The 57,671-nt window shown below is 67.4% G+C and carries 45 protein-coding genes and 1 pseudogene (2 of these 46 cut by a window edge); 29 read left to right on the top strand and 17 right to left on the bottom strand.

The annotated features are described in order from the left end of the window. Positions 1-121 carry the start of an O-antigen ligase family protein gene (locus QP166_RS18875; RefSeq protein WP_333917483.1) on the bottom strand. The gene continues 1,175 nt to the left of window position 1, outside the view, so only the first 121 of its 1,296 coding nucleotides appear in the window; it begins with the start codon at positions 119-121; the stop codon falls past the left edge of the window. Positions 122-286: 165 nt separating this feature from the next. Between QP166_RS18875 and parA the strand changes: the two genes are divergently transcribed. Both parA and QP166_RS18865 read left to right on the top strand, forming a co-directional pair. After that, on the top strand, positions 287-940 hold the full coding sequence (gene parA, locus QP166_RS18870; RefSeq protein WP_333917482.1) for a ParA family partition ATPase: 654 nt from the start codon (positions 287-289) through the stop codon (positions 938-940). After that, positions 937-1,236 carry a ribbon-helix-helix domain-containing protein gene (locus tag QP166_RS18865; RefSeq protein ID WP_333917481.1) on the top strand — a complete coding sequence of 100 codons (300 nt, stop codon included), beginning with the start codon at positions 937-939 and terminating at the stop codon, positions 1,234-1,236. The genes parA and QP166_RS18865 overlap by 4 nt, the downstream gene beginning before the upstream one ends. Positions 1,237-1,597: 361 nt before the next feature. Here QP166_RS18865 and QP166_RS18860 read toward each other — a convergent pair whose 3' ends face one another. After that, positions 1,598-2,224, bottom strand: coding sequence for a PEPxxWA-CTERM sorting domain-containing protein (locus QP166_RS18860; RefSeq protein ID WP_333917480.1), 627 nt, complete (start codon positions 2,222-2,224; stop codon positions 1,598-1,600). Positions 2,225-2,423: 199 nt separating this feature from the next. Between QP166_RS18860 and QP166_RS18855 the strand changes: the two genes are divergently transcribed. Then, a complete protein-coding gene (locus QP166_RS18855; RefSeq protein WP_333917479.1) occupies positions 2,424-5,147 on the top strand; it encodes a Calx-beta domain-containing protein in 2,724 nt (907 codons plus the stop codon). Positions 5,148-5,184: 37 nt separating this feature from the next. On the opposite strand, the gene QP166_RS18850 is transcribed toward QP166_RS18855, so the two are convergent. From QP166_RS18850 to QP166_RS18835, 4 genes and pseudogenes are all read right to left on the bottom strand, one after another. After that, the gene (locus tag QP166_RS18850) at positions 5,185-6,351 is read right to left on the bottom strand and encodes a hypothetical protein (protein WP_333917478.1); all 1,167 of its coding nucleotides are present in this window, start codon (positions 6,349-6,351) and stop codon (positions 5,185-5,187) included. A gap of 43 nt (positions 6,352-6,394) precedes the next feature. Further along, positions 6,395-7,426 carry a phytase gene (locus QP166_RS18845; RefSeq protein WP_333917477.1) on the bottom strand — a complete coding sequence of 344 codons (1,032 nt, stop codon included), beginning with the start codon at positions 7,424-7,426 and terminating at the stop codon, positions 6,395-6,397. Further along, a complete protein-coding gene (locus QP166_RS18840) occupies positions 7,423-9,504 on the bottom strand; it encodes a TonB-dependent receptor (protein WP_333917476.1) in 2,082 nt (693 codons plus the stop codon). Before QP166_RS18840 ends, QP166_RS18845 begins: the two co-directional genes overlap by 4 nt. A gap of 31 nt (positions 9,505-9,535) precedes the next feature. Then, a pseudogene (locus QP166_RS18835) lies at positions 9,536-10,246 on the bottom strand (TonB-dependent receptor plug domain-containing protein); the annotation flags it as partial. A gap of 931 nt (positions 10,247-11,177) precedes the next feature. Between QP166_RS18835 and QP166_RS18830 the strand changes: the two are divergent. The 3 genes from QP166_RS18830 to QP166_RS18820 all read left to right on the top strand — a co-directional run bounded on the left by QP166_RS18830 (position 11,178) and on the right by QP166_RS18820 (position 12,653). Next, on the top strand, positions 11,178-11,444 hold the full coding sequence (locus QP166_RS18830; protein ID WP_333917475.1) for a WGR domain-containing protein: 267 nt from the start codon (positions 11,178-11,180) through the stop codon (positions 11,442-11,444). Between the two features lie 317 nt (positions 11,445-11,761). Continuing rightward, the gene (locus tag QP166_RS18825; RefSeq protein WP_333917474.1) at positions 11,762-12,094 is read left to right on the top strand and encodes a hypothetical protein; all 333 of its coding nucleotides are present in this window, start codon (positions 11,762-11,764) and stop codon (positions 12,092-12,094) included. Between the two features lie 10 nt (positions 12,095-12,104). Then, the gene (locus QP166_RS18820; RefSeq protein ID WP_333917473.1) at positions 12,105-12,653 is read left to right on the top strand and encodes an RES family NAD+ phosphorylase; all 549 of its coding nucleotides are present in this window, start codon (positions 12,105-12,107) and stop codon (positions 12,651-12,653) included. A 9-nt stretch (positions 12,654-12,662) separates the two neighbouring features. Here QP166_RS18820 and QP166_RS18815 read toward each other — a convergent pair whose 3' ends face one another. Continuing rightward, complete coding sequence (locus QP166_RS18815; RefSeq protein ID WP_333917472.1) at positions 12,663-13,127, bottom strand: nuclear transport factor 2 family protein; 465 nt, start codon at positions 13,125-13,127, stop codon at positions 12,663-12,665. Between the two features lie 116 nt (positions 13,128-13,243). Between QP166_RS18815 and QP166_RS18810 the strand changes: the two genes are divergently transcribed. Beyond that, a complete protein-coding gene (locus QP166_RS18810) occupies positions 13,244-14,998 on the top strand; it encodes a chloride channel protein (RefSeq protein WP_333917471.1) in 1,755 nt (584 codons plus the stop codon). Between the two features lie 439 nt (positions 14,999-15,437). Here the strand turns inward: QP166_RS18810 and QP166_RS18805 are convergent, their stop codons facing one another. Further along, positions 15,438-15,917, bottom strand: a complete 480-nt coding sequence (locus tag QP166_RS18805; RefSeq protein WP_333917470.1) for a TlpA family protein disulfide reductase — start codon at positions 15,915-15,917, stop codon at positions 15,438-15,440. 132 nt (positions 15,918-16,049) lie between these two features. On the opposite strand from QP166_RS18805, the gene QP166_RS18800 reads away from it, so the two are divergent. From QP166_RS18800 to QP166_RS18780, 5 genes are all read left to right on the top strand, one after another. Beyond that, positions 16,050-17,321 carry a hypothetical protein gene (locus QP166_RS18800; RefSeq protein ID WP_333917469.1) on the top strand — a complete coding sequence of 424 codons (1,272 nt, stop codon included), beginning with the start codon at positions 16,050-16,052 and terminating at the stop codon, positions 17,319-17,321. Then, positions 17,318-17,887, top strand: a complete 570-nt coding sequence (locus tag QP166_RS18795) for an energy transducer TonB (RefSeq protein ID WP_333917468.1) — start codon at positions 17,318-17,320, stop codon at positions 17,885-17,887. The genes QP166_RS18800 and QP166_RS18795 overlap by 4 nt, the downstream gene beginning before the upstream one ends. A gap of 99 nt (positions 17,888-17,986) precedes the next feature. Next, on the top strand, positions 17,987-18,871 hold the full coding sequence (locus QP166_RS18790) for a CPBP family intramembrane glutamic endopeptidase (protein WP_333917467.1): 885 nt from the start codon (positions 17,987-17,989) through the stop codon (positions 18,869-18,871). 41 nt (positions 18,872-18,912) lie between these two features. Then, positions 18,913-20,475, top strand: coding sequence for a cryptochrome/photolyase family protein (locus QP166_RS18785; protein WP_333917466.1), 1,563 nt, complete (start codon positions 18,913-18,915; stop codon positions 20,473-20,475). A 112-nt stretch (positions 20,476-20,587) separates the two neighbouring features. Beyond that, positions 20,588-20,779 carry a hypothetical protein gene (locus QP166_RS18780; protein ID WP_333917465.1) on the top strand — a complete coding sequence of 64 codons (192 nt, stop codon included), beginning with the start codon at positions 20,588-20,590 and terminating at the stop codon, positions 20,777-20,779. 737 nt (positions 20,780-21,516) lie between these two features. Here QP166_RS18780 and QP166_RS18775 read toward each other — a convergent pair. Next, positions 21,517-21,933 (bottom strand): cupin domain-containing protein, encoded by a 417-nt coding sequence (locus tag QP166_RS18775; protein ID WP_333917464.1) that lies wholly within the window; start codon positions 21,931-21,933, stop codon positions 21,517-21,519. A gap of 102 nt (positions 21,934-22,035) precedes the next feature. Beyond that, positions 22,036-29,028 carry an autotransporter outer membrane beta-barrel domain-containing protein gene (locus QP166_RS18770; protein ID WP_333917463.1) on the bottom strand — a complete coding sequence of 2,331 codons (6,993 nt, stop codon included), beginning with the start codon at positions 29,026-29,028 and terminating at the stop codon, positions 22,036-22,038. A 236-nt stretch (positions 29,029-29,264) separates the two neighbouring features. Between QP166_RS18770 and QP166_RS18765 the strand changes: the two genes are divergently transcribed. Next, positions 29,265-29,843 (top strand): hypothetical protein, encoded by a 579-nt coding sequence (locus tag QP166_RS18765; protein ID WP_333917462.1) that lies wholly within the window; start codon positions 29,265-29,267, stop codon positions 29,841-29,843. 60 nt (positions 29,844-29,903) lie between these two features. Next, positions 29,904-32,294 (top strand): M10 family metallopeptidase C-terminal domain-containing protein, encoded by a 2,391-nt coding sequence (locus QP166_RS18760; protein ID WP_333917461.1) that lies wholly within the window; start codon positions 29,904-29,906, stop codon positions 32,292-32,294. Between the two features lie 166 nt (positions 32,295-32,460). Here the strand turns inward: QP166_RS18760 and QP166_RS18755 are convergent, their stop codons facing one another. Next, complete coding sequence (locus QP166_RS18755; RefSeq protein ID WP_333917460.1) at positions 32,461-32,664, bottom strand: hypothetical protein; 204 nt, start codon at positions 32,662-32,664, stop codon at positions 32,461-32,463. Positions 32,665-32,721: 57 nt separating this feature from the next. Here QP166_RS18755 and QP166_RS18750 point away from each other — a divergent pair, with 57 nt between their 5' ends. Together QP166_RS18750 and QP166_RS18745 are read left to right on the top strand one after the other, a co-directional pair. Continuing rightward, positions 32,722-33,996, top strand: a complete 1,275-nt coding sequence (locus QP166_RS18750; protein ID WP_333917459.1) for a M23 family metallopeptidase — start codon at positions 32,722-32,724, stop codon at positions 33,994-33,996. 4 nt (positions 33,997-34,000) lie between these two features. Next, entirely contained in the window at positions 34,001-34,429 is a 429-nt protein-coding gene (locus QP166_RS18745; RefSeq protein WP_333917458.1) for a bactofilin family protein, read from the top strand. Positions 34,430-34,446: 17 nt separating this feature from the next. Here the strand turns inward: QP166_RS18745 and QP166_RS18740 are convergent, their stop codons facing one another. Beyond that, on the bottom strand, positions 34,447-34,980 hold the full coding sequence (locus QP166_RS18740; RefSeq protein WP_333917457.1) for a septal ring lytic transglycosylase RlpA family protein: 534 nt from the start codon (positions 34,978-34,980) through the stop codon (positions 34,447-34,449). A gap of 468 nt (positions 34,981-35,448) precedes the next feature. Here QP166_RS18740 and QP166_RS18735 point away from each other — a divergent pair, with 468 nt between their 5' ends. Further along, positions 35,449-36,987 carry a vWA domain-containing protein gene (locus tag QP166_RS18735; protein ID WP_333917456.1) on the top strand — a complete coding sequence of 513 codons (1,539 nt, stop codon included), beginning with the start codon at positions 35,449-35,451 and terminating at the stop codon, positions 36,985-36,987. Positions 36,988-36,993: 6 nt separating this feature from the next. On the opposite strand, the gene QP166_RS18730 is transcribed toward QP166_RS18735, so the two are convergent. Beyond that, positions 36,994-37,533 carry a hypothetical protein gene (locus tag QP166_RS18730; RefSeq protein WP_333917455.1) on the bottom strand — a complete coding sequence of 180 codons (540 nt, stop codon included), beginning with the start codon at positions 37,531-37,533 and terminating at the stop codon, positions 36,994-36,996. Positions 37,534-37,717: 184 nt separating this feature from the next. Between QP166_RS18730 and QP166_RS18725 the strand changes: the two genes are divergently transcribed. From QP166_RS18725 to QP166_RS18715, 3 genes are all read left to right on the top strand, one after another. Continuing rightward, positions 37,718-40,888 carry a TonB-dependent receptor domain-containing protein gene (locus QP166_RS18725; protein WP_333917454.1) on the top strand — a complete coding sequence of 1,057 codons (3,171 nt, stop codon included), beginning with the start codon at positions 37,718-37,720 and terminating at the stop codon, positions 40,886-40,888. Between the two features lie 386 nt (positions 40,889-41,274). After that, positions 41,275-42,759 (top strand): putative 2OG-Fe(II) oxygenase, encoded by a 1,485-nt coding sequence (locus tag QP166_RS18720; RefSeq protein WP_333917453.1) that lies wholly within the window; start codon positions 41,275-41,277, stop codon positions 42,757-42,759. A 165-nt stretch (positions 42,760-42,924) separates the two neighbouring features. Further along, complete coding sequence (locus QP166_RS18715) at positions 42,925-44,790, top strand: tetratricopeptide repeat-containing sulfotransferase family protein (protein WP_333917452.1); 1,866 nt, start codon at positions 42,925-42,927, stop codon at positions 44,788-44,790. 3 nt (positions 44,791-44,793) lie between these two features. Here QP166_RS18715 and QP166_RS18710 read toward each other — a convergent pair whose 3' ends face one another. The 4 genes from QP166_RS18710 to QP166_RS18695 form a co-directional block, all read right to left on the bottom strand. Beyond that, a complete protein-coding gene (locus QP166_RS18710; RefSeq protein WP_333917451.1) occupies positions 44,794-45,018 on the bottom strand; it encodes a hypothetical protein in 225 nt (74 codons plus the stop codon). 130 nt (positions 45,019-45,148) lie between these two features. After that, positions 45,149-45,532, bottom strand: a complete 384-nt coding sequence (locus tag QP166_RS18705) for a hypothetical protein (RefSeq protein ID WP_333917450.1) — start codon at positions 45,530-45,532, stop codon at positions 45,149-45,151. Positions 45,533-46,082: 550 nt separating this feature from the next. Continuing rightward, positions 46,083-46,688 (bottom strand): sugar transferase, encoded by a 606-nt coding sequence (locus tag QP166_RS18700; protein ID WP_333917449.1) that lies wholly within the window; start codon positions 46,686-46,688, stop codon positions 46,083-46,085. After that, positions 46,685-47,848: a DegT/DnrJ/EryC1/StrS family aminotransferase gene (locus QP166_RS18695; RefSeq protein ID WP_333917448.1), complete on the bottom strand. Its 1,164-nt coding sequence runs from the start codon at positions 47,846-47,848 to the stop codon at positions 46,685-46,687. Before QP166_RS18695 ends, QP166_RS18700 begins: the two co-directional genes overlap by 4 nt. Positions 47,849-48,044: 196 nt before the next feature. Here QP166_RS18695 and QP166_RS18690 point away from each other — a divergent pair, with 196 nt between their 5' ends. The 9 genes from QP166_RS18690 to QP166_RS18650 all read left to right on the top strand — a co-directional run. Further along, positions 48,045-50,033, top strand: coding sequence for a polysaccharide biosynthesis protein (locus QP166_RS18690; protein WP_333917447.1), 1,989 nt, complete (start codon positions 48,045-48,047; stop codon positions 50,031-50,033). 179 nt (positions 50,034-50,212) lie between these two features. Beyond that, complete coding sequence (locus QP166_RS18685; RefSeq protein ID WP_333917446.1) at positions 50,213-51,415, top strand: right-handed parallel beta-helix repeat-containing protein; 1,203 nt, start codon at positions 50,213-50,215, stop codon at positions 51,413-51,415. Positions 51,416-51,572: 157 nt separating this feature from the next. After that, positions 51,573-52,868 (top strand): nucleotide sugar dehydrogenase, encoded by a 1,296-nt coding sequence (locus QP166_RS18680; RefSeq protein ID WP_333917445.1) that lies wholly within the window; start codon positions 51,573-51,575, stop codon positions 52,866-52,868. 18 nt (positions 52,869-52,886) lie between these two features. Further along, positions 52,887-53,945: a Gfo/Idh/MocA family protein gene (locus QP166_RS18675; RefSeq protein WP_333917444.1), complete on the top strand. Its 1,059-nt coding sequence runs from the start codon at positions 52,887-52,889 to the stop codon at positions 53,943-53,945. Positions 53,946-53,958: 13 nt separating this feature from the next. Next, complete coding sequence (locus QP166_RS18670; protein WP_333917443.1) at positions 53,959-54,543, top strand: acyltransferase; 585 nt, start codon at positions 53,959-53,961, stop codon at positions 54,541-54,543. Beyond that, positions 54,540-55,637: a DegT/DnrJ/EryC1/StrS family aminotransferase gene (locus QP166_RS18665; RefSeq protein ID WP_333917442.1), complete on the top strand. Its 1,098-nt coding sequence runs from the start codon at positions 54,540-54,542 to the stop codon at positions 55,635-55,637. The genes QP166_RS18670 and QP166_RS18665 overlap by 4 nt, the downstream gene beginning before the upstream one ends. Position 55,638: 1 nt before the next feature. Next, a complete protein-coding gene (gene rfbB, locus QP166_RS18660) occupies positions 55,639-56,715 on the top strand; it encodes a dTDP-glucose 4,6-dehydratase (RefSeq protein WP_333917441.1) in 1,077 nt (358 codons plus the stop codon). After that, positions 56,696-57,592 carry a glucose-1-phosphate thymidylyltransferase RfbA gene (gene rfbA, locus QP166_RS18655; protein WP_443027259.1) on the top strand — a complete coding sequence of 299 codons (897 nt, stop codon included), beginning with the start codon at positions 56,696-56,698 and terminating at the stop codon, positions 57,590-57,592. The genes rfbB and rfbA overlap by 20 nt, the downstream gene beginning before the upstream one ends. A gap of 27 nt (positions 57,593-57,619) precedes the next feature. Then, positions 57,620-57,671, top strand: the start of a protein-coding gene (locus QP166_RS18650; protein ID WP_333917439.1) for a lipopolysaccharide biosynthesis protein. It continues 1,199 nt past the right edge of the window; 52 of the gene's 1,251 nt are visible here — the first part of the coding sequence; its start codon is at positions 57,620-57,622; its stop codon lies off the right edge, out of view.

Genomic DNA, 57,671 nt, shown 5'->3' with positions numbered 1-57,671 from the left:
GGATATAGGTCGGGTAGAGCAATGCCGCGACCACCGGCATCACGACGCCCAGCGCGACCCCCAACCAGTCGTAGAGCGTCCAGCGTGTCATCGTCGCGTTGATCGTCGCCGCCTGGGTCATTCGCCTGCCATATCGTCGCCGCCCGACCACGAGCCGCCTCATTTTCGCCATAGCTGGGAGGACTTGGCGAATGGTTAATCCACCGTCAGCCAAACCGCGAAAATATTCAGTGTCGACGCGCATTCATGTTGCCATGTCGACATCACGACATGTAGGTATAGCGCCATGCCGACGATCGCGATCATCAGCCAGAAGGGGGCGGGGAAGACGACGCTCGCGCTGCACCTCGCCGCCGCGGCGCAGGATGCGGGCGCGGTGTCGCTCATCATCGATACCGACCCGCAGGCCACCGCCAGCCAATGGGCCGCCTGGCGACAGGATGCGCCCCCCGAAGTGATCGACAGCCCGCCGCCCCGGCTCGCCGCCAAGGTCAGGCAGGCCGGTGAGCAGGGCGCGCAGGTGATCGTCATCGATACGCCGCCGCACGCCGACAGCGCCGCGCGCGCCGCGGTCGAGGTTGCCGATCTCGTGCTGATCCCGTGCCGTCCCAGCGCCTTCGATCTCGCTGCGATCCAGACCAGCGCCAAGCTGGTGCAATTGCTCCGCAAGCCCGCGTTCGTGGTGTTCAGCGCCGGCAGCCCCAACGCCCCGCGCGTCTATGCCGAGGCGGGCGAGCTGGTCGAAAGCTACGGCACCCCGGCGTGCCCGGTGCTGCTTCCCGATCGCGCCGCCTTCCGCCACGCCAGCGCCGAGGGGCGCACCGTCATGGAAGCCGAGCCCAACGGCCGCGCCGCGCAGGACGTGCGCGACCTGTATAAATGGGTATGTCGACAGCTCGACATGCCCGCCCCCCATTTCCGCAAGAAGGTCGCCGCATGAGCCGCAAGCCCAGTTTCGCCAATCTGCGCGGCGCCGCGACCCCGGCGCCGGCCGCCGCACCCGCGCCGCGCGTCAAGGTGACGCCCGCCCCGGCACCGCCCCCTGAGCCCACTCCCGTCCCGACCCGCCCGGTCAGCCGCGAGGGCCGCAAGCAGATCGCGGGCTTCTTCTCGCCCGACATGTCGCTGGCGATGCACATGCTCGCGCGCCGGCAGGGCCGCAGCCTACAGGCGTTGATGGCCGAGGCGTTCAACGACGTGCTCCGCAAGCACGGCGAAAGCCCGATCGGCGACTGAACGCAACGGGGGCAGGGGCGTTGACCGGGTGAGCAGCCGGAGCATGACGATGACCGACCCCGACGAACTGCCCGACGACGAGGCACCCGCCGATCTGCCGGACGATGAAGCCGAGGACCTCGGCGACTTCGCCTGACGGCGCACCCTGGCGATATCTGTCGCCCCGGATTTGGTCCGGCGTCCTGCTTCATATCGACCGCCCTAGACTTCTCCTAAAGTCCGGGAGGCGGAGCCATCCGAGATTGAGCTCCTGCCTTCGCAGGAGCGCGGCACAAACTGTCGTCGGGATCTCATCATTCCGTGATCGCGGCGGGCAGGCGACGCGCAGATTGTTCGTGCGCGCCACCTGACTCCCCCGACGTCACACCAACTGGCGCGCCACCTTCACCCCGCGCGCGCGGCGCAGCGTGTAGCCGATCGCGCCGAAGCCCAGCATCAGCATCGCCCAGCTCGCCGGCTCGGGAACCGCGCCGCCGGTCGCGTCGGTGCTCGTGAAGCGGAAGTTGGCATCGCAAATGCCCTTGGTGCAATTGCTCGCCGCGTTGAATGCCGGCTTGCTGGTCAGCAACTGCCCGCCCGCATAGCCATCGGCGGTCGCGTTCGCGGCCGGGCCGTAGACCAGCCCGAGCCGGTCGGTCGTCGCGCTCACCATTGCGGTGTAGGTCGCACCCTCGGTCAGCGCGATGCCGCCGAGATCGAAATCATACCAGAAGTTCTGACGAGCCGCGCCCGTGGCCGGCAGGCCGGTCACCTGTGCGAGCACCGTCGCGCCAAGCGTGCCGCCGTCCAGCAGCGAGAAGGTCAGCGGAGCATTGGCGTTGGTGGTGCTGATCGTCTGGAACTGGAAGCCGAACGAGGTCAGCGCCGACCCGACCATCGTGAATGACTGCCCGACTGGTCCATTCTGGTAGAGGCTCAACCCGCGCGAGCCACCGGCATCCTGCACCACCGTCGCCGCCTGCGCGGGCAGCGCCAAGACCGTCGCCATGGCCATCGCCATCGCCGTCATCATCCGCTTCATGATCCTGGACCCCTGTTAATCTTCGTAAACGCCGCGGGCTCTATCAAGGCGATGTTGCAGTCGCGCGACAGCGCAATCCAGGCTAACGCACTGCGCTGCAACCGCATCGTCATCATCGCTGGCTACAGGCTTCATCAACGAAAGTGGTTAATCGGGACGATGGCGGATGAGCACGAACTATTGGAACCTCGGCGCTGGCGATCTGGTGCAGGACTGGAATGACACGTCGCTGATCACGCAGGATGACGATTGGAGCCGGGTGCCGAGCATCATGGGCTTTCGCGGCGACGATCTGACGACGCGCACCGGCACCGATCCGCGCACGATCACCGGCAGCAGCGACGTCGTCGACGTGATCGCGAACCAGGCCAGCACCGCGCTCACCGCCGGCGGCGTTGCCGAGTTCGAGATCGCCAACCCGGTGGTTGCGCTGCAAGGGTCGGGCACCGCCGATGCGCCGTACCTCGCCTTCTATCTCGACGCGAGCGGGCGCAGCGACGTGCATTTCACCGCGCTGGTCCGCGATATCGACGGCACGTCGGACAATGCCATCCAGCAGGTCGCGGTCCAATACCGGCTGAACGACACGGCAGCATGGGTCGACCTGCCGTCCGCCTATATCGCCGATGCGACCACCGGCGGCACCGCGACGCAGGAATCGAAGATCGACGTGACGTTGCCCGCGGCGGCGAACGGCGTCGCGACCTTGCAGGTCCGCGTGATGACGACCAATGCGGTCGGCAGCGACGAATGGGTCGGGATCGACGACATCCGCTTCACCAGCAACGGCGCGGGCGCACCGCAGCCGGGCGCGCTGTCGATTGCCGATGCCACCACCAGCGAAGGCAATAGCGGGACGCACGATATCGCCTTCACCGTGTCGCGGGTCGGCGGCAGCAGCGGCGCGGTCGAGGCCGGGTGGAGCGTGACGCTTCCCGGTGGCGCGGACGGCGCCAGCGCCGATGATTTCGCACCCGGCACGGTCTTCACGGGCAAGGTGCAGTTCGCCGATGGCCAGACCAGCGCGACGATCCGCCTGCCCGTCGCGGGCGATACCGTGCTGGAAGGCAACGAGACCTTCTCGGTAACGCTGTCGGGTGCGACCGGCGGTGCGACGCTCGACCGCGCGACGGCGACCGGCACGATCGTCAACGACGATATCGGCTATCGCACGATCGGCGCGATCCAGGGGATGGGGCCGAAGTCGGCGTTCGAGGGGCAGCAGGTACTCACCACCGGCGTCGTCACCGCGATCGACAGCAACGGCTTCTACATCCAGGATTATGGCGACGGCGACGCGCGGACCTCGGATGCGATCTTCGTCTTCACTTCCTCGGCGCCGCAGGACGTGTTCATCGGCGACACGCTGACGATCGAAGGCCGCGTGTCCGAATATCGCGCCGGCACCGGCGGGCTCACCGTGACGCAGCTCAATCCGACCTCGATCACCGTCGACAGCTTCGGTGATGCTTTGCCCGACGCGGTGCTGATCGGGGCGGGCGGGCTGACGATCCCGACCGAGAAGATCACCGACGGCATCGCCTTCTGGGAAGCGCTGGAGGGAATGCGCGTGACGCTCGATGCGCCGCACGTCGTCTCGAACACCACCGACGATCAGTGGCGCGAGACCGATGTCGTCGTCTCGGGCGGCGCAGGCGCGACCGGGCTGAACGCGCGCGGCGGGATCACGATCTCGCCCGGCGACTACAATCCCGAGAAGATCCAGTTGCAGGCCGATCGCGCGGTGTTCGACGGCTTCGACCCGAAGTACAGCATCGGCGACCAGCTCTCGAGTGTCACCGGCGTCGTCAACTACGCCAATGCCACCTATGAAGTGATCGTCACCGAGGCGGTGTCGGTCACCAAGGACGTGACGCTCGCGCAGGAAGTGACCGCGCTACAGGGCGACGCGACGCATCTGTCGATCGCGACCTATAACGTCGAGAATCTCGACGCGAGCGACGGCAAGTTCGACGTGCTGGCCAGCAACATCGTCTACAATCTCCGCGCCCCCGATATCGTCGCGTTGCAGGAGATCCAGGATGTCGACGGCGCGGGCACCGGCAGCGACCTGTCGGGACAGAAAACCGCGCAGGGGCTGATCGACGCGATCGCTGCGATCAACGGCGGGCGCTACGCTTATGTCGAGATCGCGCCGAGCGTCGCTGGGTCGACCGGCGGCGAGCCCGGCGGCAACATCCGCAACGGTTATCTCTACAATCTCGACCGCGTCAGCTACGTCGACGGCAGCGCGACGCTGATAACCGGCGACGCTTATGCGGGCAGCCGCAAGCCGTTGGCCGCGACGTGGGATTTCCACGGCGAGCAACTGACGACGATCAACGTCCACTTCACCTCGCGCGGCGGCAGCGAGCCGTTGTGGGGCGCCAACCAGCCCGCGTTCGACGCCGGCGATGCCGCGCGCACCGCGCAGGCGGCGGGGGTGAAGGCATGGGTCAACGACAAGCTCGCCGCCGATCCGTCGCTCAACGTCGCGATCATGGGTGACTGGAACGGCTTCTATTTCGAAGAGGCGCAGACCCAGCTCACCGATGCGGCGCAGGGTGGCAAGTTCACCAATCTCAACACCTTGCTGCCCGAGGAAGAGCGCTACAGCTATATGTTCCAGGGCAATGCGCAGGCGCTCGACAACATGCTCGTCACCGGCGGGCTGCTGGACGGCGCATCGTTCGATGCGGTGCACCTCAACGCCGAATTCGGCGGCGATCGCCCGACCGACCACGATCCACAGCTCGCCTTGCTCAAGCTCGGCACGGATACCGCCGCTTCGATGCTTTCCGTCGACGTGTGGAGCGACGACGTCGGCGCCGGCTGGATGACGGACACCCAGGCGCGCTACGTCGGGATGGAATTGCTCCACATCGCGTAACGCGGCGATGCGCGGCCGGGGCGGGGAACGCCCCGCCTCAATTCACCCCGGTCGGCACCGTCGGCGGAATGCCCTGCGCGATCCGCTGGCGATGCGCGTCGCTCATCGCCTCGGTTTCGGTCAGGTCGATGATGTGCACCGACAAAGGTCCCATCCGCTGCGACAGGCGCGTGCCGGTCGGCGTCGATTGGGTCCCGCGGACCGTGAAGCGATCGATCCGGTACAGCCCCGGCTGACCCTCGGTGAGCCGCAGCGGAACGTAGCGGCGCGCGCGGACATGTTTGAGGATCACCGGCGACCATTGCCCGAGCCCGTTGGTGCGCAACAGCTCGGCATCGACCACCGTGCCATCGGGGCGGATCCAGTAACCGACGTCGGCGAAACGGATTCCGCGGTCGCGCTGCATCCCGTTGTCGACAAGCTGCGGGGGCGGATTGATGTCCTCGACCGGCGGGGCGTACAGCAACGTCGGGCGACCGTCGTTGGCTTGGCGGATCCGGGCGGCCAGCGCGTCGACCGCGCCGTCGTCGCCCTTGCGGATCGCGATCCGCGTCCGCACGATCTCGCGCAGTTGCGCCATCGTCGCGTCGCCCGGCCCTGCCAGCGTCACCGCCTCGTCCGCGAACCGCTCGGCGTCGTGCGTGCGGGTGAGGGCGAGCGCCAGCCACGCGCGTCGGAACGCGGCGGCTGCGGCGATGTCGTTGCGCCCGCCCGCGACCGCGCGGCGCTGGATCTTGGCGTAGGTGTCGTCGCCGAGCCGCCACGACCCCTGGCTGACCATGTCATCGGCGAATTGCAGTTCCTCGCGCATTGTCGCGACGTTGGTTTCGCCGAGTTGTTCGCGCAACGTCAGCAGGTTGTTGCGCGACGCGGTCCGCCACAACTGCGCATCGCCCTCATGTTCGGCGACCGTCGCCAGCGTCGCATACAGGCTGGAAACCGGCCCCGGGAGCGTTGCGGCATAGCGTTTGTTGCGGTCGATCGCGCGTTGCAGCGTGCGGCGGGCGTCGGGGTAGCGGCCGTCGGCGAATTGTTCGACGGACGCTTGCAGCGACGCCTCGACCTCCTGGGCGGGCGGGCATTGCCGCGCGAGGCATGCCGCCAGCTCCTTCTCGGCGCGACGCCCGACGACAATTACGTCGTTCGTCTGAGGGTTAGGGGCAGCGGCGACTTGCGCCAGCAGGAGCAGCAGCAAACCGGTCATATCCGCGAGGTTCTGCCGTCATCCATCGCCTGTCAAGTGCGACTCACCGCAGCTTGAGTGCCCGTAACACCTTGTTCCAGCTGACATATTTGAAATTTTGTGTGTCCGGCGCATTGTCGCCGTCCTGCGCGACGAACAGCCCGCCGGGATAGTCCGGACCGAAGTCGCCGAGCGCCAGTTCGATGCCGTCGGTCTCACTGGTGCCGTCGATGGTGCCACCGCCGACGCGAAAATACCCCGCGAAGGTGACGTCCGGTAGCCGGTAGAGCGTGTATTTGCTGTCGCCCTGGCTGGAAACGACGAGATATCCGCCGGTCCGTCCGCGCGGCGCGATCGCGAGCCCCTCGGCATCCGCGACCAGCGTCTTGCCGTCGACCGACGCGACCTTCGTGCCGGTGACCGGCGCGGCCGGATCGGCGCCGAAGCGCCAGATCCCGACGTCCTCCTCCGCGACATACAACAACCCGGTGCGATCGTCCGCGACGCAGCCCTCGGCCTGGGTCGCGAGCTTCATCGAGCGGACGGTGGTGACGCGCGGCGTCGCAGCGGCGAGGTCGATCGCGACCTGATCGACGCGCCCGTCCTTCATCACCACGAACCCGAACAGCGCCTTGTCGCGCGCGCGCTGCCACAGGCACATGCCATAGGCCTCGCCCGCGCCCGACTGATAGCGGCCGAGCGGCACCAGCCGCGCGCGGGCGGTATCGAGCGTGAACAAGGCGACATGCCCGTGCGCCTTGTCGGCACGATCGCTCGCCGCGACGATCACGCGCGCGCCGAGGTCGCGCAGGTCGACGTTGTTGAGCCGCGCCGCCGGCGTGAACGACAGGCGTTTGCCCTTCAGGTCGTAGACGTGGATGCCCGCCTGCTTGTCGGTGCCGATCACGAGGCTCTTCGCGGGATCGCGCGGGTTGCGCCAGATCGCGGGATCGTCCGCGGCATCCGCGGCGGTGTCGACCGGATCGGTTTCCGCGGTCGCGGCGACAGTCGGCACGGTGTCGGCCGCCGGCTGTGCGACCGGCGTCGCCGTCGCACAGCCGGACAGCAACAGCGCGAGCGGCAGTGCGCGCCTCACAGCTTCACCCGCACGCCGCCGAAGATCGTGTAACCGAACTTCTCATATTCATAGACGCGCTGGCGCTCGCCGTAATAGCGCACCCCCGCCGAGTTGGTGAGGTTCTTGCCCTCGACGAACAGGTTGATCTCCTTGGTAAGCTGGACGCTGCCGGTCGCGTCGAGCTGACCGCGGCCCTCCCAATAGAGGTCGAGCGCGGGGAGGTCGGCGTTGATCTCGTCGAGATAATCGCTGCGCTTGGTATAGGCGACGCGCAGGTTCACCGGGCCACGCTCGTAGAACAGGCTGGCGTTCCACATATGCGTCGACTGGCCGGGCAGGCGGAAGCGCGTGCGCCCGCCGAACGGCGTATCGAAGCGCGCATCGCCCGCGGTATAGGTGTAATTGGCGAACACCCCGAACCCGCCCAGCGCGCCGGGCAGGAACGACAATTGCTGCTGCCAATTGACCTCGACGCCGTAGAGCTTGCCCTCGCGCGCGTTGACCGGACGGCTCAGCACCGCACCCGCGACACCATTGTAGGTGCCGAACCCGGTGACGTTGTAGCGATAGTCGCTGAGGTCCTTGTAGAAGCCGTTGACCGCGATCACGCCGAGCGGGCGGATGTAATATTCGACGCCCGCATCGACATTGTTCGACAGCGTCGGGCGCAGGTTCGGGTTGCCGAATTCGACGCGCACCGTCGTGCCCTCGGTCGTCTCGAGCACGCGCGGCGCGATCTGCGGGAAGTTCGGGCGGTTGATCGCGCGGGTCAGCGCGACACGCCCGATCAGGTTGGGCGTGAACGCCTGGCGCAGCGTCAGATTAGGGAAGAAATCGGTGTAGCTGGTGTCGCCGCGCGCATTGCCGATCGTGCCGTCGCGCGCCACGCTCGGCGCCTCGCTGCGGAACGACGTCGCCTCGACGCGCAAGCCAGCGATCAGCGTCGTCGCGCCGAACTCGAACGTGCCCATCCCGAACATGGCGAGCAGTTTTTCGGTCGCGCGGTAATCGGCGCTCACCGATTGCGGGAGGCGGCGCTGTGCCGCGCTCTTGGTCGCGTCGAAATAGCTGTCGACCAGCCCGGTATTGAACCGGTCGCCGAGGTCATAGTCGAAGTTGCGCGAGTCCTGATCGGACAGCAATCCGGCGAGCGTCTGCGTCGGCGCGGCGGACGCGCGCTGGTCACGCAGCCGTTCCTCGTCGGCGAGGATGTTGCGCGCGCGGAACTTGCCGCCGGTCGACAGCGTCGCGGTGCCGCTGCCCAGCGGCTGCGGAATGTCCATGCGGATCTGCGCGGTGAATTCGTCGTTTTTCGTGGTGTTGCTGCGATAGCTGTTCTCGCGGAACCCGTAGCGATCGAGCTGCAGATGCTCGTTCGAGGTGAACAGCGAATAGCTCGGCAGATCGGTGTCGCGCCCGAAATCGTACGACAGCGTGGGGCGCAGCGTCGAGCGGAACACCAGTTCGTCGCGGCGCGGATAGGTCTGCGACGTCTCGCTATATGCGACATCGGCGCGCACCTGACCTTCGCCCAATTGCTGCTCGATGCCGCCGGTGACGGTCTTGATCTCGTTGACCTGCATGCGGTGGCGCAGCGCCTTTTCGATCCGCGTCCGCGTCCAGGTCGCGGCGGTGTCGGTCGAGCCGGCGACCGGCGCGGCCTGATCGGCGTTCCAGGTGATGCCGATCCGGTCGCGATATTCGTTATCCTCGAACCGCGCATAGGTGCCGCGCACCCAGGTGCGCGTCGCGTCGGTGGGGCGCCATTCCAGCGCCGCGGTGCCCGCGATCCGCTCGCGCTTCGTCACGTAATCCTTGAACAACGTCTCGGTGACGCGCAGCCCGGCGCTGGTCGGGGTCCAGGCGTTCTCGACATTGTCGGGCTGGCGATCGGTGCGCGAATAGCTGCCCGACAGCAGCACGCCGAACTGGCGATCGGCGCCGAAGCGATCGCCGACCGATCCCGACGCGCGATAATCGCTGCCCTTGCCGAGCTGGTTGTAGCTCGCGCCCGCCATGCCCGTAAGCGCGAAGCCCTTGCGATCGAACGCCGAGCGCGTGGTGATGTTGACCGCGCCCGCGATCGAGATCCGCATCCTGATAGGGCAGCAGCGACTTGGTCACTTCGATATTGGCGACGATGTCCGACGGCAGCGTGTCGAGATCGACCGCGCGCGTCGTCGGATCGACCGACGGGATCTGGATGCCGTCGACCGAGATCGCCGACCATTCGCTCGGCGCACCGCGCACGTTGATGTAGCGGCCCTCGCCCTGATCGCGCTCGATCCCGACGCCCGGCGCGCGTTGCAGCGCCTCGGCGATGTTCGGATCGGGGAAGCGCCCGATCGCGTCCGACGATATCACGGTGATCGTGTTGTTGGCGGTACGCTGCTGGTTGAGCGCGCGCGCGGTATTGTCGAACAGCGACGCGCCGCGCACGACGATGTCGCCCCCGTTCTCGCCGGCTGCGGGCAGCACGATCTCGACGTCGCGCGCGCGCTCCGCCGCGGTCACGCCCTGCGTCGCCTGCGGGCGGCCGAGATAGTCGATCAGCAGCGTCACCGCGCTGGTCGCATCGGGGGTGGCGATCGTGAACCCGCCCTGCAGGTCGGTGGTCGCCTGCGCGCCGGTGCCCTCGACGACGATCCGCGCGCCGGGCAGCGCCGCGCCGGTGGCGTCATAGATGTGCCCCGACACGCTCGGCCCCGCGACCGCGGCGACGGTGCCGGCGGGGGCGGCATCCGGCGCGGTGCCGGCGACGGCGGGCTGTGCGGCGACGGCGAGTGCGATGAGCGAGACGCCCGCGATGACGCGGACGCCGGGACGGTTGATGAGCATGTGGCTCCCCCTTGGGCGCTGTGACGCCGACGTTCGCCGCCGGCCGATGATGAGGCGCGCATGACGGGGTTAGATGACGTTACCGCGGAGGTTCGGTTACGCGGCTGTGACAGGGGTGTGGCTGTGGCAGCGGGGGCACAGGGGGAGGGGGCTTCGGTTCGGCCGTATAAGTGACGGTTGGAAGGCGGAAAATAGAACGGACGAAGATATGTGCTGACGAAGCCTACTGCCGGCAGAGTGCCGTCGAGCGTACCCATCGGATCGGGAATGGTAATGTCCGGGCTTGGTGGAAGGCAGCCGCTGTCCCGGTGCAAAGGTATGCTATGACTGCGATCAGGCTACTGAGTGAGATGCGCATGCCAGTGAAGGATCTCAGCGGTTCACCTCCGCCCACTGTCCAAGAGCGAACGGCAACCAAGGAAATGTGGAAGCGCTATGGACCGTCGTTGCCAGATTGGTTGACGTCGAGAAAAGATGACGGGGGCGAAATGGCACCCGGACCTTCCAGTCCGAAACCCACCCCTATGATTGGCGGCGCGGAAGTGACGTCTGAATAGCCATTCTTAAGTCGCCCATTCATACCAACGGAATATGCGCGTTGGCGAGAACCGCCATGTCCGTAGATAGCCGCGAGCTGCTGAAGCATCTGGTGCTGACATTGCGGGGCTTGCAGCGCCGATGCACGTGCGCGCCGTATCGAGGGCAGTGATCAGCCTCACATTCCACGTCATTACCGCGAAGGCGGGAATCCAGACGCGCAGGGCTTCGTTGGCGCCACGAACGCCAGAGGTTCTGGATTCCCGCCTTCGCGGGAATGACGAGGTAGTGATCGACCGCCTGAATCATCGCGCCGCCGGTGAGTCAGGAAATCCGTCGGACAGCGCCCTGCCGCTCCGCTACCTTCCGGCGTGCACCGCAGGAGGCCGCGATGATGCCCGATATGCTCCCTTATGCCGCCATCGAGCTGGTCGCGCGCAACCCGGCGCGCGGGGTGTACCGGCGCTGGCGGCTCCAAGCGGCGCGCGACCTGTTCGGGCGCGTCACCGTCGAGACCGCCTGGGGCCGGATCGGTGCGCCGGGACGGACGTTGGTGCGCAGCTTCGCCGCCGAGGACGAAGCGTTGCGCTACGTGTCCGCGCTGCTGCGCCGCCGCGCGGGTGCCCCGCACCGGATCGGGGTCGGCTATCGTGCCGGCTGACCTTGTCCAATCTGTCCCGATCGTCTATATCGCGGACAGGAAGGACAATCGATGACTGCGCTCGCCCGCCCGCTCGCCGCCCCCGACACGCTGCGCCGTCGCGCGATGCAGGCGTTGACGGATGCGGTCGCGCGCGCGCTCGACAGCGCCAGCGAGGAGACGCTCGCCGCGATCGTCGGCGCGCAGGACCCGCGCGAGGCGCTGGCGATCGCGCCGCGCGACCTCGCCCCCGCACCCCCGAGCGGCTCGCCGCCGAGCGCGCCGCGCGGGCGCGCACCGCCGGGTTCCGCGCCGAGCTGGCGACGCGCGTCGGGGGGATGTACGACCGGGCGGAGGTCGCCGAGCTGCTCGGCGTCACCCCCGCGGCGATCGACAAGCAGCGGCAACGGCGGCAGATCCTCGGCGTGCCTTATGGCAACGAGCTCCGGTATCCGGCGGCGCAGTTCCGCGACGGTGCGGCGCTCGCCGGGCTCAAGCCGATCCTCGACGCGTTCGGCGACATGAACCCGTGGGGGCAGTTGCAATTGCTCGCCGCGCCGCTCGACGGGTTCGGCGGGGAGGGGGCCTCGATCCTCGCGCTGCTCGCGGGCGGTGCGGATGCCGACACGCGCGCGCGGCTCGCGGCGCTGGCGGCGGGCTGGGCGGGCTGACGCGTCCACGATGCTGCGGCTGCGCCGGATGCGCGAGGGCGCGGTGTTCCACCGTATCCATCGCAAGACCTTGTCGGCGCTGTTCTTCGGCCCGAGCGGCGCGCGTCCGCTGCAACGCTACGACGATCCGGCGGGCGGGTATAAGCTGCTGTACCTCGCGCTCGATCTGGAGACCGCGTTCGGCGAGACGTTGGTGCGCGTGCCGAGCGTCACCGACGTGCTGTCGAGCGACGTGGGGGTGCGCGCGCGCAGCGAGCTGGTCGCGCGGCGGGCGTTGAAATTGTACCCGCTGGTCGATGCGGGCGTGTCGGCGCACGGCCTGTCGTTTACCGAGCTGCACGGCAGCGACTATCGCCGCACGCAGGCGATCGGCGCCGAGATCCACGCGGGGAGCAGCGCGGACGGCATCCTCTACACCTCGCGCTTCAACGACCGGCGCTGCGTCGCGCTGTTCGACCGCGCGCGCGATGCGATGGCGATCGCGACGACCGCCGCGCTGATGCCCGAGGACGCGCAGGCGCTCGCCGCGCGGTTCGGGAAGACGTACGTCGATCCGTGAGCGGGTGCGTCAGCGCGCCGCGGCGATCGTCGCCTGGCGCGCGATCAATTGCCAGCCGCCCGCGCGCTTCGCCCAGACGTCGGTGAACGGCCGCGTCACCTGCTTGCCCGCGCCCGGCCCCTTGAGCGGGACCATCGTGTCATAGCCCATGACGACCGTCACCTCGGGCTTCTCGCCGACGAAGGTGAAGTGCTTGCGGAAATCCTTATAGTCGAGGAAGTCGCGCGCCATCAGCGCGATCACCTCTTCGCGGTGCAGCACGGCGTCGCCGGGCGAGTTGACCACGAAATCCTCGGCCCACACCGTGCGCACGCCGCTCGCGTCATGCGCCATCATCGCCTTGCCCAGCCGGCCATAGGCCTGACCGATCTCGGGCGGCATCCGCACGCCCGGGGCGAGCTGCGCCAGCGCGGGCGTGGCGAGGACGAGCGACAGCAACGGTGCGGCGATCCGGTACATGACAAGCTCTCCCATGCGCGCCGCCATCATGCCGCGCGCGGGCGGTCGCCGCAATGGTCGGCGGTGGCGATGCAGCGCCGGGCGGCACATTGGCCATTGACGCTGCGCCGTCAGAGGCTTTGAGCACCTCCATGGCGTTGCTTGCTTCCCCGTCGCTCCGCGTGCTGCTCGCCCGCCAGCGTCGGCGACTGCGCAAGAGCGAGGCGGCGTTCATCGCGCTGGCGGCGGTCGCCGGCGCGGTCGCGGGGCTGCTCGCGATCGCACAGCAAATGCTGGCGCACGGGCTCCAGAGCCTGTTGTACGGCGTCAGCGTCAACCGGTTGAGCGCGCTGGGATCGATCCACCATCCGTGGCGGTTGCTCGCGCTGCCGCTCGGCGGGCTGCTGCTCGTCGCGCTGACCGCGGCGCTGCGCCGCCGGGTGCCGGCGCCGATCGACGTCGTCGAGGCCAATGCGCTGCACGGCGGGCGCATCCCGGCCGCCGACAGCGTGGTCGTGTCGGCGCAGACGATCCTCTCCAACGGCGCAGGCGCGTCGGTCGGGCTTGAGGCCGCCTATGCGCAACTGGGCGGCGGGGCGGCGTCGCTGCTCGGCGTGTGGCTCGGGCTGCGGCGCAACGACCTGCGTACCCTGGTCGGGGCGGGGGCGGGCAGCGCGATCGCCGCCGCGTTCGGCGCGCCGCTGACCGGCGCCTTCTATGCCTTCGAGATCGTGATCGGCACCTACAGCCCGGCGGCGATCGCGCCGGTGCTGGCGGCATCGCTCGCGGCGGTGTCGCTCTCGCATGCGCTCGGCATCGCGCCCTATCTGATCGCGACCACCGCGACGCCCGCCTTCCCGCTGCCGCATTATCTCGCCTTTGCGGTGCTGGGGCTTGCCTGCGCGCTGCTCGGCATCTTCATCATGCGGCTGGTCGCGACGGTCGAGCAGGCGACCGCGCGGCTCGGGCGCTGGACGATGTGGCGGCCGGTGATCGGCGGCCTGTTGCTGATCCCGCTGGCGCTCGTCTCGCCGCAGACGCTGTCGGCAGGGCATGGCGCGCTGCACCTCGATCTGGTGCTGCGTCCGACGATCGTCTTCCTCGCCACCGTGCTGGCGCTCAAGATCGCGGCGTCGGTCGTCTCGCTGGCGTTCGGGTTTCGCGGCGGACTGTTCTTCGCGTCGCTGTTCCTGGGGTCGATCGTCGGGCAGATCTTCGCGGCGGCGCTCGACCGGCTGCTGCCCGGTCTGGCGGTCGATCCGCAGGATGCCGCGTTGGTCGGGATGGCGGCGCTCAGCGTGTCGATCGTCGGCGGACCGATGACGCCGTCGATCCTGATGCTGGAGATCACGCATGATTTCGCGCTGATGGGGGTGGTGCTGCTCGCCACGCTGCTGTCCAGCGCCGTCACGCGCGAGCTGTTCGGCTATTCCTTCTCGACATGGCGGCTCCACCTGCGCGGCTCGCGGGTGCGCAGCCCGCGCGACATCGGCTGGACGAGCGATTTGCCCGCCGGGCGGATCATGCGCCGCGATGTCGTCACGGTGCCGGCCGACCTCACCGTCGGAGAATTTCGCGCGGCGGTGCCGCTCGGCACCGCGACCAAGGTCGTCGCGCTTGACGGCGACGGGCGCTACGCGGGCATCCTGGTCACCGCGGCGGGCCATGCCAGCGACGTGGCCGCGGCGACCCCGCTCGCCGCGCTGCTCACGCTGCAGGACATGGCGGTCACGCGCGCGACCCCGATCGACATGCTGCTGAAGGCGTTCGACAGCGAGATCGCCGACGAGATCGCGGTGGTCGACGACGACCGCCGCGTCGTGGGGATCGTGACCGAAGTCTATGCGCGCCGTCGCTATTTCGAGGAACTCGACCGCCGCCAGCGCGAGATTTTCGGCGAGCGGTAACGCGACGTAGTTGTGGATCGGGGAGGGCGCATCGCCGCTGCCTGCCGGTTCCCGAGACCGACGCGGCAACGACGGCACGTTCAGGGCTTGCGCCGCAGCGACCAGATCACGTTTGCCAATGCGGTGAGGATCGCGGCCACCGCCAGCAGCACGGGCGTGTCGATCATCATGACTCGACCTCCTTTCCTGCCGTTACCTCAGCAGGTTAGGGGCATGTAGGAAAGAACAAAAAGAGAACAATGTGGCTCCCCTCCCTTTCAAGGGAGGGGATTGTCGGGTCGAAATGCCCCCGGGCATTTCTGATCCATGCGGGGCATGGATCACCCGACGATGGTGGGTGAGGTCCGGCTAGTACGGTCACCCGCAGCGCTCTCGATAACCGTATTACCTAGACGCCACCCACCCCCGACCCCTCCCTTGAAAGGGAGGGGGAGGGAAGTCAGCACTCCCTCACCAGCGCCACCACCCGCGCCGCGTCCAGCCCTCCGCCGCGGGTCGCGCAGACGCGGCCGCGCGCGTCGGTCGCGATCGCGAACGGCAGGCCCGCGGTCCGCGCCAGTGCGTCGGTGCGGTAGCGGCGCAGCTCGCCGTCGGGTGGCGTCCAGCGATAGGCCGCCGGGACGCGCTGCCACATCGCCGCGGCGCGGGCGCCGTCCTCGACCATGAACACCCGCACCGTGCGCGGGCGCGCCGCCGCGGCGATCGTGTCGAGCCGCGCCAGCTCGGCATGGCACGGCGCGCACCACGGCGCGACCAGCAGCAGCACGGTATCGGGTGGATAGCGCGGCGGGTCGTCGGCCGGTGCGGCCGCCCCCAGCACCAGCACCAGCACCAGCGCCGCCAGCCGCACCGGGCCACATCCTCCCTCGACAGCGCGCGCCCGCCGTGATGTGTTCGCCGGAGCAACGGGAGGGTTCATGTCGATATCATTGCTCGCGCTGGCGATCGCCGGTCAAGCCGCCGCGCCCGCCGCAGCCGCGGCGCCGAAGGGGCGCAGGCGCTGTTCGACGCGGGCAGCGCCGCCGCGTCCGACGGGCGCTGCGCCGAAGCGGTGACCTATTTCGACCAGCTCCAGGCGAGCGGCGCGGCGAAGCGCAGCGCGCTGCTCGCCGCGACGGTCGACGTCCGCAAGGGCCGCTGCCTGCTCGAGGGATCGCGCGCCGCGGAGGGCAGGGCGGCGATCGCGCGGGGGCTGCCGCTGCTCCGCGAAAAGGGCGAGAGCTTCGCGGGCGACGTCTATGATGCGCAGATGGCGCTCGGTCGCCGCGCGCAACGCGATTTCGATTATGCCGCCGCGGCAAGTGCCTATGTCGATGCCGCCGCGCAGCTCAAGGACGCCGCGCGTATCCCCGCGCTGCTGCGGGTGGCGCAGGTGACGATGTTCGATCACGACGGCCGCGCGCTCGCCGCGACCGACGAGGCGTTGCGGCTGGCAAGTGCGTCCGAACTCGGCAAGAAGGACCTCGCCGCGGTGCAGACGATCCGCGCGCGCGTGCTGCTCAACGACGGGCGGGCGAAGGACGCCTATGCGCTGTTGAAGGACAGCCTCGCCAAGCAGGGCGGGCTCACCAGCCGCGTCGGCGCATCGGACATCGCGACGCGCTCCGACCTCGCGATCGCCGCGCTCAAGAACAAGGATCGCGACAATGCGCGCATGTACCTCGCTTATACCGGCGCGGGGCGCGTGCAGAACACGCCGTTCACGACCTCGGCGTCGATGGCGCCGCCGTCGTGCGGCGATGGCGGGCTGACCCCCGAGGACGAGGCGATCGTCGAATTCACGCTGGAGGAAGACGGGCACGTCTCGGGCGTCGCGCCGATCTATACGAACGGCGGGCGCGAGAAGGCGATCGCCTTCGCACGCGCGGTCGCCGACTGGTCGTGGCGTCCCGAGGATGCGCGCAAGATCCCGGCCTTGTTCCGCTACACCACCCGCGTCGAGCTGCGCTGCGTCACCGCCGATCGCGCGCCTGCGCTGACCGCGCCGCTGGGCGAGATCGCGACGGCGTGGCTGGCGGAAAAGGGGCGGGGACGCCGGCCTGGGCGGAGCTGTCCGCCGCCTCGGCGCTGCCGCTGCAACGCGCCGCGCTGGCGGAGGCGACCGCGCGCGGCGATCGCGCGAAACAGGCGCAGGCGGCGCTCGCGCTGGTCGACAATCCGGTCGCCGACGACAAGGAAAAGCCGGCGTTGGTCGCCGCGGCGCGCAGCGCGGTCGATGCGCTCGGCGCGCCCGTGCCGGTGCGCGGCTTCTTCGCGATTCAGTCGGGCGAGTCCGGTTCCGACGGGATCGACCGGGAGCGGGCGCGGCTGCGTACCTTGTTGACGCAGCCCGATTTCGCGAAGGACCCGCTGGTCGCCGCGACGCTGCGGCTGCTGATCGCGCAGCCGCGCTGGCGCAAGGGGCCGCCCGAGGATGCCGCGGCGCTGCTGCGGCAGGTGAACGACAATGACGCCTTGTCCGCGCGCCATCCGTTGCGGATCGCCGGCCTGCTCGCGGAGGCCAATGTGCTCGCCGGCAAGGGCGACCTGACCGCCGCGCGCACGGTGTTCGACCGCACCGGGCTGACCGCCGAGCAATGCGCGATGATCGGGGTCACCCCGGCGATCCGCAGCTTCGGGACCGGGCCGAACGATTTCCCGATGGAGGCGCAGCGGCTGGGGTTCGAAGGCTGGGTGCGCACCGCGTTCGACATCGCGCCCGATGGCCGGACGATCGCGCCGCGCGTCGTGATCGCCTATCCGCCGTTCATCTTCGACGAGGCGGCCAACGGCGTCGCGAAGGGCATGCGCTTCACCAGCAGCTTCCGCCCCGAAGGCGCGCTGGCCTGTTCGGGCGAGCAGCAATCGGTGCGCTTCCTGCTGCCGATCGGCGGGTCGCCGGTGTCGTGATCCTTCTCCCCTCCCTTGAAAGGGAGGGGAGTGGTTGGTCGGCGTGTCGACCGGAGATAACATACCCGTATCGCTGATTTCTCCGGCATAAGACCCGGCATGACGCCCGCAGCGGACCGCGACGACGACATGCCCGCCTGGCCGGCCGCCGCGATCGCGTGCTTCCTCGGCCTCACCCTGATGTTCGGCGCGCCGTTCGCGGTCTTCGTGTCCGCGGGCCAGCACGGTCCGTTCACCGCGCTGATCGGCCCGGCGTTCATGTGGACGCCCGGTCTCGCCGCGCTCGCCACCTGCCGGCTGTTCGGGCGGCCGGTCGCGGCCTTGCCGTGGCGGTGGCCGGCGTGGCGCTACGTGTGGCTCGGCTATGCGATCCCGCTCGGTTACACGTTGGCGGCCTATCCGATCCTGTGGGCGACCGGGCTCGCGCCCGCGCGCTTCGCTGCCTTCGATGCGACCGCGCGCGCCGCGCTGGGGCTGGGGCCGGGCGCGGCGACGCTCGCGGCGGCGCTGCTGGTCGCGACGATCGGGGTCGCGCAGGCCGCGGCGGGCGCACTGGGCGAGGAGATCGGTTGGCGCGGGCTGCTGGTCCCCGCGCTCGCCGAGCGGATGTCGTTCGCGGGCGTCGCCTTCGTCAGCGGGTTCGTGTGGTTCGCGTGGCACATCCCGAGCATCGTGTTCGCCGATTACAGCGCCGGCGCGCCGCTGCCGTTCACGCTCGCCTGCTTCGGCGTCGGGACGATCGCGATGGGCGGGATCGCGGCGTGGCTGTCGCTGCGCGCGCGCTCGCTGTGGCCGGCGGTGCTGCTCCACGCCAGCCACAATGCGTGGACCGAGCTGCTGTTCGACCCGATGACGGTCGTCGATGCGCGGAGCGCCTATTGGGCGACCGAGTTCGGCGTCGGGCTCAACGCCACCACGATCGTCGCGCTGCTGCTGCTGTGCTGGTGGGGCGGCATTCCGGCGCCCCGCGCGGATCGCCGCTGAACCCACGCGCCCCAAACGGGCATTGGGGCGTTCCCGCGATCATGACCATGCTGATCCCGGTGCTGGGCGACCAGCTGACCCACACGCTCGCGAGCCTGCGCGACGCCGACCGCGACGGATCGGTGGTGGTGATGATGGAGGTGTGGGACGAGGCGACGTACGTGCGCCACCACAAGAAGAAGATCGCGCTGATCTTCGCCGCGATGCGCCATTTCGCCGAGGAACTGCGCGCCGACGGCTGGACGGTCGATTACGTGACCCTCGACGCGCGCGGCAACACGCACAGCTTCTCCGGCGAGGTCGCGCGCGCCGCAAAGCGCCACGAGGCGACCGCGATCCGCACCGTCGCGGGCGGCGAATATCGCGTCCGGCAGGCGCAGGACGATTGGGCGGCGCAGACCGGCGTGCCGGTCGAGATCCTCGAGGACGATCGCTTCGTCTGTCCGCTCCCCGATTTCTACGCCTGGGCGCAGGGGCGGCGCGAGCAGCGGATGGAATATTTCTATCGCGACATGCGCCGCCGCACCGGCCTGCTGATGACTGCCGACGGCAAGCCCGAGGGCGACAAGTGGAATTACGACCACGACAATCGCGACACGCCGCCGCGCGGGGTCAATTATCCCGCCCCCGAACGCTTCGCCCCCGATGCGATCACCCATGACGTGCTGGCGCTGGTGGCGAAGCGCTTCGCGGACCATTTCGGCGACCTCGAACCGTTCGCGCTGCCGGTGACGCGCGCACAGGCGCTGACCGCGCTCGACCATTTCATCGCCGCCGCGCTCCCCGATTTCGGGCGCTATCAGGACGCGATGATCGCGGGGCAGGATTATCTGTTCCACAGCAGCCTGTCGCTGTGCCTCAACCTCGGGTTGCTCGGCGCGATCGAGGTGTGCGAGGCGGCGGTCGCGGCATACGAGCGCGGCGACGCGCCGCTCAACGCGGTCGAGGGGTTCGTGCGGCAGATCATCGGCTGGCGCGAATATATGCGCGGCATGTATTGGTGGGACATGCCGCGGCTCGCGACGCGCAACGCGCTCGACGCGCACCGCCCACTCCCCGATTTCTACTGGACCGGCGACACCGACATGCGCTGCCTCGCCGAGAGCGTCGGCCAGACGAAGCGCGAAGCCTATGCGCATCATATCCAGCGGTTGATGGTGCTCGGCAATTTCGCGTTGCTCGCAGGCGTCGATCCGCAGGCGGTGTCCGACTGGTATCTGGTCGTCTATTTCGACGCCTATGAATGGGTCGAGATGCCCAATGTGATTGGCATGAGCCAGTTCGCCGACGGCGGCGCGATCGCCTCCAAGCCCTATGTGTCGAGCGGGGCGTATATCGACCGGATGTCCGATTATTGCGGGCGCTGCCGGTATGATGTGAAGAAGAAGACCGGCGCGGATGCGTGCCCGTTCAACGCGCTGTACTGGGACTTTCTGGCGCGCCACGAGAAGAGCTTCGCAGGCAATGCGCGGATGCAGAACATGTATGGGACGTGGGGGCGGTTCTCGGACGAGAAGCGCGCCGAATATCGCGCGAGCGCGGCGGCGTTCCTCGAGACTTTGGCGCCGGCGGAGAAGGGGTGGGCGCGCCAGCCTGCGGCGTGACGCTGGCGGGGTTTCGCTTACTAGCGGACATTATTAGACTGTGTAGTCTGAGCTGATGAGTGACAGTCGCTACCAGGGTGGAGGAACCCGTGGTGGCCGATGGGGCTGCGCAATGGCGGCGCTGATCGGCTTTCCCGTCTTCGCCTTTGCGACCTTAGCTGCCAGCTTGGGCGACTGTATGCCTGACGTAGAATGCCACCCGGGCTTCTGGCTTGAAGTTGGCCTGCCGACGATCCTAGCAGCCACTCCGGTCGGCTTCGGGGTTCGCTGGCTCGTGAACCGCTATTCGGATCGCGGTCGATAACGCCCAAAGTCGACCGTTTGAACCGGATGACCGTCCGCCCGATTGCCGTCACTCTTTCATGTCGGCATGCTGGGGACGATGGGCAGAGTTGATCGACTATGGGCGCGCTACTGGGGCATCCGCGACAATCATCAGATCGGACACCGAATGCCGATCCTCTGGCACCTTGCGTTTGCAGGCGACACCTCCGCGATGGTGGAGCTGGGTAGCGAGTTGAGCAAGGTTGGCCGCATCTCAGAGCGATTCAGCCAAAGTGGACTCGCCTACGCCGGATATAGGAAAGGCGACCCGCTCGGCGCGCAGCACTTAGCTATGAACGCGTTCAACCGAAATGACCTCCGCGGCTATCGATACTGGCTGAACAAGGCTGCGCGCCTAGGGGATCGTGAGGCCGGTGAAGAGCTGCGGCGCTTTGAGATTCGGCTACCCCATTCCGCCGCAGCTCCGATCCGTCGCAAACGTCCGCAGAGGCGGTCAGAGTCTCTCTGATCTGCTTGTCCGCTAACCACCACGTTGCGACGTGGCATGGCCGAAAAGCGCACGGCGGGTTTCGCCAGATCAGGATGACAGGGCCCAACCCATGTCCGTCATCGCGAGCGCAGCGAAGCAATCCAGGGCCGGATCAGGACGCCCTGGATTGCTTCGCTGCGCTCGCAATGACGATGCCGGTTTGGATTATGGCGTCATCCCGGACTTGGGGGCAAACCACGACGCCCCCTCATCCGCGACTTCCCGCATCACCCGCCGATGACGTCCTTCACCTTCTCCGCCGCCTTGGCGAGCAGGCCCTTCTCGGCTTCCTCGGCCTCCGCCTTGGTCTTGAACGCCGCGCCCTCGGGCTCGGCGGGCGGGGCGTAGACCGAGAACAGCTTCAGCACGCCCGTGCCCTTGTTGACGATATTGTGCTCGGCGCCCTTCGGCACGACGACCAGGTGGTTCGGCCCGGCGGTGGTGTTGTGGCCGTCGATCGTCACCTTCGCCTCGCCCTCGACGACGAAGGTGGTCTGGTCGGCGCGGTGCGTCTCCATCCCGATCTCCTCGCCGGCGGGGATCGCCATCAGCACGATCTGCACCTTGGCGTCGCGGTACACTTCCTTCTGCCACAGCTCGTTCTTGCCCGCGAGCGCGACCATGTCCTTGTTGAAGATCGCCATGATGCTCGTCCTTTCTCGAATGGAATCGAGGGGACGAACGGCGCAGCCCACGAAGGGATGCATGAGGGGCGGGGGCGGCACCGGCCGCCCCCGGGGTCACGATCAGAAGCGCAGCCGCACGCCGGCGCTGATCGTCTCCTGATGGTCGTCGCGCCCGGTCTGTGCCGAGGCGGAGGCGAACAGGTCGAGCCCGCTCGGCAGGCGATAGCCGACCCCGCCGGCTGCGGTGCCGACCAATTCGGTCCGCGCCGCGCCGACCGCGGTCAGCCCGAGCCCGCCCCCGGCATAGCCCGCCAGTGCGTCGGCGCGCTGCCCCTCGATCTGGTAGCGCGCGCCGAGCGTCACGAACGGCCGGAACGGTGCGTCCGACGCCTCGCTGCGCGCCAGCGTCACGCCGGCATCGGCAAAGCCCGCGACATGCCGGTCGCGCGCGACCTGCAGCGCGAACGGGCTGCGGCCCTCCTCCGCGACGCCCGCGCGGGTGGTGCGGATATAGGTCACGCCGACGCGCGGGCGCAGCGACCAGCCATCACCGGCGTCGAGCCCGTAGCTTGCCGCCAGATCGCTGACCCAGCTGTGCAGATCGTAGCGCCCGCTCACCGCGGTCGTGCCCGGCAGCGCGCGATCGGTGCGCGCCGTTCCGCCGTCGTACAATACCGAGGCGCTGACGCCCCAGCCGCTGTCCACGCCATAGCGCGCGTGGATGCCGCCCACCGCGCCATCGGCGCGGGTGCGTGCGCCCAGTGCGCCGATCTGCTGCCGCCCGTTAAGATAGCCCGCGAAAGCGCCGACCATCCACGTCCGGTCGCCATAGCCGATCCCGCCGAGGAAGCCGTAGCTCTGCGCACGCGCGGCGTTGCTGCCTTGCGCGGCATCGCCCTGCAGCGTGTGCCACTGGCCGATGGTCTGCGCGAAGGTGAACGCGCCTGCGTCCTCGCGATCGGTCGCGAAGCCGGTGCCGCGCGCCACCTGGGTCAGCGACAGCGCATGGTCGACGCCGAGCTGCGTCGCCGAGGCATAGGCTTCCGGCGTCAGCTGTGCGAAGCCACGCGCGTTCGACGCGCCCGATGCCTCGACCAAAGCAGGCAGGCTGTCGAACAGCGTGCTCGTCGCCGGCTGCACCGCCAAGGTCGCATTGGCATAAGCGATGCTGCGCGCCACCTGCGGCGAGAAGCGCGCGTCGGTCAGGAATTGACCAAGCAACTGGATGCGGTCGGCGCGCTGGACGATCACCCCGAACAGCGATGCCGGCTTCGACACGGTCGTGAAGCCGCCGGTGATCCCGCCGCTGGCGGTGATCAGGTCGTAGCTGGTGCCGGCGCGCAACGTGCCGACCGGCACGATCTCCAGCGTGGTGCCGCTGGCGATCGACAGCGCGCCGTTGACGACCAGTTTGTCGGAGATCGTCGGGGTCAGCTCGAACAGCGCGCGCGACCCGCTGGCGAGCGCGACGTTGCCGTTGACGGTCATCACCCCCGGCGACGCACCCGGGCTGAGGATGCCCGCGACATTGACGTTGCCGTTGACGGTGCCCGCCGAGCCGAAGGTCGCGCCCGCGCCGACGTCGAAGCGGCTCGCGCTGAGCGTCGAATTGGCGAGCCCGACGAGCCGTCCGCCGCTCAGCGTCACGGTGCCGAGCGCGGCCGTGCCCGAGACGGTCGCAAAGCCCGCGCTCATCCCGAACGCCTCGACGTTGCTGACGTTGGTGAAGGCGACCGGCGCGCTGGCATTGCCGCCCGACACCGCGATCGTGTCGTTGCCCGCGCCGCCGTCGACCGCGCCCGCGAAGCCGCCTGCGATCGTCAGCCGCTCGTTGCCGCCGCCCATCCGCACCGTTCCGGTGGTCAGCGACCCATTGCTCGCGATCGCCAGGTCGGTGCCCGCCAGCACCTGGCCATAGCTTTGCGTGCCGGTCAGTGTCAGTGTTCCGGCTCCGGTGCTCGCCAGCGTCTCGAACCCGGTCAGCGCCGCCGCCAGCGTGCGGTCGCCCGCCAGCGTGACGGTGGCGAGATCGTTGCCATCGCCACCCGCGATCACGCCGGCCAGCGTGCCGCCGGGAGCGAGGTTGAAGCGGTCGTTCCCCGCGCCGAGGTCGATCGTCCCGGCGATCGTTCCGCCATTGGCGAGCGTCAGCGTTTGCGCGCCGTCGCCCAGCGTCGCGGTCTCGCCTGCCGTGCCCAGTGTGCCGGTGACGGTCAGCGCATTGCCGGCCAGTGCGATCGTCTCGAACCCGCGCGCGCTGCCCGCGAGCGTCACCGGCGCAGCGGCGGTGAAGCGCAGCGTGTTGTTACCCGCACCGCCGTCATAGCTGCCCGCCGCGGTCGCGGTGCCGAGCGCCAGCGTGTCGTTGCCGCCGCCCAGTGCGACGCGCGCGACATCGCCATCGGCGCTGAACGTCTCCGCCGCGTCGCTGCCGGTTACCGTGCCGACGGTGTTGCCGTTCAGCGTCAGCGCCAGCCCGGTGCCCGCCAGCGCGACATTGTCGAAGCTTTGGTCGAGCGTCAGCGCCAGCGTGCCGGTGCCGGTGCCGGTGACCGCGAGCTGCTCGAAGCCGGTGCGCGCGCCGATCCCGCTGCGATCGCCCGACAAGGCGACGCGATAGGTGTCGATCCCTGCGCCGCCGTCGAGCGTGCCGAGGACGCGGCTGCCCGCGCGATCGACATAGGTGTCGTTCCCCGCGCCGAGGTCGACCGACCCGGCGATCGTTCCGGCATTGTCGATCGTCTCAGCGCCGTCGCTGCCGGTGATCGTGATCGCGCCGGCGCTGCTCAGCGTCTCGCCCGCGGCGACCGTGATCGTGCCGCCGCTGACGCCGATCGTCGCGGTGCTGAACGCGCCGACATAATCGACCGCACCGTTGCCGATCTGGCTGAAGCGCTCGAAGTTGATGAACTGGCTGGCGCGCACCGTGCCGCCCCCGGTTGCGTCGACGATCAGGCTGTCGATGCCGTTGCCGCCGTCGACGGTGCCGGTCAGCGTCGCCGACGTGCGATGCAGGAACGTGTCGTCGCCGTCGCCCAGGAACACGTCGCCGGTGATCGTGCCGTAATTCTCGACGCGATCGGCACCGGCACCGGTCGCGATGGAGCCGATGATCGTGCCGGTGTTGACGATGCGGTCGTCATAATCGACGCTGCCGATCGCGCCGGGGTTGGGTTCGCCATAAGCCGTGTAGCCGTTCGTGCCCGCGATCGTACCTGCGTTGGTAAGATCGAGCCGGCCATAAGCCATGATGGCGGTCGACAGGTCGCCCTTCGCCTCGATCGTGCCGGTCGCGGTGTTGACGAGGGTGATCGGATGCCCGGCGTCCGCAGTCGCCGTCAATGCGGTTGCGATGTTGAAATAGGTGTACGTCTCGTTCTTGAACTGGCCGGTGTTCGGATCGAAGACCGGATAGGTGTAAGTCGCTTGCTCGCCGCCGTCATTGGCGCGGATCGTGCCGCTGTTGGTGACGGTGACTTGCCGGGTGCCGCCCGACGTTGCCCCGTTGCCATTAGCGCCATAGGTCTCGAGATAGACGGCGTTGCCGCCCTTTCCGGTCGTCGCGATCGTGCCGCGATTGTCGAGCGCGATCGACGACGCTCCGCCGGCATCGTCGATCGCGTCCAGCTCGACCGCGGTATTGCCGCCGTTGCTGCTGATCGTTCCGCGGTTGATCAACGATACCGTCATCGGCTGGGTGGCGACCACATCGGTACGGTTCTGCACGGACGAGGCCAGCCTGCCGACGATCGTACCATCGTTGACGGCGGTCACGGCGCTGTCGGAATATAGAAGCACCCCGGCATCGCCGCTGCCAAGGTCGATCGTCCCGGCATTGGTGAAGTCGATCGCATCGGCCTGCGAGATCCGCACCGCCGCTCCCATGGAACCCTGGGCCGTCAGGGTGCCGGTCGCGGCGTTGACGAAGCGGGCGACGCTGCCGCTAAAGCCGCCGTTCACCTGCCCCTGGTTGGTGAAGGACGCCAGGATCGGCGCGCCGGCCACCGTCCCGTAACCCCATGGATTGTTGTCGGTCAGCACCGATCCGCTGATCGTCGCGGTGTTGATGACGCTGCCGGCGCCCGACAGGCTCACCGCGGTCGTCACGGGGGCTGTGGCCGCGATCGTCACTTGCGTATCGGCGTTCCCCGCGCGCACGCCTTCGACAGTGAAGCGTGTCGGCAAGGCGCCACCCAGCGTCACGGTACCACTGGCGGTACGGGCATGGACATAGGTGTTGGTGCCAGCACCGCCGTCGATCGTACCGCTCACTCCGATGACGTCGTCATAGGCGACCAGCGTGTCGTCACCGTCGCCGAACAGCAGGTTGCCGGTGATCGTTCCGCCCCGTGCGGTGTAGACGGCTCCGTTGTACGACAGCCCGCTCCAGCTATAGCCCAGGTTGACGTTGCCGGTGATCGTGCCGGCATTGTCGAGCGTGCCGCCACTGACGCGGATCGCGTCGCCGTTACCGGCGATCGTCGCGCCGGCGCGGTTGACGATCGTCGCGCTTCCATACGTTTCGACGCCGATCGCGAGGCCTTCGCTGCTGGCGATCCGCCCGCTGTTGTCGACGTTCATGCCATAACCGCCGACCACCGCATCGCCGCCGACGTCGATCGTGCCGCTGTTGGTAAGCCGCAGGGCGCTGCTCCAGGTGTAGAGGCCACGGCTCGCCGCCCCGCCGACGACCTGGGCGATCGTGCCGCGGTTGGTGACGTCGAGCGCTCCGATCCCGGTCGCGCCGTCCAGGGTGATCGTGCCGTCGTTCACGATCGTCGTGGCGGAAATGGCATAAGGCCGGTTGAACGTGTTGCCGCTCAGGTTGCGGACCGTGATCGTTCCTACGTTGGTGAAGGTGGTGCCGTCGCCTACCGAGACCGCGCTGAATGCGCTGCTGGTGGTGGTATAGTCCAGCGTCAATGCGCCGCGGCTGGTGACCGTGAGCTTGTTCGTGGGCGTTGCGGCAGTATCGCCCGGGTCGGACGTCAGGCTCGTGACCAGGATCGCGCTGCGCGTGGTCGCAGCGATGTCGCCGGTCACGTCGACGATACCGGTTCCGGCCAGCGCCACCGGCGCGGTCGCGCCGGTCAGCGTGAGCGCGACATCGTCGTACAGGTCGTAGCCGATCGAGGAGAAGCCGGCGATCGACGCACTGGCGATGCTGGTGTTGTTGCGCACGCGGTAGAGCAGGGCGGCATCGGTCGCGGTGACGGTGCCGGTGATCCCGGCGAACTGGCCGGAGCCGGTGTTGGCATATTCGGTGATCAGCGTGTTGCCGCTGCCCAGCGTCAGATTGCCGTTCAGCACGCCGCCGGCGACCGCGAAATAGCGATTGTTCGAATAGCTGAAGTCGCTCGATCCGTCGAAGCGGACGTTGCCGTCGATCGTGCCGGCGTTGATAACGGTCGCGTTGCTGACCTTGAAGAACTGCTGCACCTGCGGGACGATATCGCCGCGGACGATCGCGCCGGCGCGATTGTCGAGCGTGCCGCCGGAGCCCAGGATCAAGCCGGCGTTCGTGCCGATGATCGTACCGGTGTTCGTCAGGTTGCTGTACAGCCGAACGCCGGCCGTGACGCCGGTGATGGTGCCGTTGTTGGTGACGGCGCCGGTATAGGAGGAAACGCTCGCACCGATCCCTGCGGTCGAGGTGATCGCATTGTCGTTGGTGAAGCGGCCGCCCGAGAAATTGACCGCGGTGCCGGCTGCGGTGATCGTGCCGCTGTTATTGAACGTGCCGCTGTTCTGCGACACGCCGTTGACCGCCGAGGTGACCGTGCCCGAATTGTCGAACGTGCGCGCCCAGTTCAACGTTACCGCGTAGGCGGCGATGTCGCCGCCGGTCGCGTCGATCGTTCCGGCGTTCACGAACGCGACCGAACCGTTGCCGTCGAACGTGTCCGACACGATCGGCGCGCTGCCACGCAGCGTACCGTCGTTGACGACGGTGCCGCCACCCCCGATCTGCAGCAAGCCCGAGATGCCGCCGAACGTGCTGTTCAGCGTCACCGTACCGCCGGTCGAGGTGACCAGGCCTAATCGTTCGAAGCCGGTCGGCAGCACGACGGTGCCGAGGGTCGCGTCGCCGGTGAAGCGGGTGCGGAGCGTATCGATCCCGGCGCCGCCATCGATCGTGCCGGTGATCCCGGTCACCAGCCGGCCGTTGTCATAGCGGGCGAGGAGGACGTCGTCGCCCGAACCCAGCGTCAGATTGCCGTCAAGGGTGCCGGACAGGGTATCGATCAAGCTGCCCAGCGTGTTGGTGCCGCCGCGCGCGGTCACCGCGCCCGAAATCGTTCCGCTGTTTGTCAGTACCAGCGTGCCATCGACGTCGATCGCGCTGCCGCCCGTCGCAGTGATCTGGCCGGTATTGGTGAACAACGCGCGCTGTGCCGTCGTCCTGATCGCCACGCCGTTGCTTGCGGTGATGGCGCCGGCGTTGGTGACTTGCTCGATCGCGCCGCGAACGCCCGCGATCGTACCGGTCGCCAGATTGGAGACGGCAACCGAATAGAAGCTGTTGCCGGTATCGACCACGATCGCGGGACCCGCGGTGCCGGTCATCGTGCCCGCATTGAACAGGTTCGCGCTTACCGCTCCGCTCCGGTTCGCGGAATTGCGCTGTAGCAGCAATGCCTGCGTCCCGGTGACGGTCGCACCGGCCGCGATCTCGATCGTCGCCGAGCTGGACGGATAGACCATCTGAAAGCTGCCCGGCGGGCAATAGGTGATCGGAACCGATGCGCCGGCATAGGGATCATCGGGGCACCGCCCGTAATAAGCGGGGTTGTTGGTGACGAGGATGCCGGTCTTGCCGGCGCCGTCGACGATCCCGTCGACGGAGATTCTGGTCGCCCAGCCCGTCGTGGAGATCGCTGCTGCGGCGGACCCGGCTGTGACGGTCGCATTCTGCGAGACGATGACGCGGGTGTTGTCGCTGGTGACGGCAAGTCCGTTGGCATCGGTTCCGGTGCAGGTGGTCGTGCTGCTGGCAACAGTCGGATCGGGTGAACATTGCGCCTGCGCTGTTGACGCGAACCCCATCGCCGCGATGCTCGAACCGAGCGCGAGCGACCACCGGCGCAACTGCACCGAACGCTGACCTGCCATTATCATCTTCCCCCGTGCGCACGACCCCCGACGCACGCCCTTTGTCTAGGGGTGCGTCAAATTTCGTCCAGATCATTCCATCTCCGTTTCATCAAACTGGCTCTGCAGGTGATCCGTGGCGGCAAAGAACCAGTTGTCGGGAAAATGATCTATCGATGACATCTTAGTTAAATCCCCATTGACGCTAACTCACTGACAAGACAGTCTCCGACGAAACTTCCTCGGAGGAGACGGGAGTGGCGGCAGGATATCGGTCGGGGGCAGGGATCGCAGCGGCGTCGTCGCTGGCGTTGCTCGCGGTCGACGCCGGCGCCCGTATCCCCGACCAGCCCGCCGCCCCCGATCGGCCAGGCACCGCGCCTGCGCCTGCCCCCGCCAGCCCGGCGGCGATCTGGCAGGACATGACCGCGCTCGGCGTCACCTGCCTCGTCCATACCCCGCGCGGGATCGATAGCGGCGCGCTCCACGACCGGCTGTGCGCGGCGTTCACGAAGCAGGCGGCGAAGGGCGCGCCGGTGCCCGTCGCCGCCACCCCGCTGGGCGGCGCAGCGCTCGCGGCCGGGCGCGTGACCTTGCTGGTGCAGGCGACCGTCGCGCCCGTGAACGGCACGGACGCGATCGCGCTGACGCTCCGCCCGTTCCGCAACAGCACCGACGCCGGCCAGTTCTTCGCCGCCGCGCCGCGCATCGTCGCGGCCGGGGATGCCGCGGCGCTCGACCGCGCGGTCGTCGCGCTGCTCGCCGATACGCTGCCGTGGCAGGCCGGCGCGGTCCGCCGCGGGCGAACGCTGCCCGGCGCGCCGCCGCGATCGTAGCGCGGCGCGCGACACCACCAGATCATCACCGTTGAGAATGAAAAGAGGGGAATCGAAGCCATGGCGATCGGAAACACCGCCGAGATCGAGCAATTGATCCAGCACAGCGAGCACCAGAACAGCGTGCTCAAGGACGTCGCCTGCACCTGCCCGGCGTGCACCGGCGGCGTGCAGAAGGACGTCGGCTTCGTCGATCCGCTGTCGGGGCTGAAGCTGAGCGCCGAGCAGGGATCGGTCGATTATCTCGCCGGCACCACCGCCGCGAACGGCAAGCCGATCTGGTCGGCGGACCAGATCGCCGATTATCTCAACCGCTCGGGCGCGAGCTGGATCGGCGGGCCGGATCCGGCGCGGCAGGGCGACAGCAACCTGCGCGAGGTGACGTTCGGCTTCCATTTCTCGCAGGAGCAGCTCGCGGCGAGCGGCTATTCGTATCGCTATGAAGGCAACGTCGAATATCTCGACGAATATTTCAACTTCGCCGCCTTCAACGGCGCGCAGCGCGACGCCGCGCGGCTCGCGATCAGCTTCTGGGACGATGTCGTCGACATCTCGTTCCGCGAGGTCAATGCGTACCAGGCCGACATCAACTTCGGCAATCTGGCGAGCGCGCCGGACACGCAGGCCTATGCGCGGCTGCCGTTCGGCACCGTGTCGGATGACCCCGTCGTCAACGGCGATGCCGAGCGGATCGTCGGCGACGTCTGGGTATCGGCCAGCCAGGCGAGCAATTTCCAGCTGACCCCCGGCGGCTACGGCCTCAACACGCTGACGCACGAGATCGGCCATGCGATCGGCCTGTCGCACCCGGGCAATTACAATTTCGGCCCCGGCTTCGCGGTCAATTACGCCAATGGTGCGGAATATTACCAGGACGCGCGCAACTACACGATCATGTCGTACTGGAACCCGGGCGCGATCGGTGCGGGTGACATCGACTGGAACACCATGGCCTTCGCCTATGGTGGCACGCCGATGATCCACGACATCCTGGCGGTGCAGAAGATGTACGGCGTCGACACCACGACGCGCACCGGCGACACCGTCTATGGCTTCAACTCGACCGCCGGCAAGACGGTGTTCGACTTCACGGTCAACAAGGCGCCGATCGTGACGATCTGGGATGCCGGCGGCAACGACACGCTCGATGCCTCGGGCTATCGCACCAATCAGGAGATCAACCTCAACCCCGGCTCGCTCAGCAGCATCGGCGGCGTGACGATCGAGGAAGTGCGCGAGCGGCTGTCGTTCGAGCAGGTCAATGCCAACCGCGCCGCGCTCGGCTATCCGCCGATCCCGCGCGCCAGCTACGACGCGCTCTATGCGCAGCTCATCAGCGGGCAGCGCAACCTGGCACTGACCGACAATGTCGGCATCGCATATGGCGCGACGATCGAGAATGCGATCGGCGGCAGCGGCAACGACACGATCATCGGCAACAGCGTCGCCAACCGCCTCAACGGCGGCGCAGGGATCGATATCGTCAGCTACCGCGATTCCACCGCGGCGGTCACGGTCTCGCTGCTCACCGGGCGCGGTACCGTCGGCGATGCGCGCGGTGACATCTACCTCAATTTCGAGGGGATCGAGGGTGGCCGCGGCAACGACACGCTGACCGGCGACAATGGCGCGAATACGCTGATCGGCGGCGCGGGCGCCGATCTGCTGAACGGCAACGGCGGGTTCGACACCGTCAGCTATCGCACCTCCACCACCGGCGTCACCGCGTCGCTGCTGTCGAATTCGGGCAGCGTCGGCGATGCGAAGGGCGACAAGTTCGTCAGCATCGAGGCGCTGGAGGGCGGCTCCGGTAATGACGTGCTCTACGGCTCGAACAACGCCGACACGCTGACCGGCAATGCCGGCAACGACATCCTGTACGCCAACGGCGGCGACGACACGGTCTTCGGCGGCGCGGGCGACGACCTCATCTACGGGCATGACGGCAACGACCTGCTCGACGGCGGCACCGGCGCCGATCGCCTGGTCGGCGGGCGCGGCAGCGACACGCTGTACGGCGGCGACGGCGACGACATCCTCGAAGGCGTCGTCGACGACGACGTGCTGTTCGGCGGCGCGGGCAACGACACGTTGCTGGGCGGCGACGGCAACGACGTGCTGATCGGCGGGGCCGGCAACAACCTGTATGTCGGCGGCACCGGCGCGGACGTCTTCCGCTTCGTCAACCTCGGCGTGAAGGACACGATCCGCGACTTCGCGCGCGGCGTCGACAAGATCGACCTCAGCCAGCTGGATGCGAAGACCGGCGGCGCGGTCGATCCGTTCACCTGGCTCGGGGACGGTGCGTTCACCAAGACCGCGGGCGAGCTGCACACGGTACGGATCGATGGCCTCAACTATCTGGAAGGCGACGTGAACGGCGACGGCATCGCCGACTTCTCGATCCAGACCAACCTCAAGATCGTCGTGAGCGACATCATCTTCGGGTGACGGCGGACGGGCGCGGGCGGCGACGCCCGCACCCGGCGGGACGAATCGGACGGTGCGGGAAGCGCGGCTTCCCGCACCGTTTTTCGTTTGGCGGGTAAGCCCCGGCACCCGGAAGCCGATTAAATAAACACGGCATTCCCATCGGTTCGTGGAATGAAGTAGAATATCATTGTCTCTTCCATCCCTCGACGACTAACATCTCGGCGCCGATGCCGGGAACAATCGACTGCGGAGACACGCCTGCCAGAAGAGGCGGCGTTGCAGGATCTCCCCGATGCTTGGCGCGCAGGGGGTAATTCTTGGCGATGTTCTTCAAGGGGTTGTGCCGCGCACCGAGGCTCTTCGGCTGATCTTGCCGCGCGCCTGTCATCGTAACGCTCCACGCCATCCATGAACATGGATCGGCAGGGATAGCGGAAGCGGGATCGTGTCGAGCAAGCCGGACCGGCCGCCGTCGAGGCTGCGCTTCGTGTGCCTGCGCGTGCGCGAGCGGCTGGCCGCGACCCGCGCGCGGATCGACCGCTGGTTCCCCGACCGCGAGTTCATCATGCGTGCGCAGGGGCAGGTCCGTTTTCTCCGGCTCCCGGCGCGCACGCAGAAGCGGGCCGCGGCCGGCGCGCTGGTGCTGGCGCTGGTCTATGTCGGGTCGATCACTACCTTCGCGCTGATCCGTTGGCATGAGTCCCGCGACGCAACCGCGCTGCTCGGTCGTCAGGCGCGGGTGGAAAAGGCGGAGAGCCGCGTCGCCGCCTATCGCCGGAACCTCGACGACGTGACCGCCGACCTGAAACGGCGGCAGGATTTCATCGAGAAGGTCACGCAGGCGCATCTCGGTGTGCTGCCCGAAGACGGCAAGGACGACGAAACGGTTACCGACAGCCGCAGCGAAGCGGCCCGGACGATCGACAAGGTCAACGCCGCCGTGCCGGAGGCGGGAGCTCTGGCGCGGATGGAGGGGCGCCAGCTGGCGTTCGTCGAAAGGCTGACGCGCTATGCCGATCGTCGCAGCGCGCGTGGACTGGCGATGATGCGGCGGCTGGGCGTCGATCCGGGGATGATGCTGGGCGCGCTAGGCGGCGGGTCGGCGGGCGAGGCCGCGATGGGCGGCCCGCTGCTGGCATTGTCCACCGAGGCCGATGGCGCGATCGACCCGCGCTTCGCCCGGCTCGGCGCCAGCCTGGCGCGGATGAGCGCGCTGGATCGTGCGATCTCCCGGATGCCGCAGGTCCTGCCCGCCGGCGGGGAGTCGATCTCGAGCGGGTTCGGCTATCGCGCCGACCCGTTCACCCGCCACGGATCCTTCCATCCCGGTCTGGATTTCCGCGGCCCGCTCGGCGCGGGGATCTATGCCGCGGCGCGCGGCACCGTCAGCTTCGTCGGGCAACGCTCCGGCTATGGCAATTGCGTCGAGGTGACGCATGGTCCCGGCCTCTTCACCCGCTACGCGCACATGTCCGCGTTCCGCAGCCGGGTCGGCCAGCAGGTCGCGGCGGGGCAGGTCATCGGCGCGATCGGCTCCACCGGCCGCTCGACCGGCCCCCACCTGCATTTCGAGGTGCGGATCAACGGCCATCCCACCGATCCCCGTCCCTTCCTGGAGGCGCGCAGCCATGTTTCGTCGACGATCGTCAGCCCCGCCGTCGGCCCCGCCACGGCCGCCGGCACCGGCAAGGATATCCGCCCCAGCGAAGCCAGCGAGTGAAGCGATGAGCAAGAATGCGACCTTTTCGATGATCGGTGCCGATGTCGTCATCACGGGCGACATCTCCGCCTCGGCCGACCTGCACATCGACGGCCAGGTCCGCGGGGACGTCAGTTGCCTCGCGCTGGTGCAAGGCGCCGCCAGCGAGATGGTCGGCACGATCGTCGCGCAATCCGCCCATCTGGCCGGCACGGTGCGTGGCAGCATCGTCGTCGACAGCCTCGTCATCCAGCGCAGCGCGCATTTCGTCGGCGACGCGCATTACGAGACGCTGACGGTCGAACAGAGCGCGCGCGTCGAAGGAACGTTCGCCACGGGCGGCGGCGAGCGGCCCGCCACGAAGGCGCCCGTCGCGCCGATCGCGACGGTGCCCTCGGTGGACGCGCCGCCGCTGCGCGGGGAAGGCGAAGCGGAGCAGGCGACTGACGGCTGACGGGCCGTCCCCCGCGCCTACATCCCCGACGCGGCCAGCTGCGACCGCCAGAACGCCAGCGCCTGCGGATCGGCGTCCGGGCGCGCCGCGGCGGGCTTGCCGTGGCGCAGCCGTTCGCGGTCGCGCTCGTCCGGCTGGACGATGCGCACCCGCACCGCGCCATGCCCGGCGTCGCGCAGCCCCAGCGCCTGCGCCGCGCCTTTCGACAGGTCGATGATCCGCCCGCGCGCGAACGGTCCGCGATCGTTGACGCGCACCACGATCACGCGGCCGGTATCGAGCGACGTCACCTCGACATAGCTCGGCAGCGGCAGCGTGGCGTGCGCGGCGGTGATCCAGCCGGGGCGGAACTTCTCGCCGCGCGCGGTGCGGTTGCCGCTCTCGCCGCCGTACCAGCTCGCGCGCCCCAGCATGTCGTAATCGGGCGCGGCGGCCGGGACATAGCTGACCCCGCGCACCACATAGGGCCGCCCGATCGTCACCGGCGTATCGCTGACCGCCCGATAGCGCCCGCCGCAGCCGCCGAGCAGCAGCGCCAGCGCGCCGATCAACCAGGCGGGGCGGGGAGGGCGTGCATCGGGGCTCGCTACAAGGCGAGGTGCGGGCGGGCAATGCTGCGCGGATCGACATCGATCGCTCACCTGCGTCATCCGGGGCGACGGAAATCACGGTCATCGCTCCGGGATCGAACGTCGCTCACCCTCCCATAACCACTGGTGAAACGTCACAAGGCACGCCTAGACTGATCCGCGACGAGGGCAGCCAAGGTCCTCGCAAAGGGGAGTCGCCATGTTCGCCCGTCGTGTCACCGCGCTGTTGATCGCGCCCGCCTTGTTGTCGAACGCCCCGCCGCCCGGCGCCGCGCCGCGCGCCGTGGTGGATGAGGGTTCTCCGGTGCGCTGCAAGGCGGCGCCACCCGAAAGCCTTTACCAACCCACGGCGGGGGTTCCGATGCCGGCACCCGGCGCCCCCTGCCACCACCACCACCACCACCACCACCGCCCCCTCCGCCGGTGTCGGTGCAAAGCCTCCCCACCCCGGCACCGTTCTTCAGCGCCACGCCGAGCGTCGCGCCGCCCGCGCCGCCCGCCCCGCGCGTGTCGCAGCGCACCACCGCATCGACCGCCCCCTATGGCGCGCCCGACAATACCGAGCGCTACGACGGCCGCCCGGTCGCGACGATCACCGACACCGCGACCACCCCGGTCTCGACCTTCTCGGTCGATGTCGACACCGGCTTCTACGCCAATATCCGCCGCTTCCTGAACACGGGGCAGCCGGTCCCGCCCGAGGCGGTGCGCACCGAGGAACTGCTCAACTATTTCCGCTACGATTACCCGCGCCCGGCGGACCGCGCGCAGCCGTTCAGCATCGCCACCGATGTCGCGGTCACGCCGTGGAACCCAGCGACGCGGCTGATCCGCATCGGGCTGCGCGGCTATGACGTGGCGGCGGCGACGCGCCCGCCGGTCAATCTCGTCTTCCTCGTCGACACCTCGGGGTCGATGGCCAGGCCCGACAAGCTGCCGCTGGTCAAGACCGCGCTGCGCGGGCTCGCCGATCGGCTGCGCCCCGACGACCGCGTCGCGATCGTCGCTTATGCCGGCAGTGCCGGGATCGTGCTGGAGCCGACCGCGCAGAAGAAATATGTCGGCGCCGCGCTGGCGTGCCTCGACGCAGGCGGATCGACCGCGGGCGGGCAGGGGATCGAACTGGCCTATGCCACCGCGCGCGCGCATTTCCGCAAGGGCGCGGTCAACCGCATCATCCTCGCCACCGACGGCGACTTCAACGTCGGGGTGAGCAACACCAAGGCGCTGGAACAACTCGTCAAGCGCAACCGCGACGACGGCATCACGCTCACCACGCTCGGCTTCGGCGCGGGCAATTACAACGATGCGATGATGGAGCGGATCGCCGACGTCGGGAACGGCAATTACGCCTATATCGACAGCGCGATGGAGGCGCAGAAGGTGCTGGGCGAGGAAATGGCCGCGACATTGGTCACGATCGCCAAGGACGTGAAGGTGCAGGTCGAATTCGATCCGGCGCGGATCAGCCAATATCGCCTGATCGGCTACGAGAACCGCGCGCTGCGCGAGGAGGATTTCACCAACGACGCGGTCGATGCCGGCGACATGGGGGCGGGGCATCAGGTGACCGCGCTGTACGAGGTCGTGCCGGCGGGCTCGCCCGGCTGGACGCCCGCGCGCCGCTACGCCGCCAATCGCCCGCCCGCCGTCGCGCCGCGCGGGGCTGAGGCGTGCTTCGTCAGGCTGCGCTACAAGCTGCCCGACGGCACCACCTCGCGCGAGCTGACCCGCGCGATCCCGGCCAGCGCGCTCGCCGCGGCGCGCGCGCCGACCGGCGACCTGGCCTTTGCCGCCGCGGTCGCGGCCTATGGCCAGAAGCTGCGCGGCGACACCTATCTCGGCCGCTTCACCTACGCCGACGCGCGCCGGCTGGCCGGTAGCCCGCGCGATTACTGGCGGCAGGAATTCGTCAAGCTGACCACGCTCGCCGAGGCGCAGCAGGCGGGTGCGGCGAGCGGGGAGTAGGGGGCGTTACGCCCGGCGTCGCACGCGCACGCCGGGCTGGCGGCCGACCGTCAGCTTGTAGCTGCCCAGCGCGGCGCGCTTGACGACCACGGTCTCGCCGGCGCGCGGGGCGACCGCGAACGCCTGACCGTCGGTCTGGAGCCAGCGCGACCCGTCCGCCAGCGTGAAGCTCCAATTGCCGTCGCCGGTCCGCGCGGCCTGCGCCAGCTTGCCGGTCAGCGTGTCGAGCTTGTTGCCGTCGGCATCCTGCAGCGACGGCAGATCGGCGGCGCGGCGGCGCTCGCCGAACCGCGCGCGGCGCTCGGCCTCGACCGTGGCGCGGTCGACCACCACCACCTGTCGCGCGGCGATCGCGCCGTCGAACGCGCCGGCCGCGGCGTCGAAACACTTCAGCCGCTCCTTGTCGTTCGCGATCGTACGGCACCGGATCACCGCGTCGGCGACCCCGCTGCGATCGGGCGACGAAGGGTCTGCCGTCGCCGCGCCGGACAGGCACGCCAGCAGGACTGCGCCAAAAACAGGCACGGCGATCAACGGTTTGCTCATTTTTCCCTCATGATCGGCCTGAAAGTGTAACTCTGCTGCAACAGATGCAAAATTTCGTTGCATTCTACACCAGTTGAGATTGCCCATCATTTCCGCCGTTCGTAGCGTCGACACAAGCGCTGCCAAATAAAGGCGCGATAGAACACGGCTATTCCAAAATGGGGGTCTTATGAAGACGATTTCGATGAGGCGTCGACTGCTCGCCAGCACGATCGTTGCCGGCGCGATGCTGGGCAGCCTGCCCGCCGCGGCACAGGTCGCGAACGATCCGACCGGCGCCAGCGCGGGTCCGCTCGAGGGTCAGGCACCGGTCGCGAACGCCGATGGTGACAACAAGGCCGCACAGGGCGGCGACATCGTCGTCACCGGTTCGCGCATCCGCTCGCCGAACCTCGAGGCGACCAGCCCGGTCACCGTCGTCAACAGCGAAGAGTTCAAGCTGACCGGCACGACGCGTACCGAAGACCTCATCAACTCGCTGCCGCAGGCGTTCGCCGGGCAGAGCGGCAACATCTCGAACGGTTCGAGCGGTATCGCCACCATCAACCTGCGCGGCCTGGGTGCCGAGCGCAACCTGGTGCTGGTCAACGGCCGTCGCGTCGTTCCGGGCGATCCCACCTCGGCCGCGGTCGACATCAACGTCATCCCCGCCGCGATCATCAAGCGCGTCGACGTGCTGACCGGCGGCGCCTCGTCGGTGTACGGTGCCGACGCGGTCACCGGCGTCGTCAACTTCGTCATGGACACCGACTTCGAGGGCTTCCGCCTCGACGGTCAGTATTCGATGTTCAACCACAACAACCGTGGTGGCGGCGGCATCCTGCCGGCGCTGAACAGCAGCTCGCCCTACGGCGCGCCGGCCGGCTATCCGAGCGGCATGAGCACCGACGGCGGCACGATCGACGTCACCGCGGCGTTCGGCACCAGCTTCGACGACGGTCGCGGCCACATCACTGCCTACGCCGGCTATCGCAAGATCAACCCCGTGCTCCAGGCGAACCGCGACTATTCGTCGTGCTCGCTGAGCGCGAACACCGCCTCGGTGGTGCAGAGCACCGGCCGGCCCTATGCCTGCGCCGGTTCGGCGACCTCGCCGCAGGGCTCGTTCGTCGCGTTCGACGGCACCGGTGCGGACTTCACCTCGACCTTCTTCCAGCCCGGCCAGGGCGGGGCGTTCGTGTCGGGCCGCACGCCGTTCAACTTCAACCCGCTGAACTATTACCAGCGCCCCGACGAGCGCTACACCGCCGGCTTCTTCGCGAACTACGAAGTGTCGAACGCGATCAAGCCGTACGCCGAGTTCATGTTCATGGACGACCGCACCGTCGCGCAGATCGCGCCGTCGGGCAATTTCGGCAACACCACCTCGATCAACTGCGACAACCCGCTGCTGGGCGCCGCGCAGCAGGCGTTCGTCTGCCGTCGTGACAATCTGCTCGTCGCGAACAACGCCGCCAACCAGCTGACCGGCCAGCGCGTCGTCGGCCAGGCGATCTACAATCCGAGCGTGTATAACGACACCACGGCGGCGAGCTTCTTCGACCCCGTCACCGGCCAGCCGTACAACCGCGGCTACCTGCAGGTCTTCCGTCGCAACGTCGAGGGCGGCCCGCGTCAGGACGATCTGCAGCACACCAGCTTCCGTGGCGTGCTCGGTTCGCGCGGCGATCTGGGCAGCGCCTGGTCGTATGACGCTTACTATCAGTACGGCCGTACGAACTACGCCGAGACCTATGCCAATGACTTCTCGATCACGCGCCTCGGCCGTGCGCTCGACGTCGTGTCGAACCCGAACGGCGGCGCGCCCGTCTGCCGCTCGGTGCTGACCGGTGAGGATCCCAACTGCGTTCCCTACAACGTCTTCTCGCTCAACAGCGTGACGCCGGCAGCGGTCGCCTATCTCTCGACCCCGGGCTTCCAGCGCGGCGTCGTCAGCGAGCAGGTGGCCTCGGCCAGCTTCTCGGGCCAGCTCGGCGAATACGGGATCAAGAGCCCGTGGGCGAACGAGGGCCTCGGCCTCGCGATCGGCGCCGAATATCGTAAGGAAGCGCTCGACCTGAAGACCGACATCGCCTTCCAGACCGGCGACCTGTCGGGCCAGGGCGCGGCGACGCTCCCGGTCTCGGGTTCGTTCAACGTCAAGGAAGTGTTCGGCGAGCTTCGCGTGCCGGTCGTGTTCGACAGCTTCATCTACAACCTGTCGTTCACCGGCGGCTATCGCTACTCGTCGTACAAGACCTCGGCGGGCCGCGGCTTCTCGACCGACACCTACAAGCTCGAGGGTGAATTCGCCCCGATCCGCGACATCCGCTTCCGCGGCGGCTACAACCGCGCCGTTCGCGCACCGACCGTCCAGGATCTGTTCGCACCGCAGCGCGTCGCGCTGGTCGGCAACAGCGATCCGTGCGCGGGCCGCGAGCTGACCGCGGCGGACCAGGGCTGTCTGTTGCAGGGCCTGCGCGTCGGTCAGACCGTCGCCGAGAACCCGTCGAGCCAGTATAACGGCCTGATCGGCGGCAACCAGAACCTGGTGCCGGAAGTCGCGGACACCTACACCGCGGGTGTCGTGCTTCAGCCGCGGTTCCTGCCGCGCTTCGCGCTGACCGTCGACTTCTTCGACATCAAGGTGAAGGGTGCGGTCACCACGATCGGCACCGACACGATCCTCAACGCCTGCAACACGACGCTCAACACCGAGTTCTGCGGTCTGGTCAATCGTGACGCGGCGGGCTCGCTGTGGCTGACGCCGCAGGGCTATGTCACCAACACCACCCGCAACATCGGTGGTCTGGCGACGCGCGGCATCGACGTCGGCGCCAGCTATTCCTACCCGCTGGGTGGGCTGGGCTCGCTGGGCTTCAACTTCAACGGCACGTGGCTCGACCGTCTGGTCACCGACACGGGCGTCAGCGGTTCGTACGACTGCGTCGGCCTGTTCGGCACCACCTGTCTCCAGCCGACCCCGGAATGGCGCCACAACGCGCGCGTGAGCTTCAGCTCGCCGTCGGGCGTCGGGATGTCGGTGCGGTGGCGCTACTTCGGTAACGTGAAGATCGACGCGACCGATCCGAACACCAACCTCAACAACGGCGGCGCCAGCGGCCCGGCCCCGGGTGGCGTCGCCCGTCCGGGTCTCGCCGAGCTGGGCGTGCAGAGCTACTTCGACCTGGCGATGACGTTCCGTGTCAACGACGCGTACACGTTCCGCCTCGGCGCGAACAACCTGCTCGACCGCGAGCCGCCGCTGACGGGTTCGCAGGCGTGCCCGGGCGTCGTCTGTAACGGCAACACCTTCCCGGGCGTCTACGACGCGCTCGGCCGTTACATCTACGCGGGCGTGACGCTGAACCTGTAAGGGTCTCGCAGCGCCGAAACAGGGAGGGGCGGGTCCACACGGACCCGCCCCTTTTTGGTTGGGGGGCGCGGGGACACCGCTGATCGTCATTGTTCGCTACGCTCGCAATGACGGATGGTGAGATCGACACGATCCCGAGTTCGATCCACCCGGCCCGAACCCGACCCTGCCGTTCCCCGGCGAAGGCCGGGGCCCAGGTGGGGGACGCCGGCGATGGGCGTTGCGCTTCGTTCCCGTTGGCTCGGAGGCAAACACCACCCCGTCATCCCGGACCTGATCCGGGATCCCGCTCCTTCTCTCGGTCGCCAAGATGAAGCGGATCCTCGGCTCAAGGCCGGGGCGACGGAACGGACCGATCAACCTGTTGTCGAAGCCGGATCGAAACCATGTCCTCCCCTCCACCCACCACCGCCGCCTTCGCCCCGCAGGTCGCGCGCGCCGTCGCGACGTGGCGCGAGGCCGACGTGATCGCCGCGCTGACTGCCGCCATCGACCGCACCCCCGAGGACGCCGCGCTGTGGCAATTGCTCGCTGCCGCGCAACGCGCCGCGCAGGACCACGCTGCCGCGCTCGCCGCCGCGCGCCGCGCCGCGACGCTCGCCCCCGATGACGCGCTGATCACGCACACGCTCGCACGTATCACGCTCGAGGCCGGCAACCCCGCGGTCGCGCTGTTCGACCATGCGCTCGCGCTTGCGCCGCTCGACGCCGGGGTGATGCTCGGCCGCGCGGCCGCGTTGGTCGCCGCGGGGCAGGCCGATGTCGCCACCACGTTTCTCGCCGACGTGCTCCGCCAGCACCCCGGCTGGTACGACGGCCACGCCACGCTTGCGCGGTTGCGCTGGCAGGCCGGCGACCGTCGCGATTACGCCGACAGCTATGCGACGGCGCTCGCGACGCGCCCGCGTGACGGGTTGCTGTGGCGCGACCATGCCGCGACCGTCGCGCGTGCCGGACAGACCGAGGCGGCGCGCCGCATCGTCGCGCAGGCGCGCGCCGCGGTCGGCGTAAGCCGCACGCTCGACCTGCTCGAAGCCGGCACCTTTTCCGAGGATGGCGCGCTCGCCGCGGCCGACCGCCTGTACCGGCCGCATCTTCCGATCGCCGATGTCGAGGCGCTCGCCGGCTACGTCCGCCATCTGTTGCGCGCGCACCGCGCCGACGCCGCGCGCGCCGCGCTCGAAGGACGGCTGACGCATGAGACACATGATCTGTGGCCGCTCGCCGCGCTGGCGTGGCGGCTGACCGGCGACCCGCGCAGCGACTGGCTGGAGCGGGGCGAGGCATTCGTGCGCGTCTTCGATCTCACCGCGCAGCTCGGCCCGATCGACGACCTCGCCGCGACGCTGCGCACGCTCCACCGCACGATCGCCGCGCCGCTCGACCAGTCGCTGCGCGGCGGGACGCAGACCGACGGCCCGTTGTTCGCGCGACAGGACCCGGCGATCGTACGGCTGCGCGACGCGGTGCGCGCGGCGGTCGCGCGCTATGTCGCCGATCTGCCCGCTCCCGACCCCGCGCATCCGCTGCTCGCGCCGCGTCGCGACGCGCTGCGCTTCGCCGGGTCGTGGTCGGTGCGGCTCACCGATCGCGGGCATCATGTCGATCACGTCCATCCGGCGGGCTGGATCAGCTCGGCCTGTTACATCGCGCTCCCCGACGCGCAGCCGGGGGAGCCGCCGCAGGCGGGCTGGCTCAGCCTCGGCGACGCCCCGACGCTGCTCGGCGACACGCTCCCGCCCTGGCAGACGATCGCGCCGCAGCCGGGGCGGCTGGTGCTGTTCCCCTCCTTTATGTGGCACCGCACGCATCCGTTCGCGGCCGGCGAGCGGCTGACGGTCGCCTTCGACATCGCGCGCCCGCCGCTTTAGGTGTGAGGACATGAGTTCGGACCATCCACCGTCATTGCGAGCGTAGCGAAGCAATCCAGGGCGTCCTGGTCCGGCTCTGGATTGCGTCGCTACGCTCGCAATGACGGGTGAAGTTTCGCAGGGACGATGCTTCAGCTTCGACGGATCACCTTCTAGAAGGCCGACATGACAGACGTTTCCGAGCTGATCGCCGCGGCGACCGCCCGCGCCCGCGCCAATGACGTCGCCGGCGGCCTCGCCTTGATCGAGAGCGCGTTGCAGCAAACCCCCGACGAGCGCGCGCTCATCGAGTTCGGCGGTCTGCTCGCAGCGCATTCGGGGCAGACCGACCGCGCGGCAGCGCTGTTCGCGCAATTGCTCGCGCTCGATCCCGGCAACGATCCGGCGCGGATCAATCTCGCCACCGCGTTGCTGAGCGCCGGGCGCGCCGCGGAGGCGCTCGCGGTCGCCGACGGCCATGCGCACGCCAAGCTCCGGCTGCTCGCCGCCCATGCGCGCGTCGCGACCGGCGCGGGCGAGGCGGCGGATTACGAGGCGATCGTCGCCGCCGACCCGCGCGACTATCGCGCGTGGAACAACCTGGGCAGCGCGCGGCTGGCCGAGGGCAGGGTGGACGATGCGGTCGCGGCGTTCGACGAGGCGGTGCGCCATGCGCCGAACGACGTCCGCCTCTACATCAACCTGGCGCAGGCGTTGCGCGACGCCGGGCGGTTCGACGTCCGCCAGCGCGTGATGCGCGATGCCGCCGCGCTCGCGCCGAACGATCCCGAGGTGCTGCTCGAACTCGGCACCGCCGAGGCCGCGTGCGAGAACCCGGTCGGCGCCGAACAGGCGCTGCGCCGCGCGATCGCGCTGACTGACGGCTATACGGGCGCGTTCGTCGAGCTGGGGCTGCTGCTCGAAAGCGTCAACCGCATCGACGAACTGGAGCAGGTGGTCGACGCGCTGGCGGCGCGCGCGCCCGATGCGATCGAGCTGGATTTCCTGCGCGCGTGGGTCGCGCGTCGTCGCGGCCATGTCGCCGAGGCGCTCGCGCTGGCCGAGCGCGTGCCGGACGAGATTCACCCGCTGCGCCGCCATCAATTGCTCGGCGATCTCTACGACCGGCAGGGTCAGCCCGAAAAAGCCTTCGCTGCCTTCACCGCGATGAACGCGGCGGCGCAATCGCTCTATCCCGCCGCACCGGGCGACAGCTATCGTGATCGGCTCGCGGTAATTTCGGCGCGGTTGACGCCCGATCAGGTCGCTTCGTGGCACCCGCTGGCGCCCGATCGACACCGCGCCGCGCCGGTGTTCGTCGTCGGCTTCCCCCGCTCGGGCACCACCTTGCTCGACACGCTGCTGATGAACGTCGACGGCGTGCATGTCCTTGAGGAACAGCCGTTTCTCGCGCTCGCTACCCAGTCGATGGGGCTGACCGAGGACGGGCTGGCGACGCTCGACGATGCCGGGGCCGCCGCAATGCGGGTAAGCTATTTCGATCAGGCAGATGCGGTCACGCCGCCGGGCACGCGGCTGCTTGTCGACAAGCACCCGCTCCACATGGTGCGCATCGCGACGATCCGCCGGCTGTTCCCGACCGCGAAAATCGTGCTGGTCGAACGACATCCATGCGATGCGGTGCTCAGCTGCTTCATGGCCAACTTCCGGCTCAACACCGCGATGCGCAGCTTCACCACGCTCGACGAAACCGCCCGCGTCTACGACGCCGCCTTCACGATTTTCGAGAACGGAATCAGGCTCTTCCCGGAGCTGAAGGTCCACCGCGTCCGCTACGAACGGATGATCGCCGACCTCGAATCCGAGCTGCGCGGCCTGTTCAACTTCCTCGATCTCGAATGGCACCCGCACTACGCCGACCACCGCACGAGCGCCCTGGCGCGCGGCCCCGTAAAAACAGCCAGTTACGCGCAGATCACCGAACCGCTCTACACCCGCGCGCTGGCACGCTGGGAACGCTACCGCACGCCATTGGCACCAGTGATGCCGATCCTCGAACCATGGATCGACGCGCTCGGCTACATCGATTGAGCGTCAGTTGTTCTTGTAGCGATTGGCCTGAACGCGCTCGATATCCTGTTGGTTGATGGCCTTTTCCGCCGCCCAGTCGCGCGCGGACATGCAGCGCTTGGTCTTGGCGAGGCGGCTGCCGGTGCTTTCTTCGGAACGGCAGATGATCTTGTTGGGATCATTCGCGGCGGCCGGCTTCTGCTCGCGCGCGACCGCGCCCGACGCCGACATCATCGCCACCGCCGCCAACCCCAAACCAATATAGCGCATCGGAACAACTCCCCGGACCGCACGAGCGATCGATGCACGAATGTCGTGCGGTTCGGCGGGCGCGTCAATCCCGTTTGATTGGCAGCTAACTAACGGAAATTATGAGGCTTTACTGTCGTCCGGTCGTCAGCAGATCGGCGCGTGTCCAATCCGCGTCCGCGCGGACCCCGCTGGACCGCCCGCTGCTGTCGACGCTGAGCGGGTTGTTGTTGCGCAGTGCGCGCGCATAGCGGGCGTTGATCGCGTCGAGCCGCGACTGGATCGATGCGCGGCTGTCCGCCGACAGCGTCCCGCCGTCACGCTGCTGCTGGCGGGACGCCACCTTGCGCAGCGCCAGCAATTCCTGCCGATGCGAGAAGGCGATCTGGTCGGGCAGCGCGCGGACGATCGCGCCGCTGCCCGAGAAGACCGGCCCGGCCTGCGCGGCGCCCGGGAGCAGCACCGTCGTGGCGGCGGCAACGATGGCGATCCGTGCGAGCGACGTGACGTTCATCGATAAACTCCCGTTATCCGAGCGCGATCCCCCGGGCGCACATTGCCCGAGGATAGCGTGCAAGCTGCGCCCCGCGGTGTCCGTCGTCAAGTGGAGAGGGTCAAGCATAACCGTATGGTAATCCCCTGCTATATCGGGATCGTCTTTCGCGCTGAGTTCGGCTGATGCGCCGGAAAATACTCTTAATTGAAAAATAGCAGATGCCGTTCACCTTTCCTGATACTTGTGCATAAGGCAAAGTTCTCGCTGACGTGGTCTATTCTGTTGGGAGGGAAGGTCGACATAGCGGTCGTTAACCGCTAACATACAGAACCATAGTCATTGCGCATCACTGCAGCGAAGCTGTCCGAAATTTGCAGCTCTTGGCCGCCGTGATCGATCAACCTGATCGTCGTCGTTCTATCCTGCTTCAGGCGCTTTCGGTGTAGAGCCCATGCCTGACGAGGGCGATCCATAATATCATGAATGAGAGGGTCAGTAGGCGCTGTTTCGTTGGCGTGCCGTCTCGGAGGGTGCAGCATTTGTAACGGCCGATGTATTAAATCATCGTTTAATGTACCCGCGCAAGCACTCGGCGTAGGGTATTAAGGAGAATTGTGATATCTCGACTTAAAGAAAGATTGTCGACATACTTTGCATGGTAGCTATTTTTTATCGGTATGATGTGTTCAATGTAATAACATTCGGGATCATCCTGATGAGACAGGAGTTCAGCTTCATCAATAAAGTGTAGTGAGGATTCATCGGTAATACCCGGTCGAACGCTCAAAATGATATCACGCAGACTGTCCGCATAATGTTCTACATAGCGTGGCACCTCGGGCCGAGGGCCGACGATGCTCATCGCTCCGCGAAACACGTCGAACAGCTGCGGCAATTCGTCGATCTTGGAGCGCCGCAGATGATGGCCGATGCGCGTGATCCGCGGATCGCGGCCGACCGTGATCTCGCGAGTTTCACCCGAAAGTGCGACACGCATGGTGCGATATTTGTGGATACGGAATGGTTTGCCGGCACGACCGATGCGAACCTGACGAAAGAAGACCGGACCGGGCGAGTCCAGCTTGATCGCCACTGCGACCGCGACAAGCAGCGGTGACAGGAGAAGCAATCCAATACCGCTGACGAACAGGTCAAAGAGGCGCTTCGGGATCATGTAAGTACGGTCCGCAACGTTTCGACGACCCGATCCTGATCTGCGTCGGTCATGCGGGTATAAAGCGGCAAGGTAAACATACGCTGATAGGCGTCGTCGGTGACGGGGAATTCTGCGGATGTGAGGCCGTACCGGTCACGCCAATATGGCTGGCGATGGAGCGGTACATAGTGGACACTTATTCCGATCCCGCCGGCGATCAGATCCGCTACGACGCCGTCCCGGGTGAGGCCGCGACCGATTGCCGCGTCGGTGAGGCGCACGACATACAGATGCCAGGCATGCGTTTCGCCCCGTGGCGCGTCGGCCGGCAGGATCAGCGGCAGGTCGGCAAGCAAGTCGAAGTAGCGGCCGGCCAAGGCGCGCCGGCGCTCCAGAAAGCCGGGCAGCCGGGAAAGCTGAACGCGACCGATCGCAGACGCGGTATCAGTCAGGTTGTATTTGAATCCCGGCGCCACGATCTCATAATACCAGCTTGGTTTGGACGAGCTGAAGCGGTCGAACGCGTCGCGGTCGATGCCGTGCAGGCGCATGACTTTCATCCGCTTGGCGAGTTCGGAGTCACGGGTGACGATCATGCCGCCTTCGCCGGTCGTCATGGTCTTGTTGGCGTAGAAGCTGAAGACGGTGACGTCGCTGTCGAGCGTGCCGACCAGCCGGCCGTCGTAGGTGGTGGGAAGCGCATGCGCTGCATCCTCCACCACGCGCAGACCCGCCTCGCGGGCGATCGCGAGCAGCGGCGCCATGTCGCAGGCGAGACCGGCATAATGCACCGGCATGATCGCTTTGGTACGGGGGGTGATCGCGGAGCGGACCGCCTCCGGCGACATCGTGAGGGTTACCGGATCGACGTCGACCAGGACGACGTCGGCGTTGAGATAACGCGCCACTTCGACCGTGGCCGTGAAGGTCAGCGACGGTGCGATCACCTCGTCACCCGCCCCGATGCCCAGCGCCTCAAGCGCAAGATGGAGCCCTGCGGTGGCCGAATTGACGGCAATCGCGTTCAGATCGTCACCAAGATAGGTTGCGAAATCCTGTTCGAATTGCCGTGTCACCGGTCCTGTCGTCATCCACCCTGAGGCCATGGCGTTCGTGACCGCACGCATCTCTTCATCCCCTACATCGGGCAGTGCGAAAGGCAGGAAGGGCGTCGTCAAGGCGGTTCCAATCAAGGTCGATGCCGCGGCTGCGGGCGGCGCGCCTTATTGCTCGGCCGCTGACGACCTTCAAGCCGGATGGCCTGCAATGCGTGGCGGACGGGGGCATCGCGATCAGCTTCGGGCTTTACCGCTAGGAATTGAAGCGAACAGCCGCTACCGGAGCAATCAGAGTTAGTGTTTTCGGCGAGTAACGATGACGTTGTCTGAACGATCGGTCGGTTTCCGAGTCGGTATAGCACGCATCCTTCACGACTCATTGGGACTTCCGCGATCCGCCAAGCGCCTCATTGTCATGCTGGTGGACGGAGCGCTCGCACTTGTCGCTGTTTGGCTGGCCTTTTACCTGCGACTTGGCGAATGGAACTATTTCTCCAGTAACCAATGGTTGTCGGTCGGCTTGGCGCTGAGCGCCATTCCTATCTTCTGGATATTCGGTCTCTACCGCGCCTTGTTCCGGCATATCGGCCTGGAGGCGCTCGTCGGGATCGCGCGGGCGTGCTTCGTATACGGTTTGCTCTACGCGGCGATCTTCCTGCTGCTGGGCGTGGCCGGTGTGCCCCGAACCGTGGGATTGATCCAGCCGTTGCTCTACTTCTGTCTGCTCGCGGCGAGCCGGTTGGCACTCCGCTCGATGCTCGGACGGATTGGCGTGCATGGCGGACGGCCCCGGGTACTGATCTACGGCGCAGGTGCGTCCGGGCGCCAGCTTGCATCCGCGATCGCGGGAAGCCGCGAAATGGAGCTGCTGGGCTTCGTCGACGACGACCCGAGGCTCCATCGCTCGCTCATCAACGGTGTCCACATCCATGCGGCGACGCGCCTGCCCGCGCTGGTGACGCGGCACGACATTAGCGACATTCTGCTGGCAATGCCTTCGACCACAGGTACTCGGCGGGGTGAAATCCTCGAGCGGCTGCGTCCGCTCGGAGTCAACGTCCGCACCGTGCCGGGATTGATGGACCTGGCGAGTGGTCGTGTCGAAGTAAGCGCGATACGTTCGCTCGAGATCGAGGACTTACTGGGACGCGATCCCGTGCAACCCGACGCGCTGCTTTTCGCGCGCAACATCCTGGGCAAGGTCGTGCTGGTCACCGGTGCCGGGGGATCGATCGGCAGCGAATTGTGCCGGCAGATCATGGCGGCGCGCCCAGCCGCTCTGCTGCTGGTCGAGCAAAGCGAATTTGCCCTGTACGCGATCGATTCCGAGTTGCGGAAGGGTATCGGCGGCGACGCGCCGCGGATTGTGCCGTTGCTCGCGTCAGTGCGTGACCGGCAACGGATTGCCGATATCCTCGCCGCGTTCCGCCCCGACACGATCTATCACGCAGCCGCGTACAAACACGTGCCGATGGTCGAGACGAACGTTGCCGAAGGTGTGTGGAACAATGCCTTCGGCACCTATTGGACGGCCTTGGCGGCACGTCAGGCGGGCGTCAAAGACTTTGTGCTCATCTCGACCGACAAGGCGGTGCGTCCGACGAATGTAATGGGAACGACCAAGCGGATCGCGGAACTGGCGCTGCAGGCGCTTGCCGAAGCCGCTGGCAAGACGCGTTTCTCAATGGTGCGGTTCGGCAATGTGCTGGGATCCAGTGGTTCCGTCGTTCCGTTGTTTAGGGCACAGATCGCCCGGGGAGGGCCGGTGACCGTCACCCACCCTGATGTGACACGCTATTTCATGACCATTCCCGAAGCCGCCCAGTTGGTGATCCAAGCTGGCGCGATGGCCGAGGGTGGCGACGTCTTCATCCTCGACATGGGTGAGCCGGTGCGGATCGTTGATCTGGCGCGCAAGATGATCGAGCTTTCCGGCGCGGTCGTGCGTGATGCCGAACACCCCGATGGTGAGATCGCCATCACCACCGTCGGCCTGAGGCCGGGTGAGAAACTGTACGAGGAGCTTCTGATCGGTAGCGATCCGACACCGACCGGTCATCCGAGGATCATGAAATCGCGTGAGGCTTTCATGCCGCTGGAGCGTTTGGAGGCACTCTTCGACCGGATGGGTCCCGCCTTGTCGCGCAACGATGTGGCGACGGTGCACGCATTGTTGCGAGAAGCGGTGCCAGAATTCACATCGGCCGATGGGGTCGTTGACCTTGTAGCGATGGCGAGGGCCGGCGCGTCTAGCCCGGATCCTGCCAGCCCGGTCATTTCGTTTCGCTCCAAGGCAGCGGTTTGACCCTTACGGTCGGGTCGCCGGTGGTCTGGCGTGGCTTGGGACGTCGCGAATTCATCTTCGCAGCGAGCTGCGCCAGTGTCAGCGCAACTTCCTCATCGTGCCTGCCGCGCAGTGCGGCGGCGGAGATGATTGACGTCGAGGACCATGGCGCGCGTGTCGGTAACACACCCGAGGCGAACATGGCGGGGTTCCGGCGCGCCATCGCCGCGACGCCGAGTGGCGGAACGCTTCTGATCCGGGCGCGTGGGGCGGACGCCTACACGATGGACACGTCGGGCGGCCTGACTGAAGCCCTGACACTCGATCGTCCCATGACCGTCCGGCTTGACGGTATCGTTCGTGTTACCGACAGTACCTCGCGGCCCAATCCGCCCTATTTGTTTGACGTGCGCGCGCCCGATGTCCGCTTCGAGGGACGCGGCGCGATCGCCGGACCGGGCATCGAAGACGACACGAACGATCATGAGGATCGTAATCATGCCGGATTGATCTACGTCAGGGCGGATCGTTTCCAGTTCGTCGGTCCTACCGTCCGCGACGTTCCGAAGATCGGCATACATCTGTGGGCCTGCCACGATGCCACCATCAGCGCGCGCTTCAGCGGCGGCATCGCCAACTATATGCGTGGCCATACCGGGCTGTTCGGCATAAGGGCGACGGGAGGCGGCAGACACCGCATCGTCGGCAACCGGTTCGAGCGCGACGGGCGTGGCGCGCGGCTCATCACCGGGTATTTCGCCGGGGGCATCATGGGCGAGACCCGCGGTGACCTGCTGGCGCGCAACGTGGCGGATGTGCACGAGAAGCTGGCCTATCTCTACACCAGTGACAGTCGCGTCGTCGATTGTCGGGTGACGGACGCGACGCAGACCGACATCGTGCGGCTGGTCGGCAGTAACAACGTCGTCAAGCGGCTTGTCGGCGAACGCGTCATGGGCGGAGTGTCCATCTACAACGGGGCCGGCAACCGGGTGGAGGATTGCGCATTCCGCGACGTGCGCCAAGCCGGAATTTTCCTGTCCTTTCTTGGCGACTACAAGCGTGGGTACGCAGGCACCGTGATTGCGGGTAATACGATCATCGGCGCGGCGGACGCGACAGGATTGCAAGACGGGATTTGTCTCTATCTCGCGGGTGGCGACACCAGCGGCGTGACCGTGGCGCGCAACCGGATCGCTGCGGCGGGAGCGGCGGCGTGGCGCAACGCGATAAGAGTGGAGTCGATACCGCCGTATTTCGCGGATGATATTGCGGTTGTCGACAATGATCTGAGCGGCAGCGTCAACGGATCCAGCTTGCGGCGGGTCCGCCGCGGGAGCGTCGAGCGCAATGTCGCGCGCGTGCGCGGCAACGGGGCGGCATTGCTGCAGATCGACAGCTGAGGGGTCGATCGTGCGTCAGATTGCATGCGGGGAATAGCGCTGGTAGGGACGCCGCCATCCGGGCGCGGCCGCTCACCGTTGCAGAAGGACCCGGGATTCCGACACGTGTGAGTAAGATGCAGTTCTCGCACCGGCGGGGCAGGCGGAGATAAGATTTGTGACGATCGACGGCGGAACTATCGCGATCATCGGTCTCGGTTATGTCGGGCTTCCGCTGGCGGTCGAGTTCGGCAAGCAGCACAAGGTCATCGGCTTCGACATCGACGCGCACCGCATCGCCCGGCTGCGCGAGGGCCATGACGCCACCCGTGAGGTTTCTGCCGACGAACTGGCGGCTGCGCGGCAGCTTGTTTTCAGCGACGATCCGGAACAGTTGCTTGGGTGCACGACCTTCATCGTCACGGTGCCGACACCGATCGATGGCGTGAACCGGCCGGATCTGACGCCGCTGGAGCGTGCCAGCGAGACGGTCGGCCGGGCGCTCAAGCCTGGCGATCTCGTAGTCTACGAATCCACCGTCTATCCCGGCTGCACCGAGGAGCGGTGCGTGCCGGTGCTGGAGCGAGTATCGGGGCTTCGGTACAACGTCGACTTCTTCTGCGGTTACAGTCCCGAGCGGATCAATCCCGGTGACAAGGTGAACACGCTCACCAAGATCCGCAAGATCACCAGCGGCTCGACCCCCGAGACGGCCGAGCGGGTCGACGCGCTCTATCGCGCGATCATCACCGCCGGAACGTTCATGGCGACCAGCATCCGTGTCGCAGAAGCCGCCAAGGTGATCGAAAACACGCAGCGCGACCTCAACATCGCGCTGATCAACGAGCTTTCGGTCATCTTCGAACGCCTCGGCATCGATACGATCGAGGTGCTCGAGGCCGCGGGCAGCAAATGGAATTTCCTGCCGTTCCGCCCGGGAATGGTCGGTGGACACTGTATCGGTGTCGATCCCTATTACCTCACCCACAAGGCCGAGGAGGTTGGCTACAACCCGCAGGTGATCCTCGCCGGGCGGCGGATCAACGACAACATGGCCCGGTATGTCGCGCGCAAGGTCGTGCAGAAGATGCTGCGCAACAATTGTCCGGTGATCGGCAGTCGGGTCGGCGTGCTGGGGATCACCTTCAAGGAGAATTGTCCGGACATCCGCAACAGCAAGGTGATCGATCTGGTTGCCGAACTGCGTAAGTGGAACGTCGAGGTCGTCGTCAGCGACGAATGGTGCGATGCCGCGGAGCTGCGCGCGGAAACCGGGCTGGAACTCGGCCGCATCGACGAAGACCATCCGGTCGACGCGCTCGTAGTGGCGGTCGGTCATAACGAATATCGTTCGATGACGCCGGCGGCGCTGCGCGCGATCTGTCGCGGCGATCAACCCGTCATCGCCGATGTCAAATCGCTCTACGACCGGCACGCCCTCGCCGATGCCGGCTTCACTGTCTTCAGGCTCTGATAACCCATGCTGACTGGAATGAAGAAGCGGCCGACGCCGGTGACGGGCCGCAAGATCCGTATCGCGGTGGTGGGATGCGGGCGGATCGCGCGCAACCACTTCGGTGCTATCGCTGCCTATCCCGACGATCTCGAACTGGTGGCGGTCTGTGATGTCGACCTGGCTGCGGTACAGGCCGCCAGTGCGCAATATGGCGTGGATGGCTATGCCGACCTGACGCAGATGCTGGTCGAGGCGCGGCCCGATGCGGTGGCCCTGTGCACGCCCAGCGGGCTGCATCCCGATCAGGCGATCGTCGCTGCGGAGCACGGGGTGCACGTCGTGACCGAGAAGCCGATGGCTACCCGCTGGTCGGACGGGATCCGCATGGTGCGTGCCTGCGATGTCGCGGGGGTGCATCTCTTCGTCGTCAAGCAGAACCGGCGCAACGCGACGCTGCAGCTGCTGAAGCGCGCGGTCGATGAAAAGCGGTTCGGACGCATCCATCTGGTGCAGCTAAACGTGTTCTGGAACCGTGATCAGGCTTATTACGACCAGGCCAAGTGGCGCGGCACCTGGGAGTTCGACGGTGGCGCCTTCATGAATCAGGCGAGCCATTATGTGGATCTGCTCGACTGGCTGATCGGGCCGGTCGAACGTGTTCAGGCGATGACGAGCACGACGCGCGATATCGAGGTCGAGGATACGGGTGTTCTCAACGTCCGCTGGCGCAACGGCGCGCTTGGCGCGATGAGCGTTACCATGTTGACCTATCCCAACAATTACGAAGGTAGCATCACCGTCATCGGCGAGAAGGGGACGGTGCGGATCGGGGGCGTGGCCGTGAACGAGGTGGAGCGTTGGACGTTCGCGGACGAGCGCGATTACGATGCCAACGTACGGGCCGCGTCCTACGAGACGACGTCGGTCTACGGCTTCGGTCACCCACTCTACTATCGCAACGTGGTTGACGTGATGCGCGGCACCGACTTGCCGCATACCGACGGGCGCGAGGGTCTGAAATCGCTCGAGTTGCTGATCGCTGCCTACCGCGCGGCGCGTGACGGGACTGCGGTCTCGCTTCCGCTCGACGACTGAGGATTCCGGGGCAATGCAGGAAGTATCGGTTCATCCCAGTGCGATCGTCGATCCCGGTGCCGTGATCGGTGCGGGAAGCAGGGTGTGGCACTGGGTCCATATCGCGGCAGGAGCGCGGATCGGCGATCGGTGCTCGTTTGGCCAGGGCGTATATGTCGGCAACGACGTGGTAATCGGCTCCAACGTCAAGGTGCAGAACAACGTTAGCGTCTATGATGGGGTGACGCTGGAGGACGATGTGTTCTGTGGGCCCTCGATGGTGTTCACCAACGTCTACAATCCCCGCTCGGCGGTCAGCCGCAAGAACGAATATCGGCGGACGCTGGTCGGGCAGGGCGCGACGTTCGGGGCCAATTGCACCATCGTATGCGGCGTAACCGTTGGCCGTTATGCGTTTGTCGCGGCCGGTGCGGTCGTGACGCGCGATGTGCGTCCGTTCGCGCTCGTCGCCGGTACGCCGGCGCGGCAGATCGGATGGATGAGCAGGACTGGCGAGCGGCTGCCGCTGCCGTTGACCGGTGATGGTGCGGCGGCCTGCCCGGCTACGGGCGAGTTGTATCGCCTGGTCGATGGCAATGTCATGGAGACTGACGCGTGATCCCGTTCATCGACCTCAAGGCACAATACAATGCCCTGCGTGAGGACGTTCACGCCAGGATCGATGAGGTACTGGAGCACGGCCAGTACATCATGGGCCCCGAGGTGGTGCAGCTCGAGACGCGACTGGCCGCCTATGTCGGCGTTGCGGACGCGATTACCGTCGCGAGTGGCACCGAGGCGTTGCTCATCGCGCTGATGGCGCTGGGCATCGGCCCCGGCGACGAGGTCATCACGTCGCCATTCACGTTCGTCGCCACGGCCGAAGTGATCGCGCTGGTCGGCGCAACGCCGGTGTTCGTCGACGCCGAGGCGGATACCTGCAACATCGATGTCTCGTTGATCGCAGCGAAGGTGTCTCCCCGTACCAAGGCGATCATGCCCGTCAGCCTTTACGGGCAAGTCGCCGACATGGACGAGATCGTCGCTCTGGCTACCGCCCGCGGCGTCGCGGTGATCGAAGATGCGGCACAGAGCTTCGGTGCCGACTATAACGGCCGCAAGAGCTGCAACACGTCGCTGATCGGCTGCACCAGCTTCTTCCCGAGCAAGCCGCTGGGCTGCTACGGCGACGGCGGGGCAATCTTCACGAGCGACCCCGAACTGGCGAAGGCAATGCGGGAAATCCGCACGCATGGCCAGGAAAGGCGCTATTATCATACCCGGATCGGTGTCGGCGGCCGCATGGACACGCTGCAATGCGCGGTGGTGCTGGCCAAGCTCGAGCGGTTCGACTGGGAGATCGAGCAGCGCCGCCGGATCGGCGATCGGTATTCACAGGCGTTCGCGGCGGCAGGGGTGCAGACGGTTGCTGTCCGGCAAGGGCGCACCAGCGTTTGGGGCCAATATACGATCCAGGTCGACGACCGGTCGAATGTTCAGGAGCGGTTGCGTGCGGCCGAAGTGCCGACCGCCATCCACTATCCACGTCCCCTGCATCGGCAGCCCGCCTACGCGCATTACGGTGCGGGGGAAGCGTTTCCGGTAAGCGAGCGCCTTGCCGAGCGCGTGCTCAGCCTGCCAATGAGTGCCGATCTCAGCGCTGTTGACCAAGACCGGGTCATCGCGGCGGTGATCGCAGCGACGGGCAAGTGACGTGACGATCCTGGTCACCGGCGGTGCCGGCTTCATCGGCAGCAATTTCGTACTGGACTGGATCGACGCCACCGGGGAGCCTGTCGTCAATCTCGACAAGCTGACCTATGCCGGGAATCTTGCCAGCCTGGCGTCGCTCAAGGACGACGCGCGTCACCGGTTCGTTCGCGGTGGAATCGAGGACGCGGCGCTGGTGGAGCAGCTGCTCGCCACCCATCGTCCGCGAGCGGTCGTGCATTTCGCGGCCGAGAGCCACGTCGACCGTTCAATTCGCGGTCCGGAGGAGTTCCTGACCACCAATGTGATCGGTACGTTCCGGTTGCTTACCGCCGCGACAGCCTATTTCCGGTCGCTTGACGAGGCGGAACGTCAAGGGTTCCGATTCCTGCACGTCAGCACCGACGAGGTGTACGGAGCCTTGGGCCCCGACGATACGCCGTTCCGGGAAACCACTGCCTACGCGCCCAACAGTCCTTATAGCGCCACCAAGGCGGCCAGCGACCATCTCGTGCGGGCCTGGCATCATACCTATGGGTTGCCGGTGCTCACCACCAATTGCAGCAACAATTACGGGCCGCTGCAATTCCCGGAGAAGTTGATCCCGCTGGTCATCACGAACGCGCTCGCGGGCAAGCCGCTGCCGATCTACGGTGACGGAAAGCAGGTGCGTGACTGGTTGTACGTCGCCGACCATTGTGCCGCCGTCCGACGCGTCCTTGAGGCGGGCAGGCTCGGCGAGACCTATGCGGTGGGCGGCGGCAACGAATGGGCCAACATCGACATCGTCCGACATATTTGCGGACTGCTCGATGCGGCACGCCCGCGTGCCGATGGTCGCCGTTACGCAGAGCAGATCACCTTCGTTACCGACCGGCCGGGGCACGACCGGCGCTATGCCATCGACGCCAAGAAGATCGGCGACGAATTGGCCTGGGCGCCGGCGGAGACGTTCGAAACCGGGATCGCCAAGACGCTCGCCTGGTATCTGGACCATCATGAATGGGTCACGGCCGTCCAGGATGGTTCGTATCGGGACTGGATCACCGCACAATACGGGGATGACCATGACGCGTCGTAAAGGCATCATCCTGGCGGGCGGCACCGGCACGCGGCTCTTCCCCGCCACGATGGGCGTCTCGAAGCAACTGCTGGCGGTCTATGATAAGCCGTTGATCTATTATCCCCTGTCGGTTTTGATGCTGGCGGGGATCCGCGACGTGCTCATCATCACCACGCCCGAGGACGCGGCGAGCTTTCGCCGTGTCCTCGGCGACGGCAGCGCCTATGGCATCAGCCTGAACTATGTCGTGCAGCCACGTCCCGAAGGTCTGGCGCAAGCGTTCATACTTGGAGAGGAGTTCATCGGCGACGATCCGGTGTGCCTGATCCTCGGCGACAACATGTTCTTCGGGCAGGGCCTGACCGATTTCCTGCGCCAGGCCGACGCGCGGACTGCGGGGGCGACGGTGTTCGGCTATCGAGTCAACGATCCCGAGCGGTTCGGCGTGGTGGAGTTCGACGCGGCGATGAAAGTCGTCTCCGTCGAGGAGAAGCCCTCGGCCCCACGCTCCTCCTATGCCGTGACGGGCCTGTATTTCTACGACAATGACGTGGTGGAAATCGCACGCAAGGTCCGGCCGTCCGTCCGTGGCGAGCTCGAGATCACCAGCGTCAATCAGGCCTATCTCGAGCAGGGGGCGCTCCATGTCGAGTTGCTGGGGCGCGGCTTCGCCTGGCTCGACACCGGAACGCATGAAAGCCTGCTCGAAGCGGCACATTTCGTCCATACAGTCGAAGCGAGGCAGGGGCTCAAGATCGCCTGCCTCGAGGAGATCGCATTCCGTCGCGGCTGGCTGACCGTCGAGGAGCTGAAGGCGGCTGCGCACACGATGGCGAAGAGTTCCTATGGTCGCTATCTCGCCGCGTTGGCGGCCGACCTGGGTGTGCGTGCCTAGCATCGCGCACGGCACGGCGATGTCCGCGTGATCCGTCGCGACCTTCTGCTCACTCTGTTCGGGATCGGAGCGGGGCAGG

Origin of the sequence: Sphingomonas sp. LR60, assembly GCF_036855935.1 — a bacterium.
Lineage (GTDB): Bacteria > Pseudomonadota > Alphaproteobacteria > Sphingomonadales > Sphingomonadaceae > Sphingomonas.
Note: the sequence above shows the minus strand (reverse complement) of the source record. Positions and strands in the feature narration are given on the sequence as shown.

Excerpts from the sequence above, each read along its gene's own strand:
- QP166_RS18860 (WP_333917480.1), bottom strand. The coding sequence starts at position 2,224 with ATGGCGACGGTCTTGGCGCTGCCCGCGCAGGCGGCGACGGTGGTGCAG.
- QP166_RS18755 (WP_333917460.1), bottom strand. The coding sequence starts at position 32,664 with ATGACAGGCGCGCGGCAAGATCAGCCGAAGAGCCTCGGTGCGCGGCAC.
- QP166_RS18810 (WP_333917471.1), top strand. The coding sequence starts at position 13,244 with ATGGCGTTGCTTGCTTCCCCGTCGCTCCGCGTGCTGCTCGCCCGCCAG.
- QP166_RS18720 (WP_333917453.1), top strand. The coding sequence starts at position 41,275 with ATGTCCTCCCCTCCACCCACCACCGCCGCCTTCGCCCCGCAGGTCGCG.
- QP166_RS18790 (WP_333917467.1), top strand. The coding sequence starts at position 17,987 with ATGACGCCCGCAGCGGACCGCGACGACGACATGCCCGCCTGGCCGGCC.
- QP166_RS18815 (WP_333917472.1), bottom strand. The coding sequence starts at position 13,127 with ATGGGAGAGCTTGTCATGTACCGGATCGCCGCACCGTTGCTGTCGCTC.
- QP166_RS18775 (WP_333917464.1), bottom strand. The coding sequence starts at position 21,933 with ATGGCGATCTTCAACAAGGACATGGTCGCGCTCGCGGGCAAGAACGAG.
- QP166_RS18745 (WP_333917458.1), top strand. The coding sequence starts at position 34,001 with ATGAGCAAGAATGCGACCTTTTCGATGATCGGTGCCGATGTCGTCATC.
- QP166_RS18805 (WP_333917470.1), bottom strand. The coding sequence starts at position 15,917 with ATGAACCCTCCCGTTGCTCCGGCGAACACATCACGGCGGGCGCGCGCT.
- QP166_RS18730 (WP_333917455.1), bottom strand. The coding sequence starts at position 37,533 with ATGAGCAAACCGTTGATCGCCGTGCCTGTTTTTGGCGCAGTCCTGCTG.
- QP166_RS18865 (WP_333917481.1), top strand. The coding sequence starts at position 937 with ATGAGCCGCAAGCCCAGTTTCGCCAATCTGCGCGGCGCCGCGACCCCG.
- rfbA (WP_443027259.1), top strand. The coding sequence starts at position 56,696 with ATGACCATGACGCGTCGTAAAGGCATCATCCTGGCGGGCGGCACCGGC.
- QP166_RS18675 (WP_333917444.1), top strand. The coding sequence starts at position 52,887 with ATGAAGAAGCGGCCGACGCCGGTGACGGGCCGCAAGATCCGTATCGCG.
- QP166_RS18690 (WP_333917447.1), top strand. The coding sequence starts at position 48,045 with ATGACGTTGTCTGAACGATCGGTCGGTTTCCGAGTCGGTATAGCACGC.
- QP166_RS18700 (WP_333917449.1), bottom strand. The coding sequence starts at position 46,688 with ATGATCCCGAAGCGCCTCTTTGACCTGTTCGTCAGCGGTATTGGATTG.
- QP166_RS18785 (WP_333917466.1), top strand. The coding sequence starts at position 18,913 with ATGACCATGCTGATCCCGGTGCTGGGCGACCAGCTGACCCACACGCTC.
- QP166_RS18705 (WP_333917450.1), bottom strand. The coding sequence starts at position 45,532 with ATGAACGTCACGTCGCTCGCACGGATCGCCATCGTTGCCGCCGCCACG.
- QP166_RS18760 (WP_333917461.1), top strand. The coding sequence starts at position 29,904 with ATGGCGATCGGAAACACCGCCGAGATCGAGCAATTGATCCAGCACAGC.
- QP166_RS18670 (WP_333917443.1), top strand. The coding sequence starts at position 53,959 with ATGCAGGAAGTATCGGTTCATCCCAGTGCGATCGTCGATCCCGGTGCC.
- QP166_RS18770 (WP_333917463.1), bottom strand. The coding sequence starts at position 29,028 with ATGGCAGGTCAGCGTTCGGTGCAGTTGCGCCGGTGGTCGCTCGCGCTC.
- QP166_RS18780 (WP_333917465.1), top strand. The coding sequence starts at position 20,588 with ATGGCGGCGCTGATCGGCTTTCCCGTCTTCGCCTTTGCGACCTTAGCT.
- QP166_RS18820 (WP_333917473.1), top strand. The coding sequence starts at position 12,105 with ATGCTGCGGCTGCGCCGGATGCGCGAGGGCGCGGTGTTCCACCGTATC.
- parA (WP_333917482.1), top strand. The coding sequence starts at position 287 with ATGCCGACGATCGCGATCATCAGCCAGAAGGGGGCGGGGAAGACGACG.
- QP166_RS18830 (WP_333917475.1), top strand. The coding sequence starts at position 11,178 with ATGCCCGATATGCTCCCTTATGCCGCCATCGAGCTGGTCGCGCGCAAC.
- QP166_RS18725 (WP_333917454.1), top strand. The coding sequence starts at position 37,718 with ATGAGGCGTCGACTGCTCGCCAGCACGATCGTTGCCGGCGCGATGCTG.
- QP166_RS18715 (WP_333917452.1), top strand. The coding sequence starts at position 42,925 with ATGACAGACGTTTCCGAGCTGATCGCCGCGGCGACCGCCCGCGCCCGC.
- QP166_RS18685 (WP_333917446.1), top strand. The coding sequence starts at position 50,213 with ATGGCGGGGTTCCGGCGCGCCATCGCCGCGACGCCGAGTGGCGGAACG.
- QP166_RS18825 (WP_333917474.1), top strand. The coding sequence starts at position 11,762 with ATGTACGACCGGGCGGAGGTCGCCGAGCTGCTCGGCGTCACCCCCGCG.
- QP166_RS18840 (WP_333917476.1), bottom strand. The coding sequence starts at position 9,504 with ATGCGGATCTCGATCGCGGGCGCGGTCAACATCACCACGCGCTCGGCG.
- QP166_RS18850 (WP_333917478.1), bottom strand. The coding sequence starts at position 6,351 with ATGACCGGTTTGCTGCTGCTCCTGCTGGCGCAAGTCGCCGCTGCCCCT.
- QP166_RS18855 (WP_333917479.1), top strand. The coding sequence starts at position 2,424 with ATGAGCACGAACTATTGGAACCTCGGCGCTGGCGATCTGGTGCAGGAC.